Source organism: Variovorax sp. P4_B11 (assembly GCF_056402355.1).
Genome location: NZ_JBFUHO010000008.1, coordinates 55,068 through 108,818, shown reverse-complemented (window position 1 = coordinate 108,818; position 53,751 = coordinate 55,068). Strand labels below are relative to the sequence as shown.

57 protein-coding genes and 7 pseudogenes (1 of these 64 cut by a window edge) are annotated in these 53,751 nt (G+C 64.2%); 45 read left to right on the top strand and 19 right to left on the bottom strand.

Features of this window, described 5'->3' with window-relative positions; translation table 11 throughout:
* Positions 1-211 precede the first annotated feature (211 nt).
* Positions 212-1,228: an AraC family transcriptional regulator gene (locus tag AC1DYD_RS10815; protein ID WP_478172730.1), complete on the bottom strand. Its 1,017-nt coding sequence runs from the start codon at positions 1,226-1,228 to the stop codon at positions 212-214.
* Positions 1,229-1,358: 130 nt separating this feature from the next.
* On the opposite strand from AC1DYD_RS10815, the gene AC1DYD_RS10810 reads away from it, so the two are divergent.
* The 7 genes from AC1DYD_RS10810 (at position 1,359) to AC1DYD_RS10780 (ending at position 9,577) form a co-directional block, all read left to right on the top strand.
* Entirely contained in the window at positions 1,359-2,414 is a 1,056-nt protein-coding gene (locus AC1DYD_RS10810) for a beta-keto acid cleavage family enzyme (protein WP_478172729.1), read from the top strand.
* A 15-nt stretch (positions 2,415-2,429) separates the two neighbouring features.
* On the top strand, positions 2,430-3,266 hold the full coding sequence (locus tag AC1DYD_RS10805) for an SDR family NAD(P)-dependent oxidoreductase (RefSeq protein ID WP_478172728.1): 837 nt from the start codon (positions 2,430-2,432) through the stop codon (positions 3,264-3,266).
* Positions 3,267-3,292: 26 nt separating this feature from the next.
* On the top strand, positions 3,293-3,736 hold the full coding sequence (locus AC1DYD_RS10800) for an aconitase X swivel domain-containing protein (RefSeq protein WP_478172727.1): 444 nt from the start codon (positions 3,293-3,295) through the stop codon (positions 3,734-3,736).
* 39 nt (positions 3,737-3,775) lie between these two features.
* The gene (locus AC1DYD_RS10795) at positions 3,776-5,119 is read left to right on the top strand and encodes an aconitase X (protein ID WP_478172726.1); all 1,344 of its coding nucleotides are present in this window, start codon (positions 3,776-3,778) and stop codon (positions 5,117-5,119) included.
* Between the two features lie 13 nt (positions 5,120-5,132).
* The gene (locus tag AC1DYD_RS10790; RefSeq protein WP_478172725.1) at positions 5,133-6,761 is read left to right on the top strand and encodes a 3-(methylthio)propionyl-CoA ligase; all 1,629 of its coding nucleotides are present in this window, start codon (positions 5,133-5,135) and stop codon (positions 6,759-6,761) included.
* A gap of 101 nt (positions 6,762-6,862) precedes the next feature.
* Positions 6,863-8,206: an MFS transporter gene (locus AC1DYD_RS10785; RefSeq protein WP_478172724.1), complete on the top strand. Its 1,344-nt coding sequence runs from the start codon at positions 6,863-6,865 to the stop codon at positions 8,204-8,206.
* A gap of 177 nt (positions 8,207-8,383) precedes the next feature.
* Positions 8,384-9,577 (top strand): multidrug effflux MFS transporter, encoded by a 1,194-nt coding sequence (locus AC1DYD_RS10780; RefSeq protein ID WP_478172723.1) that lies wholly within the window; start codon positions 8,384-8,386, stop codon positions 9,575-9,577.
* Between the two features lie 73 nt (positions 9,578-9,650).
* On the opposite strand, the gene AC1DYD_RS10775 is transcribed toward AC1DYD_RS10780, so the two are convergent.
* The 3 genes from AC1DYD_RS10775 to AC1DYD_RS10765 form a co-directional block, all read right to left on the bottom strand.
* Entirely contained in the window at positions 9,651-10,295 is a 645-nt protein-coding gene (locus AC1DYD_RS10775) for a cysteine hydrolase family protein (RefSeq protein WP_478172722.1), read from the bottom strand.
* 176 nt (positions 10,296-10,471) lie between these two features.
* Positions 10,472-10,981: a hypothetical protein gene (locus AC1DYD_RS10770; protein ID WP_478172721.1), complete on the bottom strand. Its 510-nt coding sequence runs from the start codon at positions 10,979-10,981 to the stop codon at positions 10,472-10,474.
* Positions 10,982-11,398: 417 nt separating this feature from the next.
* On the bottom strand, positions 11,399-12,847 hold the full coding sequence (locus AC1DYD_RS10765; protein WP_478172720.1) for an IS1182 family transposase: 1,449 nt from the start codon (positions 12,845-12,847) through the stop codon (positions 11,399-11,401).
* Between the two features lie 293 nt (positions 12,848-13,140).
* Between AC1DYD_RS10765 and AC1DYD_RS10760 the strand changes: the two genes are divergently transcribed.
* Complete coding sequence (locus AC1DYD_RS10760) at positions 13,141-13,680, top strand: cysteine hydrolase family protein (RefSeq protein ID WP_478172719.1); 540 nt, start codon at positions 13,141-13,143, stop codon at positions 13,678-13,680.
* A gap of 96 nt (positions 13,681-13,776) precedes the next feature.
* Here the strand turns inward: AC1DYD_RS10760 and AC1DYD_RS10755 are convergent, their stop codons facing one another.
* From AC1DYD_RS10755 to AC1DYD_RS10745, 3 genes are read right to left on the bottom strand one after another with little or no spacing between them, the layout of a single operon-like run.
* Positions 13,777-14,385: a glutathione S-transferase family protein gene (locus AC1DYD_RS10755; RefSeq protein ID WP_478172718.1), complete on the bottom strand. Its 609-nt coding sequence runs from the start codon at positions 14,383-14,385 to the stop codon at positions 13,777-13,779.
* Positions 14,382-14,867 carry an SRPBCC family protein gene (locus tag AC1DYD_RS10750; protein ID WP_478172717.1) on the bottom strand — a complete coding sequence of 162 codons (486 nt, stop codon included), beginning with the start codon at positions 14,865-14,867 and terminating at the stop codon, positions 14,382-14,384. Before AC1DYD_RS10750 ends, AC1DYD_RS10755 begins: the two co-directional genes overlap by 4 nt.
* Positions 14,839-15,201 carry an ArsR/SmtB family transcription factor gene (locus AC1DYD_RS10745; RefSeq protein ID WP_478172716.1) on the bottom strand — a complete coding sequence of 121 codons (363 nt, stop codon included), beginning with the start codon at positions 15,199-15,201 and terminating at the stop codon, positions 14,839-14,841. The genes AC1DYD_RS10750 and AC1DYD_RS10745 overlap by 29 nt, the downstream gene beginning before the upstream one ends.
* A 237-nt stretch (positions 15,202-15,438) precedes the next feature.
* Here AC1DYD_RS10745 and AC1DYD_RS10740 point away from each other — a divergent pair, with 237 nt between their 5' ends.
* Positions 15,439-15,558, top strand: a complete 120-nt coding sequence (locus tag AC1DYD_RS10740; protein ID WP_478172808.1) for a hypothetical protein — start codon at positions 15,439-15,441, stop codon at positions 15,556-15,558.
* A 208-nt stretch (positions 15,559-15,766) separates the two neighbouring features.
* Here the strand turns inward: AC1DYD_RS10740 and AC1DYD_RS10735 are convergent, their stop codons facing one another.
* Positions 15,767-16,387 carry a YdeI/OmpD-associated family protein gene (locus AC1DYD_RS10735; RefSeq protein ID WP_478172715.1) on the bottom strand — a complete coding sequence of 207 codons (621 nt, stop codon included), beginning with the start codon at positions 16,385-16,387 and terminating at the stop codon, positions 15,767-15,769.
* A gap of 331 nt (positions 16,388-16,718) precedes the next feature.
* Between AC1DYD_RS10735 and AC1DYD_RS10730 the strand changes: the two genes are divergently transcribed.
* The 5 genes from AC1DYD_RS10730 to AC1DYD_RS10710 all read left to right on the top strand — a co-directional run bounded on the left by AC1DYD_RS10730 (position 16,719) and on the right by AC1DYD_RS10710 (position 21,010).
* Entirely contained in the window at positions 16,719-18,680 is a 1,962-nt protein-coding gene (locus AC1DYD_RS10730) for a winged helix-turn-helix domain-containing protein (protein ID WP_478172714.1), read from the top strand.
* Entirely contained in the window at positions 18,677-19,678 is a 1,002-nt protein-coding gene (locus AC1DYD_RS10725) for a dienelactone hydrolase family protein (RefSeq protein ID WP_478172713.1), read from the top strand. Before AC1DYD_RS10730 ends, AC1DYD_RS10725 begins: the two co-directional genes overlap by 4 nt.
* 164 nt (positions 19,679-19,842) lie before the next feature.
* Positions 19,843-20,271, top strand: a complete 429-nt coding sequence (locus AC1DYD_RS10720; RefSeq protein WP_478172712.1) for a hypothetical protein — start codon at positions 19,843-19,845, stop codon at positions 20,269-20,271.
* Between the two features lie 37 nt (positions 20,272-20,308).
* Complete coding sequence (locus tag AC1DYD_RS10715) at positions 20,309-20,779, top strand: hypothetical protein (protein ID WP_478172711.1); 471 nt, start codon at positions 20,309-20,311, stop codon at positions 20,777-20,779.
* A gap of 30 nt (positions 20,780-20,809) precedes the next feature.
* Positions 20,810-21,010, top strand: a complete 201-nt coding sequence (locus tag AC1DYD_RS10710) for a hypothetical protein (RefSeq protein ID WP_478172710.1) — start codon at positions 20,810-20,812, stop codon at positions 21,008-21,010.
* Between the two features lie 143 nt (positions 21,011-21,153).
* On the opposite strand, the pseudogene AC1DYD_RS10705 reads toward AC1DYD_RS10710, so the two are convergent.
* Positions 21,154-21,402, bottom strand: a pseudogene (locus tag AC1DYD_RS10705) (methyltransferase type 11); the annotation flags it as partial.
* 126 nt (positions 21,403-21,528) lie between these two features.
* Between AC1DYD_RS10705 and AC1DYD_RS10700 the strand changes: the two are divergent.
* Together AC1DYD_RS10700 and AC1DYD_RS10695 are read left to right on the top strand one after the other, a co-directional pair.
* Positions 21,529-21,990 (top strand): annotated as a pseudogene (locus AC1DYD_RS10700) (IS21 family transposase); the annotation flags it as partial.
* Between the two features lies 1 nt (position 21,991).
* Positions 21,992-22,105 (top strand): annotated as a pseudogene (locus AC1DYD_RS10695) (ATP-binding protein); the annotation flags it as partial.
* Between the two features lie 811 nt (positions 22,106-22,916).
* On the opposite strand, the pseudogene AC1DYD_RS10690 reads toward AC1DYD_RS10695, so the two are convergent.
* Positions 22,917-23,069, bottom strand: a pseudogene (locus tag AC1DYD_RS10690) (DUF1016 N-terminal domain-containing protein); the annotation flags it as partial.
* A gap of 56 nt (positions 23,070-23,125) precedes the next feature.
* On the opposite strand from AC1DYD_RS10690, the gene AC1DYD_RS10685 reads away from it, so the two are divergent.
* The 3 genes from AC1DYD_RS10685 (at position 23,126) to AC1DYD_RS10675 (ending at position 25,847) form a co-directional block, all read left to right on the top strand.
* Positions 23,126-24,898, top strand: coding sequence for an adenylate/guanylate cyclase domain-containing protein (locus AC1DYD_RS10685; RefSeq protein WP_478172807.1), 1,773 nt, complete (start codon positions 23,126-23,128; stop codon positions 24,896-24,898).
* Between the two features lie 102 nt (positions 24,899-25,000).
* A complete protein-coding gene (locus tag AC1DYD_RS10680) occupies positions 25,001-25,390 on the top strand; it encodes a hypothetical protein (protein ID WP_478172709.1) in 390 nt (129 codons plus the stop codon).
* A 100-nt stretch (positions 25,391-25,490) separates the two neighbouring features.
* Positions 25,491-25,847, top strand: a complete 357-nt coding sequence (locus AC1DYD_RS10675; protein ID WP_478172708.1) for a hypothetical protein — start codon at positions 25,491-25,493, stop codon at positions 25,845-25,847.
* 41 nt (positions 25,848-25,888) lie between these two features.
* On the opposite strand, the gene AC1DYD_RS10670 is transcribed toward AC1DYD_RS10675, so the two are convergent.
* The gene (locus AC1DYD_RS10670; protein WP_478172707.1) at positions 25,889-26,518 is read right to left on the bottom strand and encodes a DUF1016 N-terminal domain-containing protein; all 630 of its coding nucleotides are present in this window, start codon (positions 26,516-26,518) and stop codon (positions 25,889-25,891) included.
* 100 nt (positions 26,519-26,618) lie between these two features.
* Between AC1DYD_RS10670 and AC1DYD_RS10665 the strand changes: the two genes are divergently transcribed.
* The 3 genes from AC1DYD_RS10665 (at position 26,619) to AC1DYD_RS10655 (ending at position 29,793) form a co-directional block, all read left to right on the top strand.
* Entirely contained in the window at positions 26,619-28,379 is a 1,761-nt protein-coding gene (locus AC1DYD_RS10665; RefSeq protein WP_478172706.1) for a winged helix-turn-helix domain-containing tetratricopeptide repeat protein, read from the top strand.
* Positions 28,380-28,627: 248 nt separating this feature from the next.
* Positions 28,628-29,359, top strand: a complete 732-nt coding sequence (locus AC1DYD_RS10660) for a LysM peptidoglycan-binding domain-containing protein (protein WP_478172705.1) — start codon at positions 28,628-28,630, stop codon at positions 29,357-29,359.
* Positions 29,356-29,793 carry a hypothetical protein gene (locus AC1DYD_RS10655; protein WP_478172704.1) on the top strand — a complete coding sequence of 146 codons (438 nt, stop codon included), beginning with the start codon at positions 29,356-29,358 and terminating at the stop codon, positions 29,791-29,793. Before AC1DYD_RS10660 ends, AC1DYD_RS10655 begins: the two co-directional genes overlap by 4 nt.
* 223 nt (positions 29,794-30,016) lie before the next feature.
* Here AC1DYD_RS10655 and AC1DYD_RS10650 read toward each other — a convergent pair whose 3' ends face one another.
* The 4 genes from AC1DYD_RS10650 to AC1DYD_RS10635 all read right to left on the bottom strand — a co-directional run bounded on the left by AC1DYD_RS10650 (position 30,017) and on the right by AC1DYD_RS10635 (position 33,812).
* A complete protein-coding gene (locus AC1DYD_RS10650) occupies positions 30,017-30,811 on the bottom strand; it encodes an SDR family oxidoreductase (protein ID WP_478172703.1) in 795 nt (264 codons plus the stop codon).
* A 265-nt stretch (positions 30,812-31,076) separates the two neighbouring features.
* On the bottom strand, positions 31,077-31,289 hold the full coding sequence (locus AC1DYD_RS10645; protein WP_478172702.1) for a hypothetical protein: 213 nt from the start codon (positions 31,287-31,289) through the stop codon (positions 31,077-31,079).
* 74 nt (positions 31,290-31,363) lie between these two features.
* Complete coding sequence (locus AC1DYD_RS10640) at positions 31,364-32,119, bottom strand: GntR family transcriptional regulator (RefSeq protein ID WP_478172806.1); 756 nt, start codon at positions 32,117-32,119, stop codon at positions 31,364-31,366.
* A 10-nt stretch (positions 32,120-32,129) separates the two neighbouring features.
* Entirely contained in the window at positions 32,130-33,812 is a 1,683-nt protein-coding gene (locus AC1DYD_RS10635; RefSeq protein ID WP_478172701.1) for a sigma 54-interacting transcriptional regulator, read from the bottom strand.
* Between the two features lie 285 nt (positions 33,813-34,097).
* Here AC1DYD_RS10635 and AC1DYD_RS10630 point away from each other — a divergent pair, with 285 nt between their 5' ends.
* From AC1DYD_RS10630 to AC1DYD_RS10560, 15 genes are all read left to right on the top strand, one after another.
* Positions 34,098-34,337, top strand: a complete 240-nt coding sequence (locus AC1DYD_RS10630) for a phenol hydroxylase subunit (RefSeq protein WP_478172700.1) — start codon at positions 34,098-34,100, stop codon at positions 34,335-34,337.
* 50 nt (positions 34,338-34,387) lie between these two features.
* Positions 34,388-35,383 carry an aromatic/alkene monooxygenase hydroxylase subunit beta gene (locus AC1DYD_RS10625; RefSeq protein ID WP_478172699.1) on the top strand — a complete coding sequence of 332 codons (996 nt, stop codon included), beginning with the start codon at positions 34,388-34,390 and terminating at the stop codon, positions 35,381-35,383.
* Between the two features lie 34 nt (positions 35,384-35,417).
* Entirely contained in the window at positions 35,418-35,687 is a 270-nt protein-coding gene (locus tag AC1DYD_RS10620; protein WP_478172698.1) for an MmoB/DmpM family protein, read from the top strand.
* A 29-nt stretch (positions 35,688-35,716) separates the two neighbouring features.
* Positions 35,717-37,303: an aromatic/alkene/methane monooxygenase hydroxylase/oxygenase subunit alpha gene (locus AC1DYD_RS10615; protein WP_478172697.1), complete on the top strand. Its 1,587-nt coding sequence runs from the start codon at positions 35,717-35,719 to the stop codon at positions 37,301-37,303.
* Entirely contained in the window at positions 37,300-37,656 is a 357-nt protein-coding gene (locus tag AC1DYD_RS10610; protein ID WP_478172696.1) for a phenol hydroxylase subunit P4, read from the top strand. Before AC1DYD_RS10615 ends, AC1DYD_RS10610 begins: the two co-directional genes overlap by 4 nt.
* Before the next feature lie 26 nt (positions 37,657-37,682).
* Positions 37,683-38,747 (top strand): 2Fe-2S iron-sulfur cluster-binding protein, encoded by a 1,065-nt coding sequence (locus tag AC1DYD_RS10605; protein ID WP_478172695.1) that lies wholly within the window; start codon positions 37,683-37,685, stop codon positions 38,745-38,747.
* A gap of 12 nt (positions 38,748-38,759) precedes the next feature.
* A complete protein-coding gene (locus AC1DYD_RS10600; RefSeq protein WP_478172694.1) occupies positions 38,760-39,146 on the top strand; it encodes a 2Fe-2S iron-sulfur cluster binding domain-containing protein in 387 nt (128 codons plus the stop codon).
* The gene (locus tag AC1DYD_RS10595; protein WP_478172693.1) at positions 39,146-40,090 is read left to right on the top strand and encodes a catechol 2,3-dioxygenase; all 945 of its coding nucleotides are present in this window, start codon (positions 39,146-39,148) and stop codon (positions 40,088-40,090) included. Before AC1DYD_RS10600 ends, AC1DYD_RS10595 begins: the two co-directional genes overlap by 1 nt.
* 103 nt (positions 40,091-40,193) lie before the next feature.
* The gene (locus tag AC1DYD_RS10590) at positions 40,194-41,648 is read left to right on the top strand and encodes a 2-hydroxymuconic semialdehyde dehydrogenase (RefSeq protein ID WP_478172692.1); all 1,455 of its coding nucleotides are present in this window, start codon (positions 40,194-40,196) and stop codon (positions 41,646-41,648) included.
* Between the two features lie 9 nt (positions 41,649-41,657).
* Positions 41,658-42,509, top strand: coding sequence for an alpha/beta fold hydrolase (locus AC1DYD_RS10585; protein WP_478172691.1), 852 nt, complete (start codon positions 41,658-41,660; stop codon positions 42,507-42,509).
* 14 nt (positions 42,510-42,523) lie between these two features.
* Positions 42,524-43,306: a 2-oxopent-4-enoate hydratase gene (dmpE, locus tag AC1DYD_RS10580; protein WP_478172690.1), complete on the top strand. Its 783-nt coding sequence runs from the start codon at positions 42,524-42,526 to the stop codon at positions 43,304-43,306.
* 49 nt (positions 43,307-43,355) lie between these two features.
* Positions 43,356-44,267: an acetaldehyde dehydrogenase (acetylating) gene (locus AC1DYD_RS10575; RefSeq protein WP_478172689.1), complete on the top strand. Its 912-nt coding sequence runs from the start codon at positions 43,356-43,358 to the stop codon at positions 44,265-44,267.
* Between the two features lie 13 nt (positions 44,268-44,280).
* Positions 44,281-45,327, top strand: a complete 1,047-nt coding sequence (gene dmpG, locus AC1DYD_RS10570; protein ID WP_478172688.1) for a 4-hydroxy-2-oxovalerate aldolase — start codon at positions 44,281-44,283, stop codon at positions 45,325-45,327.
* Positions 45,328-45,338: 11 nt separating this feature from the next.
* Positions 45,339-46,136 carry a 2-oxo-3-hexenedioate decarboxylase gene (gene dmpH, locus AC1DYD_RS10565; RefSeq protein ID WP_478172687.1) on the top strand — a complete coding sequence of 266 codons (798 nt, stop codon included), beginning with the start codon at positions 45,339-45,341 and terminating at the stop codon, positions 46,134-46,136.
* 1 nt (position 46,137) lies between these two features.
* Complete coding sequence (locus AC1DYD_RS10560) at positions 46,138-46,329, top strand: 2-hydroxymuconate tautomerase (protein WP_478172686.1); 192 nt, start codon at positions 46,138-46,140, stop codon at positions 46,327-46,329.
* 233 nt (positions 46,330-46,562) lie between these two features.
* On the opposite strand, the gene AC1DYD_RS10555 is transcribed toward AC1DYD_RS10560, so the two are convergent.
* Positions 46,563-46,763: a hypothetical protein gene (locus tag AC1DYD_RS10555; RefSeq protein WP_478158526.1), complete on the bottom strand. Its 201-nt coding sequence runs from the start codon at positions 46,761-46,763 to the stop codon at positions 46,563-46,565.
* Positions 46,764-47,183: 420 nt separating this feature from the next.
* Between AC1DYD_RS10555 and AC1DYD_RS10550 the strand changes: the two genes are divergently transcribed.
* Positions 47,184-48,002, top strand: coding sequence for a hypothetical protein (locus tag AC1DYD_RS10550; RefSeq protein ID WP_478172685.1), 819 nt, complete (start codon positions 47,184-47,186; stop codon positions 48,000-48,002).
* A 238-nt stretch (positions 48,003-48,240) separates the two neighbouring features.
* Here AC1DYD_RS10550 and AC1DYD_RS10545 read toward each other — a convergent pair.
* A pseudogene (locus AC1DYD_RS10545) lies at positions 48,241-48,642 on the bottom strand (helix-turn-helix domain-containing protein); the annotation flags it as partial.
* A gap of 81 nt (positions 48,643-48,723) precedes the next feature.
* On the opposite strand from AC1DYD_RS10545, the gene AC1DYD_RS10540 reads away from it, so the two are divergent.
* The 6 genes and pseudogenes from AC1DYD_RS10540 (at position 48,724) to AC1DYD_RS10515 (ending at position 52,727) form a co-directional block, all read left to right on the top strand.
* Positions 48,724-49,611, top strand: a complete 888-nt coding sequence (locus AC1DYD_RS10540; RefSeq protein WP_478172684.1) for a class I SAM-dependent methyltransferase — start codon at positions 48,724-48,726, stop codon at positions 49,609-49,611.
* Between the two features lie 64 nt (positions 49,612-49,675).
* Positions 49,676-49,750: pseudogene (locus AC1DYD_RS10535) on the top strand (DUF4113 domain-containing protein); the annotation flags it as partial.
* Positions 49,751-49,871: 121 nt separating this feature from the next.
* Positions 49,872-50,171 (top strand): helix-turn-helix domain-containing protein, encoded by a 300-nt coding sequence (locus AC1DYD_RS10530; protein WP_478172683.1) that lies wholly within the window; start codon positions 49,872-49,874, stop codon positions 50,169-50,171.
* Complete coding sequence (locus tag AC1DYD_RS10525; protein ID WP_478172682.1) at positions 50,171-51,502, top strand: HipA domain-containing protein; 1,332 nt, start codon at positions 50,171-50,173, stop codon at positions 51,500-51,502. Before AC1DYD_RS10530 ends, AC1DYD_RS10525 begins: the two co-directional genes overlap by 1 nt.
* 84 nt (positions 51,503-51,586) lie before the next feature.
* On the top strand, positions 51,587-52,462 hold the full coding sequence (locus AC1DYD_RS10520; protein ID WP_478172681.1) for a hypothetical protein: 876 nt from the start codon (positions 51,587-51,589) through the stop codon (positions 52,460-52,462).
* 52 nt (positions 52,463-52,514) lie between these two features.
* Positions 52,515-52,727: a hypothetical protein gene (locus AC1DYD_RS10515; protein ID WP_478172680.1), complete on the top strand. Its 213-nt coding sequence runs from the start codon at positions 52,515-52,517 to the stop codon at positions 52,725-52,727.
* A 96-nt stretch (positions 52,728-52,823) separates the two neighbouring features.
* Here the strand turns inward: AC1DYD_RS10515 and AC1DYD_RS10510 are convergent, their stop codons facing one another.
* Positions 52,824-53,072 (bottom strand): hypothetical protein, encoded by a 249-nt coding sequence (locus tag AC1DYD_RS10510; RefSeq protein WP_478172679.1) that lies wholly within the window; start codon positions 53,070-53,072, stop codon positions 52,824-52,826.
* Between the two features lie 108 nt (positions 53,073-53,180).
* Positions 53,181-53,306: pseudogene (locus tag AC1DYD_RS10505) on the bottom strand (transposase domain-containing protein); the annotation flags it as partial.
* A 263-nt stretch (positions 53,307-53,569) separates the two neighbouring features.
* Between AC1DYD_RS10505 and AC1DYD_RS10500 the strand changes: the two are divergent.
* Positions 53,570-53,751, top strand: partial view of an NIPSNAP family protein gene (locus tag AC1DYD_RS10500; protein ID WP_478172678.1) — the 5' portion only. It continues 145 nt past the right edge of the window; only the first 182 of its 327 coding nucleotides appear in the window; its start codon is at positions 53,570-53,572; the stop codon falls past the right edge of the window.

Sequence of the window (53,751 nt, the reverse complement as noted above, 5' to 3'; positions counted from 1 at the left end):
AATTCTGGCGCCCAAAGGACCGCAAAGGGCCGCGGATTCAACCGGTCGATGCAGGCGCTCAGCTTGCGGATCGATGTGGCGCGGCATCGTGCTTTGCAGCCACCAGGCAGCGAGCATCGCCACGCGATGCTCGCTGCCGGGATCAACGCCCAGCGCACACGTTCGAGTCGGGACGCCGCGGGCAAATCGATCAGGTGCGTATGGCGTCGTGTCATTCCATGCCCCCCCTCGTTTTCAAGCCGCTTCGTCTTTCCGTCAGGCTGAAGCCGAAATGGCGCTTGTGCCAACGCGAAAACGCGCTGAGCTGCGAGAACCCCAGCAAGTCTGCAACATCGGCGAGGCGACCCTTGCTGCCCTCGAGGTAGCCTTCGGCAAGCTCGGCACGCACTTCGTCCACGAGTGACGAGAACGTTTCTCCACTGCGCGCAAGATGCCGGTGCACCGTCCGGCGATCGACGCCAAGGTGCTGCGCCACCTTGTCGACGCTGCAGCGGCCCAGCGGGAGCATATCGCGCACCAGCCAGCGGACCTTGTCCGCGAGCGTCATGTCCGGCCGCGAGATCATCGCGTCCAGATATTGGCGCGCATAGCGCGCCATGACCGGGTCTGCGGACGGAAGCTGCCCGGCCAGGTCCTCCGCCGCGCAGGCGATACCGTTGAACTCGGCCTCGAAGTCGACGATGCGCCCGAACATGGCGACATGCCGGGTCAGGCTCGCAGGCGCGGAGTGCGTGAAGAGAACACGCCGCGGCATCCACGACGGACCCAGCAGCTCTTGCAAGATGCGAAACAGATAGCCCACGAACAGTTCGATCGCCTGCCGCAGAGGCATCCGCGCCCCCCGCACGATGTCCACCCGAAGGATCACGAGCTTGCCCGCATCCTCGATGCGAATGGAGAGCAGCTCGCTGTGCAACTGCAAATAGCGGCCTAGCGTTTCGAGGGCACGCCGTGCAGTGGTTTCTTCTCGCACCACCAGGCTGAACGGGCCCAGGTTCGACAGGCGCCGCGCCGTGGAAAGCCGCAACCCGAAGTCTTCGACCCCGCTTTCCGCGGCCGAAGTCTCGAGCAGCTTTGCCACCGCTGTCGCATCGATGTGCGTGTCCGGATCCGAAAGGCACGAAGGATCCAGGCCGCACTTGCGCATCTGGCGGTTGGGATCGAGGCCGACCGAGCGCGCCAGTTCGATGTAGCCGCTCAGGGTCGCGCTGCGAATGGTGGAGTGCATTTCTCCGGGGCCGTGAGGGGCTGTTTTGGATGTCCCGAATGGTCATCCAAATGTCCCTTCGGGTCAATCGCCTGGCCTCCGGAAAAACCATACTCAATCCGTCACTCAACGATTCCATACGGAGACAACCATGCAATTTCTCGACGACTCACTCCTCCCCGAAAACCAGCAGCCCCTCGTCATCCAGGTCGCGCCTTACGGCCCGGAATGGATTCCCGCCGACTCCAGCGACATCCCGGTGTCGATGGACGAGCAGGTCCAAAAGGCGGTCGACTGCTACAACGCCGGCGCCACGCTCCTGCACGTCCATGTCCGCGAGGCCGACGGCAAGGGCTCCAAGCGCCTGTCGATGTTCAACGAGCTGCTGGCCCGTCTGCGCGATGCGGTTCCCGACATGATCCTGCAGGTTGGCGGCTCGATTTCGTTTGCGCCCGAGACCGACAGCGAAGCGGCCCAATGGCTGAGCGACGACACGCGCCACATGCTCGCGGAGCTCACGCCCAAGCCCGACCAGGTGACGATCGCGATCAACACCAACCAGATGAACATCTGCGAGCTGTTGACCGCGGACGATGTCGCGAACACGTCCCTTGCGAACCCGGCCTATCAGCAGGCCTACCGCGAGATGACCATTCCCTCGGGCCCCGGCTTCGTCGAGGAACACCTGCGCCGGCTGCAGGCCAACGGCATCCAGCCGCTGTTCATGCTCGGCGACGTCGGGCAGCTCGAGTCGGTCGAGCGACTGATCCGGCGCGGCATCTACACCGGCCCCCTGACCATGAACTGGGCGGCGATCGGCGGCGGCATGGACGGTCCGAACCCCTACAACCTGATGGAGTTCATCCGCCGGGTCCCTGATGGCGCAGTCCTGACCATCGAAAGCATCATGCGCAGCGTGCTGCCCTTGAATGCCATGGCGATCGCCATGGGCCTGCACGTGCGCGTGGGCATCGAGGACAACCTCTGGGGCCGCAAGGGTGAACGCATGACCTCGGTGCAGCAGGTCGAGCAGATGGTGCGGCTTGCGCGCGAAATGCACCGCGAAGTGGCCACCGGCAAGCAGGCCAAACAAATCCACAAGATCGGCGAGCACTACAAGAGCGTCGACGAAACCCTGGCGAAGATCGGCTACGCGCCGAATCGTCAATCCGGCGAACGCGGTGCTCCGCTTCGTCGCGTGGCCTGAGACAGGGAGCGCATCATGGTGAACTCCATCCGACCACTCTCGGGGCGCGTCGCGCTCGTCACGGGCGCAGGCCCGGGCCTTGGCCGCGCATTGGTGCGGGCCCTGGCCGAAGCGGGCGCCAATCTCGTCGTCTGCGACATCGATGAAGCGAGCCTGGCAACGGCGCGCGCCTGCGTCGAAGAGGCAGGCTCGGAATGCCTGACCGTGCGTTGCGACGTCTCGGACAGCGCGGCCGTGCAGCGCATGTTCGCCCAGGCGGCCCAACGCTTCGGCACCGTGCACATCCTGGTGAACAACGCCGCCTTGACGCCCAACCGGCAGGCCGACGACGCTCGACGCAACCGCCACTACACGTACCTCACGACGCCGTTGCCGCGGGAGTCGCTGGAATTCACCAGCAACATCACCGACGAGGAATGGCTGCGCTGGTGGGGCGTCAACGTGCATGGCGTCTTCTATTGCACGCGGGAGGCGCTCAAGCTGATGCAGCCGCAAAGGTACGGCCGCATCATCAACGTCGCATCGCTGTCCGGCATGTCGGGCTTGTCTGCGCACAGCCCTCACTACAGCGCGACGAAGGGGGCGGTGATCGCCTTCACCAAGGCGGTCGCCGCGGAGGTCGCCGGCAGCAACATCTACGTCAATGTGATGGCCCCAGGCGGTGTCCACACACAGGACTTCGACGCGATCCTGCAGAAGATGGGCGAGGAAGGCCGCAATCGCTTCTGGCAACTCGTGCCCGCCGGACGGCTGGGCACCCCCGAAGAGTACGCCGCCACGGTCGTGCACCTGGCGGGCGAGCACTACCTGGTCGGACAAGTCATCTCGCCCAACGGCGGCATGTTGATCTGAGCACGCCAAAGAACATGGAGACAGACATGGAACACGTGAAAGTCATGAAGGGCATTGCCCGCTCCAAGGGGCGGGCCAGCGGCGAGGCTCTCGTCAGTGAAATGCGATTCGGCTGGGGCTACAACACGGTCACCAACGACGGCGGAATCATCGGTGCGTACGAGAACCCGCTGAACGGCCAGTGCGTGAAGGACAAGATCATGGTGTACCCGACCGTGTCCGGCACGACGCTGGGCTCGGTGGGCCTGTACTACAAGTGCCAGGTGTCCAAGGTCGGCCCGACCGGCATCGTCTGCCGCAACGTGCACGACATCGACATCGCCGGCGCCATCGCCGGCGAGATCCCCGCGGTGGACTGCCTCGACGGCGACCCCCTCCAGGAGATCCGCACAGGTGACTGGGTAGAGATCCGCGCCGACGAAGTCGGCAAGGAAGCCACCGTCACGATCACGCGCAAAGCATCGGCCTGATGCCTTGTCCAACCCCCTTTTGAATTGCACGAGGAATACATGAAGCTCGATCGAAACCAGCAGGAAATGCTGGATGGAAAGTTTGGCGAGGCACGGCGCTTCGCGCTGGAAAAGCTGGTGGACTTTGGCAAGGCTGTCGGCGCCGAGGAGATGGTGCCGCTGTCCTTCGTCCTCAACGTCTGTCCGATAGAGATGAAGGACCGGTCGCATCCCGACCTCTCGACCTTCGACATGGGCCACAGCCCGCTGTACGACAAATTCATCGAGATCAAGGATGCCCGCGTCGCCGACGAGAGCAAGACGATCTGCCTGAACGACCCGTATCTCGTCCAGATCGACAAGTACGAGGAACCCGGCTACCCGTGGAATTTCTCGTGGGGCGACGGCAGCTACAAGCTGCCCAAGGACATCTACGACGGCTATGTGCGCGGCCATGACGCGCTGAAGGCGCACGGCTGGATCATGTCGCAGTCGTGCAATTCGCACCTCACCACCCGCACGCCGAGGTACGGCGAGTTCTGCGCCTCCTCCGAGTCCAGCGTCGCCGCCTATCTGAACACCTTCGTCGGCGCGCGCAGCAACCGCGAGAGCACGGTCAACACCGTCTATGCCGGCTATACCGGCTACCTGCCCAAATACGGCATGCTGCTCGATGAAAACCGGCTCGCGAAGGTGATCGTCGAGCTGACCGACGAGGTCAAGGAGAAGATGACCGACCCGGCGGACTGGGCGGCCCTGGGCGCCGTCATTGCCGAAAAGGGCGGCAACCGCATCCCGGCCGTCGTCAACATGCCGCCGCTGCTGAGTCCGACGGCCGGCAAGTGCCTGTCGGGTTGCGTCTCCGCGGGAATGAACGACCCGATGCTGCACATCATCGGCTCGGCCCTGCCCGAGTCGCGCACGCTGGAAGCCGCGTTCGGCGGCAAGGTCCCGGCGAACGTCGAGAAGCACATCGTGACGCTGGACGACGTGCGGGAGTACTACCGAAAGCTCGACTCGGCCAAGACCGACAAGGTGGACATCGTCGTCTTCGGCTGCCCGCACCTGACGTACCACGAGATTCGCCAGATCGCCGGCCTGATCAAGGGCCGCAAGGTGAGCCCGAACGTGCACATGTGGGTACAGACCGACACGCCCTCGTACCACATGGCAAAGGACAACGGCGAGGCCAGGATCATCGAGGACGCCGGCGGAAAGATCTATCACTCCACCTGCATGGGCATGAACCCGGTGCGCACCTGGAGTCACGACCTCAACATCGCGACCAACAGCTTCAAGTACGTCAAGCTCGGCGGCGGCTTCGGGCAGGGCTGGCACTTCGGCGCAGTTCCCGACCTCGTCGACGCGGCCGTGACCGGCCGGTTCGTCTCCACCCGCTGGTAACAGGACAGACACCATGAATGCAAACATGATGCAGCAGCCGCTGCTGATCTCGACGCTCCTCGATCATGCGGAGCGCCACCATGGCGACCAGGAAATCGTCTCGCGCCGCGTCGAAGGCGACCTGCATCGCCAGACCTACGGCGACCTCGCCCGGCGAGCGCGCCGCATGGCCAACGCGCTGGCCGCCAACGGCATCCGCTTCGGCGATCGCGTCGCGACGCTCGCATGGAACGGCTACCGCCACATGGAGCTGTACTACGCGGTGTCGGGATCCGGCGCCGTGCTGCACACGCTCAATCCCCGGTTGCATCCGGACCAGGTCGTGTGGATCGCCGACCATGCCGAAGACCAGGTCCTGTTCTTCGACCTGACCTTCCTGCCGCTGGTCGAGACGATCGCCCCGCGCATGAAAAGCATCAAGGCATTCGTTGCCATGACCAGCCGGGACTTCATGCCGGTGGCGTCGACGATCCCCAACCTGCTCTGCTACGAGGACCTGATCGACGCGCATTCCCCGGAATTCGCGTGGCCGGTGTTCGACGAAAACACCGCCTCGTCGCTGTGCTACACGTCGGGCACCACCGGCAAGCCCAAGGGCGCGCTGTACAGCCACCGGTCCACGGTGCTGCACACCTATGCCAGCGCATTGCCGGATTCGCTCGACTGCTCGTCGCGCGACACGATCCTGCCGGTCGTGCCGATGTTCCACGTCAATGCCTGGGGCCTGCCCTATGTGGCTTGCATGGTGGGCGCCAAGCTCGTGTTCCCCGGCCCATGGATGGATGGCAAGTCGCTGCACGAGCTGTTCGAAGCCGAAGGCGTGACCCTGTCGGCAGGCGTGCCGACCGTCTGGCAGGGTTTGCTGGCGCATGTCGAAGCCAACAACCTGAATTTCAGCACCATGAAGCGCACCGTGATCGGCGGGTCGACCTGTCCGCCGGCCATGATGGATGCCTTCGAGGACAAGTACGGCGTCCAGGTGATCCATGCCTGGGGCATGACCGAGCTGAGCCCGATGGGCGCGCTGGGCAAGCTCAAGGGCAAGCATGCGGGCCTGGACGCGGCGCAGCGCCGGGCGCTGCAGGCGAAGCAGGGGCGCTCGCTGTACGGCATCGACATGAAGATTGCCGATGAGCACGGCGGCGAACTCCCGCGCGACGGCCAGACTTCGGGCGAGCTCATGGTGCGCGGTCCCTGGGTCATCTCCAGCTACTACAAGGGCGAAGGCGGTAATCCACTGGTCGATGGCTGGTTCCCGACGGGCGACGTCGCGACGATCGATGCCGACGGCTTCATGCAGATCACCGACCGCAGCAAGGATGTCATCAAGTCCGGCGGCGAGTGGATCGGCTCGATCGACCTCGAGAACATCGCGATGGCCCACCCGGCGGTGGCGATGGCCGCGTGCATCGGTGTCGCCCACCCGAAGTGGGACGAGCGCCCGCTGCTGGTGGTGGCAAGGAAGCCGGGCGCCGAGGTGACGCGCGACGAGCTTATCGCCTTCTTCGACGGCCGGATCGCCAAGTGGTGGACGCCGGACGACGTGGCGTTCGTCGACAGCATTCCACTGGGCGCCACGGGAAAGATGCTGAAGAACCGGCTGCGCGAGACGTTCCGGGACTACCGGCTGCCGACCGCCTGAGTCCGGCAGGTGCCCACCATGCCCTCGGTTGCCGTCCTTGCGACGGTGCCTTGGGCAGCCTGGTCGCCGATGCATGAATTTTTATAACGTAGGAGACAAACATGAACATCCCAACTGCCGGTTCGAAACCGAACGACGGCTACCTCTTCGGGCCGCGCCAGGCGTGGTTCGCCTTTGCGATGACCATCGGCCTGATGCTCTTCGACTACATCGATCGCCAGGTCATCGTCTCGCTGTTCCCGTACATGAAGGCGGATTGGGGCCTCTCGGACAAGCAGCTCGGCGCCCTGGTCTCGGCCCTCTCGATCGTCCTCGCCGCCTGCGCCCTTCCGGTGTCGCTCGTTGCCGACCGCGTGAGCCGCGTTAAAAGCATCGTGACGATGGCAACCGTGTGGAGCATCGCCTCGATCTCGTGCATGTTCACGCGCAACTACAGCACGCTCCTGGCGGCGCGCGCCGTGGTCGGTGTCGGAGAGGCCGGCTACGGTGCGGTGGGCGCCGCACTGATTGCGACCCACTTCCCCGACCGGATGCGCAGCGCGCTGATGGGCAGCTTCATGGCGGCCGCCTCCGTGGGCTCCGTGCTCGGCGTCGCGCTCGGTGGCGTCATCGCGGCGCGCTGGGGTTGGCAGGCGGCGTTCGGCGTGGTCGGCATTCCCGGGCTCGCAGTGAGTCTGCTCTACATCAAGGTGCGCGACTACCACACGGTCGACCTGGGTACGCCATCCGCGGGCGTTGCGCGCCAGTCTGCCGGCGTCCTCCGTGCGGCCTTCGGGGCAATGAAGCGGTCGCCGACGCTGCTGTGGGTGGGCATCGGGAGCGCCGTGCAACTCATCGTGCTGTCGGCGATGTGGGCCTGGCTGCCGAGTTTCCTGAACCGTGTGCATGGGGTCGCGCCTGCACAGGCAGGCGTGCACGCCGCGCTGGTCGTGCTGTGCGGCGCGCTGGGCAGCGTGGTCTGGGGCGTCGTGTGCGACATGGCCGGAAAGCGGCACCCGCGCGCCCGGGTGCTTTCGATGGGCGTGCTGTGCCTGATCTCGTCAGCCATCCTTGGCGCCGCGTTCGGACTGCCGTTGCTGGGCGTGCAACTCTCCAACCAGGCGCAGTTCGCGTTGTTTGCCCTCGGCGGCTTCTTTGCGACCTGTACCGCCGGCCCTTCGGCTGCCATTGTCATGAACGTCGTTCACCCGGGTTTCCGTGCCACGGGTGCCTCGATCCTCGGCTTGCTCCAGAACCTGTTCGGCATGGCGATGGGGCCGCTCATTGGGGGCGTGCTGTCCGACGCCTTCGGCCTGCAGACGGCATTGGCGGTGACACCGCTGTTCGGGATCGCTGCCGCCTGGCTGCTGGTGATCGGTTCCCGCACCTACGAGCGCGATGCCGGGCGGGCCGCAAGCCCGCTGGTCGACGAGCCAAGCCTGCCAGACGCGCGACTTGCAGTTTGAAGACGCCGAAGACGATCGAGCACGGCATCGGCAGCGAGTCGGATCGGCAAGCCCATCCAGACCCTGTGCCGGCGACGTGCCGACCGCGATACAGCACACCAACCAGAGCCACCGATGCCCTCTCCGTCCACACCTGGCAGCGCAAACCCGCTGGCGCGCCGCTCCTACTTTCAAATCATGCTGCTGCTGGGCAGCTTGGGCACGCTGAACATCCTGTGGTCGGACATGCTGTTTCCGGGAATCAAGTCCATGCAGGAGGACCTGGGCACTTCGGCCGCCGCCGTACAGCAAACCGTCTCGCTGTACTTTGTGGCCAGTGCCTTCATGTGCCTGTGGCATGGCGTGCTCTCGGACGCCTGGGGACGGCGCAAGCCACTGTTCATCGGGCTGGCCGTGCTGGTGCTGACCTCGCTGCTGAGCCTGCTGGCCACCCGCATCGAGCACCTGTGGATTCTTCGCGCCGTGCAAGGTCTGGTCGTAGGCCTGGGCCACATCCTGTGCCGCGCTGTCATACGCGACCTGCACAGCGGCGAGGTCGCACAAAAGATGATTGCCCACACCACCCTGGTGCAATCGGCCGGCACCATCATCCTGCCAATGCTCGGGGGCTGGCTGACCTGGATGTGGGGCTGGCGTGCGCTGTTTGCGTTTCTCAGCGCGGCGGGCGTCATCATGCTGCTGGTCTATGCGCGCAAGCTGCCTGAAACCCTGCCCCCCGCACGACGCCAAGCCATACGGCTGGACAAGCTGTGGCACAACTACCGCTTCGTGCTGGGTTCACCCTGGTTCATGCGCCTGACCGTGGCGCACTCCTGCAACTGGGCGGCCATGTTTCTCTATGTGGCGGCGGCCCCGCAGCTCTTGACGCATTTGCTGGGGCGGTCCCCCACCGACGTCTACCTGGTCTTCACCCCCATGATGGCGGGGCTGATTGCTGGCTTTCTGTGCCTGCCGCGGCTGGTGCAACGCTGGGGCACGCAACGCACCCTGTACCTGGCCTATGCGGGATTTGTCGTCGTCAACGTGCTCAACACCGCGCTGGCCGCGACGGTGCCGCCCGGGCTGATCCATCTGCTGCCGGTTGCGGCCTGCGCCTTTGTGACAGCCGTGTCCATGCCGCTGCTCGTGGGCCATGCGCTGCATCCTTTTCCTGACAATGCCGGGCTGGCCGCTTCCTGCCAGATGTTCCTTCAATACGGCATGATGGCGGTGACGGCGGGGCTGCTCGCACCCTTGCTATGGGATTCCCTGTGGCACCTGGCCCTGGGCTGTGCCGCACTCACCTGCATCGGCATGACATTGCTGCTGTGGCAACGCTACGCCACGCACAAGGCGCACAAGGCGCAAGAGGCAGGCGCCATCCGGGTCTGATGCGCACACGTTGACGACATGTGAGACGTGCCCGGCTGATGTGCTCTTCGGTGTCACTCACAGAAGCGCACGATCAGCGGCGTAGAGCGAGGGAGCGTCGCAAGATATTCGCCTCGGTGAGGATCGCGTCCCCGGCGAACTCCAACAGCTTGACAGAGCCACGCGCGGCGTCCTCGTTCCCGTGCCCGCACGCATCGGCGACGATCACGGGAATGAAGCCGAGATCTGCAGCGTGTCGGGCGGTAGGCTCGATGCCGATTTCCATGGCAAGGCCGACGATCGCGATCGCGCGGATGCCACAGTCACGCAGCGCAAAGGACAACGGCGTTCCTTCGAACGCGGACATCGCAATCTTGTCGAAGATGGGCTCGCTTTGAAGCGGCGCGAGCTCAGGGACGATCTGGAACCCTGGCGAGTCGCGCAGGAACCATGGCTGCACGTCGTCGGGGCTGTCGAGACGTTGCCAGCTCATCGCCATCCGATACTGGAACGAACCCATAAACGCGCGCGGCAAGGACAGGTGCCGCGTGAAGCACACGCGCATCCCGGCTTCGCGCGCGACGGTCAACACGTCATGCACGCGCGCAGTGAGAGCGGCGCCGTCCGACACCTGGCTGACGATCCCGACTTGCATGTCGTACACGAGCAGAGCCATGTCCCTGGGATTGCAGACATCGTCGAGCGTGCGCGGGATGGTGAGACCGAATGCTTTTTCCATCGCGTTTCTCCTGGGACAAGCTGGCAGGCCACCGAGGGTCATCCATTGCATGCATGCAACACGCTCTGGTCTCCCTTCGGCCACCTCGGCTCCGAGTCTTGCACGTTTTCTGCGCACCTGCAGGAGTTCCAGAGACTGACCGCCGCCCTAGACGCGGCGAGCTCCCGCCGCAGCGGCTACCAACTAACGCGCGAGCCGGTATCTGTGAGGCAGGTATGCGCAAGCACGTTTCCGGCGGCGTCGGTGATCTGACCATTTACCGCGCCTGTGAAACTGTTTTCATCCGCAGACAAGGTGCGCGTTCCCTTTGACTTCTGCATGCCGACGAGCGTGCCGTCAGGGTTGAAGCGATAGAACACCAGCGTAATGGTGTAGGTCTGGCCGGACTCGCGCTTCCAGGTTCCCATTGAAGCGCTTGTCAAGCCAGGAGGGGAATTACTTCCATATGAAGCCGTGCCTCCGATGTTGAACATGGACAATCCCTTGAAGCTGGCAAGCGCGGCGCCGGTATTGCAGTCTCTGACTGTCGCCGTCGAATCCCAAACACCGATGATGGCCTCCGGCACCGGCGCGCTTTTTTGAGTGCCCTCGTCTGCGGCGAAAGCATTGCCGTGGATCAACAGCATCGTTGCAGCGACCGATACGCTCACGCGGGTGAATGTATAGCGGGCACAGGGCTTGGTCATGAGCCGACTCCTGGAGTTGAGGGTCGCCGAATTTCAAACGTTTTTCAGGAATCTTTCAAGACGCCTCAAGCCTGTGACGACCCTGGCGCAAGCGTGCTCAACACTTGACGGAGCAAGTTGCTTGAGGCGGCGCGGAAGGTCGGAAGGTCCGGTGCTTTTCGGCTGAATGCGATGGCACTCGAGAGCGCCTGCGGGCAATCCGTTGGTGACGGCTGAGGGCCCGAAGCTCCCCGGCGACGACAGGCTACAGTCGGCCGAGGTCGTGTGGAAACAGCTTCGGTGCGAGTAAGTATGCCGAATTAGCGATCGCGAGGCCATCATCGGCGTCACGAAGTCATCCAGTGGTCTCGTCGCAGAAACGGGCGACTTGGCACGCGTCTGAGTCGCCGAGAGCGTTGCAACGGCCATTGAAGAGGCTCACGCCCCCAGCAGCCTGATTGCCTTCATCGTTTGACTCATACCCAGGATCGCGATCATGCGCTTCAGGTTGTAAGCCAGCACGTGCAGGCTCATTTCCGTGTTCACGTGCGGCAGTGTCTTCATGAGGAAATGGGTTGAACCCATCCAGTACTTGAGCGTGCCGAACACGTGCTCCACGGTGCACCTTCGCAGCGTCATCGCGACAGGTTTGCGATCAAGACGTTGCTGGACGCGCTCGAGCACCGCCTCGTGCTCCCATCGACGGATACGTCGGTAGTCGCTGGGCGTGCACTGCTCCTTCATGGGACACCTGGGGCAAGCGCTGGTCCAGTAGAGGCGCGCGTTCAGGCCATTTCTCTCGATCGTGCCGAATCTGAAGATGGCCCGCTCCCCCGCTGGGCACTGATACTGGTCATCCTTCGCGATATAGATGAAGTCGCTCTTGTCGAAGCGCCCCTCGGCCTTCGCGTTCGAGGTCATCGGCTTGGGCACGTAGGTCGTGATGCCCGCGTCCTCGCAGGCCTTGAGCTCCGTCCCATTGAAGTACCCTCGATCGGCCAAGGCCTGCAGCTTGGCCTTGCCCATCGCCTCGCGCGCATCCAGCGCCATCTTGCTCAGTTGCGAGCGGTCGCTGCCGACGTTCGTGACCTCGTGCGCCACGATCAGGTGGTGCCTGGCATCGACGGCTGCCTGGACGTTGTAGCCCACCAAGCCAGTGCCCTTGGCCTGCGAGTTCATCGAGCGCGCATCGGGATCAGTGGTCGAGCGCTGGCCGTCGGCCTCGTGCTTCAGTTGCTCTTTGGTCCGGTCCAGTTCCCGCATCTGCTCGCGCAGCTTCTTGATCTTCTCCGTCAACCGCTCGGTCTTGGCCTCGACCTCGGCCGGCTGGGTGCGATCCGCCGTCTCCATGGCATCGAGGTAGCGTTGGATGCTTTGTTCGATCTGCCGCTGGCGCGCCTCGATCTTGCCGGCGGTGAAGTTTCGGTCTCGACTGTTGACGGCCTTGAACTTGCTGCCATCGATGGCCACGATGGCGTGCGAGAACAGCTTGAGTTCTCGGCACATGCCGACGAAGCGCTTGCAGACGTTGCGGATGCCGGGACCGTTGTCGTGGCGGAAATCGGCGATGGTCTTGAAGTCCGGCGTCAGACGGCCGGTGAGCCACATCAGCTCGACGTTGCGCTGCGCCTCGCGCTCCAGGCGGCGGCTGGACTGGATGCGGTTGAGGTAGCCGTAGATGTAGAGCTTGAGAAGCACCGCCGGGTGATACGAAGGGCGGCCGGTCGCCGCTGGCTCTACACCTTCGAAGCCCAATGCTTGAAGGTCGAGTTCCTCGACGAAGACGTCGACGACTCGCACCGGGTTGTCCTCACCGATATAGTCATCAAGGCATTCGGGAAGAAAAGTCACCTGCTGTCGGTCTTCGCCCTCGATGAATCGCTTCATGGCCACCTCGCTCTGACGGGTTGGCAGATTTTATTTTGAGTGAGACGATCAACGAAGCGTTTTCACACAGGCTCGGCCAGAACCCGTCGTTCGTCGCCCGCGCTCAATTCGCCCGATAGCCGACGTTGAGCCGGCTCCTCCACAATTTTGATGAGGTTTCATTCGCAGCAATGTGCAGCCCGGCCTGGCCCATGCGGTCGCGGCAGTTGCTGTGGCAGGATGCGGGGCCAAAACCAGCCGTTCGCCGCCGCGCTCCGTTCGCAGCAAACTGCCCTATGTGATGCACGCCAACCATGACCACAGCACTACTTGTTATTGACGTCCAGCAGGGCCTTTGCGAAGGCGAGCATGAGGCCTTCGAGTCGCAGCAGGTTATCGGTCGAATCAACCAGGTGTCGGCGAAAGCCCGTGCCGCCAGCGGCGTGGTTGTCTTCATCCAGCACGAATCGAAGTCTGATTACCTCGAGTTCGGAACGGATGCATGGCAGCTTGCCCGCGGCCTTCATGTTGAGGCAACGGACATACGCATGCGCAAGACGACGCCTGATTCCTTCCATCGCACGGAGTTGGAGCAGGTGCTCAAGAAGCACTCGGTCACGGACCTTGTGGTTTGCGGAATGCATACGGAGTTCTGCGTCGACACCACCACGCGCAGGGCGCTCGCGCTGGGATTTCCTGTCACCCTGGTTGGTGACGCGCATACCAGCGAAGGCAATCGGCACCTATCCGCACCCCAGGTGATTCGGCATCACAACGAAACGCTCGCCAACATCAGCAGCTTCGGGCCGAGGGTTCTGGTCGTTTCAACCGAAGATTTGCGCGTTGAAGCTTAGTATTCGGCCGGACAGCCTCGGCGGACGAACGAACCTCGAAGCGATAACGGATTTCAGGGGCGCCCGCTGCCCTTCCGACGGGGACTAGGTCGGAGGTCAGTGAGGAAAGGGTTCGCGCCAGGCTGGCAGCTCGTTCAGCCGTGCGTGCCACCGCTGAACAGCCGGAAACTCGTCAAGTGGAAGATGAATCTGCTTGGCGTAAGGCAACGTCACGGCAGTTGCAAAGTCCGCCACGGTCAGCGCGCCCCCTACCAAGTAGCTGTTCTGGGCCAAATGGGCATCAAGGACTGCGGCCGCGTCTCGGAAATGACAGGTGGCGAATTCGACTGCAGCCGTGTCGGGACCCCCCAGCCCAATGGCCGGCTTGATGTGGTTCTCAAAGTAGAGAGTTCCGGCGTGGCGCGTAAAGTGCTGAGCGTCCCAGCTAAACCATCGAAGCACGTCGATTTGCCGTTTGTCATGCGGCCAGAAGTCCCCGCCCGCCTCGTCCGACAGGTGGCACATTATCGCGTTGGCCTCCCACAGCGTCGTTTGTCCGTCCTGCAACACAGGGACGCGCCCATTCGGATTGAGCCTCAAGAAATCCGCCTTCTTGTGCTCACCTGCTTGGAGGTCCACTCGAACGAACTCAACTGGGGAGTTAAGGTATCGAGCAGCAGCGCACGCTTTTCTCGGGTTCATGGTCTCGCTGTAGTACAGCCTCATGGCGTCACCCCCTCGGCCAGGTAGTTGACGAGCCGGTCGAAGCTTTGCGACCAACCTTGTGAATGCCCATCGCGTGATGCGGAGGTCTCGAAGAGCGTTTGGTGGAAATTCATCAGCGTCTGGCCATCGCTCTCCGTCAGCGTCACGGTTATGAGGGTCTCCGGCCCGGCGGGGTTACCTGATGCGTCGGTCCAACAATGCGTCATTACAAGACGCTCAGGCGCTCTGATTTCGCGATAGACGCCCTTGACCCAGTGGTCCACGCCGTCCGGCGCACGCAAACAAGCGCGATACGCGCCTCCAACGCGGAGGTCCATCTCGTGGTGCGGAGTCGTGAATCCCTGCGGCCCGGACCAGCGCGCCAAGTGCGCGGGCTCGGTCCAGGCCTTGAACACCAGGCTACGCGGGGCCTTGAATGTGCGCGTCAGTGACAGTTCCCTCTCGGAACTTGTGTCAGCGGCGCTTCGCTGTGTGAGGTGCATCTAGATTCTCCTGTTGCTGAAGTTCGTCCAAATATTCATCGAGGCGCCCAAAGCTCTGGTCCCAGAACTCCCTGTAGCCGTCCAGCCAATCGGCCATCTGCTTGAGCGGCTCGGGGGCGAGGCGGCACGGACGCGACTGCGCAACTCTTCCGCGCGTTATCAGCCCCGCCTCCTCCAGGACCTTGAGATGCCTCGAAACCGCGGGCTGGCTTAGCTTGAAAGGTCTGACGAGCTCCGTCACATTGGCTTCGCCCAGAGCAAGGCGCGAAAGGATTGCCCTGCGGGTGGGGTCCGCCAGTGCTGCGAACGCCGCGGTAAGTGCTTGTTCTTGCATAACCAACTTGTTATATAACGCGTAGATTATCCTAGAAGGGCACGCGCGTCAATGGTTTGCCTCGTGAGACCTTCGGCAACGCCCGGGTGCGTTCGGAAGGTGAAGACCATGGAGGCGAGGAAGTGACAGCGGTCGAACAATTGCAGTCATCCAATGCGGCCATGAGCGGAAGTCCCGCCTCGTCCTCCTTCCCGTTTCGTTTAAGCTTGGTCGACCAAGGTTGCGGAGGATTTCGTCATAGTCCGTGAGGATGGCAAGAAGCAGTGGGCATACATGGGCAGGCCGCTATACGGCAAGCCTGGCGACCGAACAGGCGACGGCTTCCGTGCCGGGACGTGGCATCTGGCGCGGCCGTAGCTATCCGCCAACGTCGGCGCTCTGGTCGAGATTCCGCATGTTGGGCTCAAAGAGGTTCCACACTGGGGAAAACAGAGAGAGCGACCCCGCCGTCCCGCTCCCGCTTGACGTTTTCAAACCGTAATCGGGTTGCCCGAAGCGGAAGTCGAAAATACCCTCGCAGGGCGCCACATCGGTGTGCTACGGCAAGCAGGACTGCGCGTGATCTTTAGTCTGAGGCCTTGGCCTTGGCTGCCTTGGGCCTGAAGATGTGCACGACCTCACCATGCCCGAGCATCTCCACCAGCTTGGCGATACGCCTTGCACGCGTCTCCGGCTTGACCGCCGTCTGCACGCGCCATAGCACAGCGTAGCGGTTGGACGCACTGATCGTCGCGAAGAAGTCCTTCGCCTTGGGGCTTGCCTCCAGCGCGGCCTGCAGGTCGTCCGGCACGCTGGAGGTGCGCGCGCTGTCGTAGGCCTTGCCCCAGCGGCCGTCAGTCTTCGCGGCGTCGATCTGGGCCTGCCCCGCGGGCTGGATGCGTCCGGCCTCGATCAGCGCGGCGACCTTGTCCACATTGATCTTGGACCAGATGCTGCGTGCGCGCCGCGGCGTGAAGCGTTGCAGGAAGTGCTGGTCGTCGAGCCCTTTCTTCTGGCCGTCTATCCAGCCCCAGCACAGCGCGATCTCGACGGCCTCGGAGTAGGTAACACTCGGCTCGCTGGCGTCTTTCTTCGCAATCTTCAACCACAGCCCGTCCGACGTGGCGTGGTGCTTTTTCAGCCACGCGTCGAAGGCCTTCGCGGACTTGAAGAGGGTCGCAGCGGTATCGGATTTCGTGCCGGGCATGTCATCGCTTCGAGAGTTCGGTCTCGCATTTTCCGTCCGCGACCAGAACGGGATGAGTGAACATCCACGATGTGGAAGACCACAGCTTTCCCGAAAGCGGATCTTTGCGACTGACCGCTGTTGGCCGACTGTAGCCGGTCGCAGCCGGAGGGCTTCGGGCCCACACCGGCTGCTCCCCTCTGCTCCAAACCGGACTGCGCAGCATTCATATCTCGATTTCTCTCGTAGCTGTAGAGGTCCGAAATGTGCGAAACATTCGACGCGTGGGGGCCGTAGCAGCAGGCCAGCGCGTAGTGGCGCAACCAGGCGACTGCTTTGGAACAGGCGGTGTATGCCGACGAGCGTCGTTGATGGTATGGAGATCCGCGCGTCGATGAGTGGCGACGACGCCCGGCAGGACGGTTCGCCGAAAAGTCGCGCTCCCATCGTTGAAAGGTCGCCCGACCATCGGCAGTGCAACGCCGCCAGCCCGCGCGGAGCGACAAAAAGAGAACAGAATGCACTCCAGCGGCCGCGCACGAATGGCCGAGTCTTCATGCCGATGAGGTGGAGGGGTGAGCAATTGAATCCGGCCTCAGCCACGCACGAGCCGTCCGGGGTAGCGTCCGATGGCGAGCGCGTGGTGTCGTTCGCCGGCTTCGTTTTCGAGCCGGCGAGGCAAGAGCTTCGCAAGGGCGATGTGTTCGTTCCGCTGTCGCCCAAGTCTCTTGCGCTTCTGCGCTATTTTCTTTCGCATGAAGGTCGCGTCCTCGGCAAAGACGAGTTGATCCCGGCGCTCTGGGGCGCCGTGGTCGTCACCGACGACTCGCTCGTCCAGTGCGTCAAGGACCTGCGGAACGCGTTGGGCGACAAGGACCAACAGATCATCAAGACCCTGCCGCGGCGCGGATACATGTTCGATGCGCGGGTGACGCCCGTCCAGCCGCCATCCGTTGACCAAGAAACGCGCAATCCGGCCCGTACAACCCGCCCTCGATGGTGGTGGTGGTCGGGTGTCGGCGTTCTGACGCTAGCCCTTCTCCTGGCAGGCGGCGCTGCCTGGTATCGGAACGCAACGCCATCAATGAACATCGACGAGGAAATCATGAACCGGCGCGCCATCGCAGTTCTTGCTTTCAACGACAAGCGCGGCAAGGCAGCGGGGTCAACGCTGGGCGATGACATGGCCGACGCGATCGGCGCCCGCCTCGTGCGCACGGGTGCGCGGGTGATCGGCCGCGCGGCAACCGTTCATCAGGACCCGGCGACGCCCGAGTTCGAGCACATCGGCCGGGAGCAGGGTGTCCGATTCGTGCTGGGAGGACGGGTGGCACGCGACGGCGACTCGATCCGGGTGGACACCTTTCTGACGGAGATCGTCTCCGGCGCGGTCTACCGATTGCACGACGCCGAGTTCAAGAGTGAGGATGAGGCCATGCGCTCCAACTACGGTCGAGAGGTGGCGACTGCACTCGGAGCACGGTATTACGAGATTGAAACCGCGCGCGCCAGGCTCCCGGGCCACGACAAGGACCCGGTGGACGCCATAGCGCTGGGCATGCGCGACCTGGATCAGGGGACCACCAAAGGAGATTTCGAGCGAGCCCGCCAACGGTTCGAGTTCGCGGCAAACGTCGATCCGAGCTCGGTCGAGGCGTCCATTGGCCTGGGGGCGGTGCACTTGATGGAGTTCTACTCCCTCCAGAGCGAATCGCCCCGTGATGAGTTGGACGTCGCCGAGAAGGTGCTCCGGCGCGCGCTTGACCTGGGGCCGGACAATCCGCAGAACCTTGGGTCGTGGGCGGAGATGCTGATGCTCAGAGGCCGGCCCGACGAAGCCTTCTGGGTATGGCGAAAGACACTGGACATCAGCCCCGACTTCCAGAACGGGCACCTGCGGCTGGCGAACGCGCTCATCAGGCAGAGTCGCTTCGCCGAGGCCCAGCAGCACATCGACAAAGTCACCGACCTGCGGCCCTATCAGACGCGGCGGCAGCAGTCCCTCAACCAAATCCGGGCCGATGCCGCGTTTGCGCAGGGGCGCGACGACGAGGCCTACGAAATCCTGAAGAAATGGTCTGCGGAGTTTCCGAACAACGGAAAGCCCTACCTCATGCTCGCCGCGATCGATGCGCTGCACGGCAGGGATGCCGCCGCCGCGGCCAACATGGCCAGCCACCGTCAGATGCTGCCCCTGAGCAACATTGCCTACGTCGTTCTCACTTACCCGTCGAGCGACCCGACCTTTCTCGCACAGCGCGCGAGGCTGGTTGACGGCCTTCGAAAGGCGGGGCTTCCGGAGGGCGGCAAATGAAAAAAACTCGAGCGATCGCAGTGCTTGGCGCGGCGCTTTTCGCCGTCGCTGCACACGCGCAGCCACATTTGCCGCTTATCCCGGGGTCCTTTCCGTCGATGGTGTTTGCTCGCGACATCGAGGCCACGCCCAAAGGCGGAGAGACGGTGAATTTCCGATCTCGCCAAGCAGGCCCGGCAGATCTCTTGATCCCGGCCATTCTCTTCAAGCCAGCGGGCAAGCCTCTGGGTGCCGTGGTCATTGTCAATTCGCCGAGCGGATGGAGCGACGCCCGGGAGGGCCACTACGCCCGATCGCTGAGCTCGGCCGGGTATGCCGCGCTGGCCATCGACACCTATGGCCCGCGCGGCATCGCGAGCACGCAAGCGGACAACACGCAACTCAGCACCTTTGCACAAACGCAGGACGCCTTCGCCGCGCGGAAATACCTGATTTCGCTTGGCTATCCGCCCGACCGAGTGGCCATCATGGGGACCGGGCGCGGTGGAACGATCGCGCTCCTTGCTGCCGACCGAACGTTCCTTCATGACGAAAAGGAGCGCTTTGCGCTGGCAATTGCCGTCACTGCGGGATGCCTCTTTCACCCGCGTGAACCCCGAGCAGGCGCGAGGATATTCATGGCGCTCGCAGAAAGGGATGACATCACCGGCGTCAAGTCCTGTGAAAAGCTGGCGAACGAGTACGAGGCGGCAGGCGGCAAGGTCGTCGTCAAGATCTACAGCGGTGCGGCGAATGGCTTCGACGGGCACCCCGTGATGAATCGGATGATTCGCGATCCGTTGATGGAAACCTTCGTGAACTGCTACGTGTCGGTCGAGCCAGACGGGCGATCGACCTACAACGGCAAGATCTTCGCGGAAAACGACTCGGGCTCGTTGATCATGGAGATGCGGAAGTCCTGCATCCAGCACGGCGGATCGGGGTGGACCAATCCCACGCGCAAGGCCAACGTCACGCTCGACCTGATCGAGTTCCTGGACGCCAACTTCCGGAACTAGCCGCGACGATTCGATTCGTCGAATCATCGTCATCGATCGGCCAATCCTCGCCGCCTGATCGGCGCGCGCACGTGGCGCATCGGGCCGGCACACATACCTTGAGCGGGTCGGCAACCAGGCGCTCTTGCATGGCCCGATGTCTTGACCCAGCAAAGGCTATCGCCATGAAAACACTGTCCTACCTTGTTGGTACTTCCATCCTCGTGCTCGCCAGCAGCGGCCTGCACGCCCAGAACGCACCCGCCGGAAGAAGCAGCGCGGAGGTGCAGGCCGAGGCCATCGCGGCGGCGCACGCTCCGGACCAGAACGGCGCGGCCGGAACGCGCGGCTTCGGTCCGTTCACGTCGACCGTCGATCCTGAAAAAGTGCGTCAGGAAGCCGTCAATACGGCCAATGCACCTGACCAGAACGGCTCCGCCGGCACGCGGGGCTTCGGCGAATTCAACGGGGCGGCGGACCCGGCGGCCGTAGCTGCAGGGGCGAAAGAAACCGCATCTGCGCCCGACCAGAACGTGGCGAGCGGATCCAAGTTCAACAGCACGGTGCCGCCCTCGACCCTTTCCAATCCCGCCACCGTGAACGCGGGCAAATAAGGGCATCGCCCTTCAACCCGTTCACCCGGAGATGAACATGAAAAAAACATGGACTGCTGCCGCATTGGCAATATGCGCAATGGCCTGGTCGGCGCCCGGCCTGGCGCAAGATGGCAACGCTGACCCGCAGCAATGCAGCTTGCGGACCTTGAATGGTTCGTACGTGCTGGCAGCGAGCGGCTTTGTGATCGTTGCGGGTGTGGCTCAGCCAAAGGCCCTCATCGAGCAAATCGACTTCAACGGCGAAGGCTCCGCCGTCTCTCCCCATGCCGCGGTCGCCGTGAACGGCAATCCCCTCGCGTTCAGCACCGGCGGCGCCGCGAGCTATGGATTCGATGACGGGAGTTGCTCGGGCACGATCACTTTCGCGAACGGACCGACCCACAAGGTCTACATGGCTCCGGACGGCGACAAGGGATGGACCCTCTTGATGGCTCCTCCCAGCAATGTGTTCCAGGGAACCCTCACCCGGGTCTGGCCGCAGAAGGGCCACGACGAGCGGCACTGACTTTGCTGCAACGCATGCGGAGCACGCACCATGATCACTATCCCTTACCGGATGGTTGCGGTCGTCCGTCTCGCAGCAATGGCCTTGATGCCGCTCCAATGCTGCGGTGGCGGCGGTGGCGACCCGCCGACACCGATCGACGGCGTGCAAAAGGATGGCAGCACGCCGACCGAGTCGTGCACCACGCAGGCCCAGCAAGTGAACTGCGTGCAATCTCCGGCGATGTGCTGATGCGGGGGCCAGCCAAGCTGGTCAACGACCCTAGGGCGACGGAGCAGTCAACGTGGCCGCGCAGGCCAAGTGCAAGGGCGACCGACGGCGGCCGGCCGCTACCCTCCAGTGACTGGTCACTTCACTGCGCATTCCAGCGAGATGAGGTCTTCGTCCAGGATGCCATTCTCGTAGTCCTCAAGCGTCACGGGCTCCAAGTAGAGCGCGCCATGGCTCAGGGTCCCGAGGTTGCGTAGGGCACGCTTCAGGTCGACTGGACCCAGGTAGGCCAGCACGCCCTGGCAGATGACGAAGTCAAATGGCTCGTGAGCCTGGTAGTCCACCACCGAGCCACGCTCCCAGCCGTAGCGACCGCACAGGTACTCGCTGACCTCTACGCCTTGATACCTCCCCGGTGGCCACCCAAACTCCCCCACTGATGGCCACCTAAATTCCTCCACCCCTGGCTGCGCGATGGTGCGCTGACCCGGACCTGGCGGGACGTTACTTTGGCCCCCTCATCACAGGGGGGCCTTGGAGTGAACGTCTTGAAGCCGCATCTGCAAACGACCATCTGGACCCTGCTGGCCGCCGGGGCCAGTCAACGAGAGATCGAGCGCGTCACCGCGATCGATCGCAAGACGATTCGCGCCTACCAGAAGCGCTTCGCCGCGGCCGCACCGAATTCCCCCGGGGTGGCCACCGGGTCGGTGACGCAAATTCCCCCACCCCGGCCACCGGCGTCGGCAACCGGCGCGGCGTCGGCATGCGAGCCACACCGATCGTTCATCGAGGCGCAGCTGCGTCTGCGGCGCAATGCCGTGGCCATCTACCAGGACCTCGTCGACCAATTCGGCCTCGCCGGCGCGTACGGCTCTGTCAAGCGCTTCGTCGCGCGACTTCGCCAGCGCCAGCCCGAGCAATTCGATCGCCTGGAATTCCTGCCCGGCGAGGAGATGCAAGTCGACTATGGCGAGGGCGCGCCCACCCGCATGCCCGGGCACCACCATCCTCGACCGACTCATGCACCGCGCCGTCATGCTCGAGTTCGAGGGCAAGAGCTATCGACTCAAGGAGGCCGCCGCCAGATTAGCCCTCAACACTGACCACGACTGATCAATAATTCGACGTCCCTGCCTGGAGGAGTTTGAGCGGCCACAGTCGGGGGAATTTGAAGTGGCCATCCGGGCGCCACACGAAACGGCGTCAGGACCCAGGCCGTAGGAATTGTCGGCGTCCATGCTGAGCTGGGCCGTTTTCCGAAGGTGCGCCCGCTTGATAGCGCCTGGAGGAATCGGCGCGCTGACGAATACAAGACGGGCACCTCCAGCGCAAACTTAAGGCCAGCTTCCTGGCACGAAAGGAGTTCTGCCGTGTTCACAACTGAAGTTCATTTGCCCGAGCTCGCCTTATTGGCTGGGACCCGCGGCGCCTTGGGGGCGGGAGTCGGCCTGTTGATTGCCGACAAGCTCAGTGAAGAGCAACGCAAAAACATCGGATGGACGCTGGTGGCCGTTGGTGTGCTGACCACAATTCCGCTCGCGGCCATGCTGTTCGGTCGCCGCCGAAAAAGCGACGCCTGACTTGGAGAGCCTTCTTCACGCCCGGGTCGCCTTTGGCGCCCCGCCGGCGTCCATACCCACGGTTCGATGGTTCTTGGCGCGCTTGCCGGCAGCCAGAAGCGGGCATTCCCGTCGCGCATGGCTTTGGTCCAGAAGCGCTCCCACGGATCGGCGACCACGGACAGCAGCGCCTTCGTCGCGTCTGCACCGATGCCCAGCGCCCAGACAGGAATTCGATAGTCGTCGTTCTGCTGAAGCTGAAGGGCCAGCAGTTTGCCATCGCGCACTCGACGCCGAACTGCGGCCTCCCCGAGGCCGAACACCTGTGCGACCTCCCCAGTCGACTTGAACTGGTCGGAGGCCAACACCGAGCGCTTGTACTGGAGGCCTCGCGGCGAAAAGCCCCTCATGTCCGGAAAGGCCGTGCGCAGCTCGTGTGCCAGCCGCTCGATCACCTTGGCGCCCCAGCCCTCGCGCGCCTGCCGCTCCAGGATGTCGCGGCCGATCTGCCTGTACAGCGATTGGCCACGCGGAGCGTAACATTCATCGGCAGCTGTCAAAGGGGGCGACGGGTGTGAACGGATCTGGTCTCAAGCAGCGCCTGGCAGCGATCCTCGCCGCGGATGCGGCGGGCTATTCGCGCCTGATGGCGATCGACGACCGCGCGACCGTGGCCGCGCTCGATGCGGCGCGCGCGGTATTTCGTGCGCAGATCGAGTCGAACCAGGGCCGTGTGATCGACATGGCTGGCGACTCGGTGCTCGCCGTGTTCGAGACCGCGGCCGGAGCGGTGACCGCCGCCGTTGCTGTTCAGCATGAGTTAGACATGTCCTGCGACGCCGCTCCGCAGGATCGGCAAATGCGCTTTCGGATCGGCGTTCACATGGGCGACGTGATCGAGAAGGCGGACGGCACGGTGTACGGCGACGGGGTCAACATTGCCGCGCGGCTGCAGGCGCTGGCCGAACCGGGCGGCATCACCGTATCGGACGCAGTGCACGGGGCCGTGAGGAGCAAGGTCAGCGCGGAGTTTGTCGATCAGGGCGAACAGCAGGTGAAGAACATCGACCATCCAGTGCGGGCCTTCAAGGTGGCGCCCGCGAGGCCATCGGTGAATGTCGCCGCGGCGGCATCGCCATCGTCCGCGCCGGTGCTGCGTCTGCCTGACAAGCCCTCGCTCGCCGTGCTGCCGTTCACCAACATGAGCGGAGACCCCGAGCAAGAGTACTTCGCCGATGGCATCACGGAAGACATCATCACCGACGTCTCCAAGATATCCGGCCTGTTCGTGATCGCCCGCAACTCGTCCTTCACCTTCAAGAAGCAAAACGTCGACATCAAGGACGTCGGAAGGAAGCTGGGCGTTCGACATGTGCTCGAAGGCAGCGTGCGAAAGGCTGGCATGAGAGTGCGCATCAATGTGCAACTCATCGATGCCGAATCCGGCGGCCACGTCTGGGCCGAGCGCTATGACCGGGACCTCGAGGACATCTTCTCGGTCCAGGACGAAGTCACGCGAAAGATCGTCCATACGCTCGAAGTGACCCTCACCGGCAGCGAAAGGGCGCGCCGGCAGGATCGCGGCAAGGTCAATGTCGAGGCCTACGACTGCCTGATTCGCGCGAAAAGCTGCATCCGGGATTTCAATGCCGCGGCGCTCGTCGAGGCCCGTGCCATGCTGGAGCGCGCGCTGGCGATCGACCCGGGGCTGGCGCAGGCCTATGCGGGCTTGGCGCTATGCTGCGGCGTCGAGTATGTCAACGCATGGAATGGTCGCACGGCGAGCGATCTGGAACAGGCCCTGGCGCTGGCACGCAAGGCGTGCGAGGTCGACGCGTTCGAAGCGGTTTCGCATCACGCGCTGGCCGTCACCTTGATGTGGCTGCGAAGGCTGGACGAAGCCGAGAGCGCGGCGCGGCGGGCGATCGAGCTCGACCCGAACTCTTCCCAATCCCATGGGGCCCTGGGCAACGTGCTGCATTTCACCGGACGGCACGAGCAAGCGCTCGAGTCATTGGAACGGGCGCTTCGGCTCGACCCGGAATTCAACCTGTGGATGCATGCTCTGGGGCGGGCCCTGTTCGCCCTCGGGCGCTACGACGAGGCCGAAGCGACGTTCAAGCGGCGCCTGATCCATATGCCTGCATCGGACGTCACGCGCGCCTACCTTGCCTCGCTTTACGGTCATACCGATCGTCCAGACGAGGCCCGTCGAGTCTGGCGAGAACTGATGGCCATCAACCCCCAATACACGATCGAACACACGATGCGAGTCCTGCCGTACAGGAACCCCGCGCCGCTCGAACAGTTCGTGCAGGGTCTGCGCAAGGCCGGGCTGGCGCAATGAGTCCGGTATGCAGAGCTTCGGGCTGGTGCCAGCGGCGCCACCAGGAGCGCCACAGCACTGACGACTGCTGGCGCCGTTCTCGCCGGCTGCGCCCACCCCATCGTGCTCAGTGCCGAGAAAACGCCGGAACGCGTCGAGTCCCAGCTGATCCAGAAGAAGGTCGCCTATGCAATGACCGATGCGGACCGCGCCAAGCAGGTGATCACCGAAGGCGGCGGCGGTGACCGTGTCAGCTACTACCCGTATCGTGACCTGGAAAAGGCGATCCGCGAATCGTTGCGATCGGTGTACGCGGACGTGGTTGTGATCCGTTCGGCAGCCGATGCCAACGACGCCACTGGCCAGGAAGTCACTCGTGTGCTCGTTGCTGGATCGGGCGACGCGGAGTTCAGCGAATTCAAGAGTAACTTCAGCCTCGCGGCGAGCCGTGCGGGCACGGACCTCGCCAGCAAGCTGAGTGCCGACATCAGGGCCAACGAAAAGCTACGCTGAAGCGCCTGAAAATGAGCGGCCGCCGTTGCAAGGCCTTTCACGCGCGCCGCGCCGTCGTCAACCGTTCGCCGACCTCGTCGTCAGCCCTTGATACCAATCCTTGACGCTGCGCGGGTCGGCGCCGCCGGCCCCCTCCAGCAAAGTGTCGACTGCGGGTGCGCGGCGGCGCAGAATGCGCTCGAGCGACCTACACGGACGCGAGATCGACGAATTGGAGGGTCCGATGATTCGCGAGCGCGAGCGCTTGAGTCCGAAGAAGTATGCCGAGCTGCAAATGAGCTACCTGATCGCTGGCTCGGCCGCGGGGGCTCTGGTGTTCGTTCTGCTCGCGACATTCGCGGGCGCCGGCTTCTATGGCAACGGGCTGATCTGGATCCTCGGCATGATCGCCTGCGGCGTGATTGGCATGCTGATCGCGGGTGCCGTATTCGACAGCCGGTTCTACACCCGCAAGTAGTCCTCATACCTTGATCCGCGCCCTCTGCCTGGCGCTGCTCCTCACGCCCCTGTGCGTCGAGGCGCGCAGCCGCACGCAATTGAGCACGAGTTGCGCATGCTGCAGGCTGGTGAACCTGGCTTGACGGGTATAGCCGGTTCCAGCGGGCCGTCGATCTTCAGCAGCTCGACGATGCGCGACCAGGTCAATGGGTGCGACGGCGTCGCACCTTTCGTCGCCATGTCGGGATTGGCCGGGTAGAACTGGCGCAAGCGGATCAGGTTGCTGCGGCTGAAGCCCTTGCCGTGCCGCAGGCCGAGGTCGGCGGCCAGGGTGTCAATCAGCGCCTTGCCGTACTCGGCGCGCTCCTGCCCGCCTTCGAGCCAGACAAGTCCGCCGGGCAGCTTCGACTCCTTGAAAAGACTGGATTTCGGGACGGGAGATCGAAGTCGGTTGGAGGATTGGTGTGCGGCGCAGGAATACGAAGAGCAAGCGACCGACCGGGCAAATCGCGGACCGAAGGCGGCCTGCGCACGCACGGGGTTGTCGGAGATGGAAGGGACCGCCACCACGCACAAGAGCGCGCGGATGAGGCAAYGGCCGATCGTCGCGGCCGTGCGGGGAAGCGCCTTGGCGGTGCGCCGTGCAAGGCGCGTTGCAGCACCGGGGCGGGCTTTGTTTTGAATGCTCACGAAAACCCCCCATGTTGGTATGGAAAGATCAAAATGCGGCTTGGTGGCCGGTGTGCCGACGCTAGTGCTGGCGGGCACGCAGCGCCCGAGGGGTGGCCGAATGAACGACGAACGATCGACGATCAATCACCGAATCGGCGACGGGCCCCCGATGGGTGCGCCAGACGCCGTCGGCGACGGCATCGCGGCCTTTGCCGGCTTCGAGTTCGATTCGCGGCGCGACGAACTGCGCAAGGATGGCGTCGCTATCTCGATGCGACCCAAGCCGCGCGCCTTGCTGCGCCATCTGCTCGACCATCCGGGCCGGCTGCTCGGAAAGGAAGAATTGATCAGGGCCCTGTGGGGGTCGGTGGTTGTCGGCGACGACTCGTTGGTTCAATGCGTGGGCGAGCTGCGTGCGGCGTTGGGAGATCGGGGCGAGTTGATCAAGACGCTGCCGCGCCGCGGCTACATGCTCGACACGACGGTCGAAAGGCTGGCCACCCGACCTCAGGAATTGCCACAAGCCGAGCCGGCGATGGATGAACCGAAACGCACACGTCGGAATCCGAATCGGCGATGGTGGCTTGTACCGTTCATCTGCGCGTTGCTTTTGGGCGTCGCTGGTGCCGTCTGGAAGATTCGCCAGCCCTCGCCGTTCCGCATCGACGACGAGCTGACTGCGCGTCATGCCGTTGCGGTGTTGCCGCTGGTCGATGCTGACGAGCCTGGCGGCACTTCGGTGCTCGGGAATGCCCTGGCTGACGATATCAGCGCGCAGATCTCGCTGCGACAAGGAATGCGTGTGATCGGCCCGGCTTCGACCGCGCGCTACAACGCGGCTGCGCCCGACATTGCGCACATCGGGCGCGAACTGGGGGTGCGCTACGTCATTGGCGGTCGCGTGACGCGCGACGGCGGCGCCATCGTCATCGACTCGACCTTGACCTCGGTCGAGACCGGCCAGGTGATCCGATTGAATCGTTCTGCCTTCCCGACGCCTGCCGATGCCCAACATTCCAACCTGGACCAGCGCGTTGCCAGTGCGTTTCGCATGCAGTTTTTCGAAATCGACAAAGTGCATGCCAGTCGGCCCGGTCACGTGGTCGATGCCGCCGATCTGACCATTTTGGGTTGGCGCGACCTGAATCGCTTCGCGACGCGCGACGACGTGTTGCGGGCTCGCAGCCGCTTCGAGGCGGCGCTGAAAGTCGATCCCGATTCGGTGGTCGCCCTGCAAGGGGTGGGTTCCAGCTACCAGATCGAGATCGTCAGCTACCTCAGCAGCGCGCCGCAGAGCCTGGTCGAACCTGGCAAGAAAGCGCTCAAAAGGGCGATGGAACTGCGTCCTGATGTGCCAGAAAACCTCCTGCCCTGGGGTAGCCTGCTCGGCCTGAGTGGACAGCCGGCCGAGGCGATGGCGATGTACAAAAAGGCATTGGAGATCAGTCCGAACTACGCCTTCGCCCACCTCTTCGTTGCGCGCCAGCTGATCTGGGAGGGCCGCTTTGCCGAAGCCCAGCAGGAAATCGACAAGGCCCGCGGGCTCAGTCCGGCGGACGCGCGCCTCCTGTATGCCGTCTATTCGCTGTCGGCGACCGCGAATTTCGTGCAAGGCAGGGACGACGAAGCCTACAGGTGGGCAATGAGGTGGGTTGCCGAATATCCGAACAGCGGGCAACCCTATGCGATGCTCGCCGCCATCGATGCGCTGCGCGGACATGACGCCGAGGCTGCCGCCCACATGGCCAAGCATCGCGAACTACTGCCAAACGACTCGATTGCCTATGTCGTGTTCCTCAGTCCCTCGACCGACCCTGTCTTCCTCGCGCAGCGCGCGCGGCTGATCGAGGGCCTCCGCAAGGCGGGATTGCCTGATTGATAAGTCCAGACTGTCGCAGGGAACTGAAATCTAGACGTGCCGAAATCACTGAAAAGTATGGGCGGTGAAGTACAAAGCGCCCACCGACAGCACTGAAATGTTCGCCGCCTGACTTCACACGTCCCCTGGCACTTGGCTGAAAGGCGAACGGAATCTTCCGAGAGTTCGGATGCGAGGCCAGAAGCTGCTCGTTTCCCGCCTTGCCCGCTGTAGCCTCCGAGCCGATTCAGTCAAACATGGAGGCGTACATGGCGGTGACGGCGATCGGCAGCAGCTACGATGGATTTCAGAGGTGGAAAGAAGGCATTGACCGAGCAGGCAGCGATTGGGACTACTACGATTCGGAATTAAGGCGAGCGGTCAACGAATACAACATTCATCTTCGCGACACGCCACGCTTCGTGAATCTCGATTGGCGACTGATCAAGGCCATGATGTGGGTCGAATCGGGGCCGCAGGAAGGCGCCTGGAAGACCAAGCCGCTGCAGATCGGCGTATCTGGCGATCCCGGCCTGCGGGCTCTCCTCTACGGCGACGAAGGGAGCGAGCTCATTGTGCCTCCGTGCTATGTGCTGAACTCCTCCAACGTGACGAGGAATCCGCGCATGAACATCGCCGCCGCCGTCGGCTACTTGCTCATGCGCATGGCCGACTATGGCTTCACCACGGTACCGGAAGATGCCAACGTGTTCGACGTAACGGCGGGCATCGGGGACAGCTTCAGTACGCTGGCACGAAAGCACCGCAGCACCGTCGAGGCCATGCAGACGCTAAACCCCGGGATTCATGGCCTCAGAGTGGGGCAGGTGCTCAAATGCCAGAGGGCGTCGATTCGAAAGGTCATTGTTGACTGGAAACCTTGGACCTTCTCAATCGTCGCGAGGCGCTACAACGGCAACGGCCAACCGAAAGGCGATCCGCACTACTCGAAAAAGCTTGAATACGCGATGGATGCCGTCAAGCGGCGAGGTCCGCGATGAAGACCATTTTCTCGGGATGCGTCGCCACGCTCGTGTTGAGCTTCGCTTCAGCTTCGCTCGCCGGTCCGCCTTGCGCGGGTAGCTATCCGAGTTGGGGGCGCGCGTGTTACGGGAGTGTCAAGATCACTGCCAAGTCGATCGCATGGCAAGCGCAGTTCAGCAATTGCGAGGCCAGCCCATACGAAGTCATCGCAAGCGACCTCGGGGGTGAGAAGCCCTTCGTCGCCTACAGGTTCAAGAAGCGCAGCAAGGCCTGTCTGTACGAGGTCATGGAGATCGCAAAGCAAGGCGGAGACCATTGGGCTGCGATCGGCTATCGCTCCGTCGAAGACTACGACCAGCGTCATGACGATCCGGGCTCTTCCGACTACTGTCCATTGGGCCCGATGCCGTCCCAGAGCTGCAATCTTCCCCTGGTCCGCGATAGGAAATAGCGGCGGCGGCTCGCTTGAGCCGGGCGCAGCTCAAGATCGGCTTGCTGGCACTTTGGCTCCGAGCTTTGCCACCACGTGGACGCGCGATCGGCAGTGTCGTTCGTTTGCCCGAGGCCGCGCCCGCGTTGCCGCTCAGCCTTCACAGGCACGCCGCTGATCACCGAGCGTCACGGCTATCCGCGTTGACGAGCGAGGCTGGGAGCCGTCCGCGAGTTCAGTGCCCTCAGTACGCGCGGGTGAATCCGCCGTCGTGCAGCAAGTTCGCGCCGGTCATGTGATCCGAGAATGCACCGAGCAGTTGCTCGACGACCACGGCAACTTCTTCCGGCCTGCCGTACTTGGCCAGCGGAATGTTCGAGGTCTCGTCGGCCAGGCGCTCAGCGAGGCTGACGCCCGCCCGATCGGCGCGCCGTTGCACCGAGGCTGTGTAGTCGGGCGTCAGCGTGCCGCCGAGTGACAAGGTGTTGATGTGGATGCCACGCTCGCCCAAGGCGAACGCGAGCGTCTTGGCCTCGGCCAGCCAGGCACAGCGCAGAACGTTGCTCGTCGCATAGTTCCCGAGAGCTTGCACCGACGTGACGGCCGAGATGATCACTACCTTGACGCGCTGGCCCTGAGCCGGCTCGGGTTTCATCGCAGGGATAACCGCCTTCAGAAGCCCCAAGGGGCCGATGAAGCTGCGCTGGAACAGCGTGCGCCAGGTGTCGTTGGGCGGCAGGCAATCGTTCGTCGGAGCCATCTGCGGCGGCATCAATACAACGCCATCGAGCACGATACCCTGGTCGACGAGCCGCTCACCGAAGGCGGCGACGGCGACGTCGTCACCCATCTCCACTGGGATGGCTTCGTAGCGGCCTGGGCGAACCGACCTCAGCTCATCGCAAAGCGCAAGCAGCCTGCCTTCATCGCGAGCCGCAAGCACCAGCGCACGCCCCGATTGCGCCAGCCGGGCGCAGACGGCGCGTCCGATACCGCCGCTCGCGCCCGTAACAAGAACGGATCGGCTGTCATTGCACATGGACGCGCTCCTTGGCACGGCGATCGCCGCGGGTTGCAAGCTGCTGCGCATTGTGCGCTCGCGGACCTCGCCTGGCACCGGTTGACTCGCAACTGTTGTCGTGCCCTCTTGCAACGGCCACGGACCTGGTGCCGCAACTCGATGAAAGCTCGCGCCGCCGTCAAGTGTGGCGCGACCAGCCAATCGGCGTAGCCGGCCGGCGCGCGGGTGAGGGAGGCGGGGCGTTCACCCGGCGGCGCTGTACCTTCGTAATCCGGCGGCAGGATCAGGTACTCGCCGCCCTTGCCCTGATCCGGCCCAGGCAAGCCAACGTCGCCGGCCCAATCGCGACGTACATGTTCAGCGCCGGGAGTGCCCACAGATAAGTCTGCACCGCGCGTTGGAACAACAGCTCGTCGGCCAGCGTTGCGCTGTCCTCGTTGGAAAGGAAGCCTCCCTGGTATTGCAAGCCCGCGAGAGATTCGTGACGCGTATCCATCGTTTGCCTCGTTCGCGAGCCCAACGCTGATCTTGGAGACAAGGCGTTGTTTCGTTGTTTCGTTGTGGACAAAGCTATGCCAGAGACTTGGCGCGTTGGAACAGCAGCACACCATCGCGCCGGGCGCGCTTCAGCAAGTCGTGCGTTGCGCGGATGTGCGCCTCGAGTGCCAGCGCCGCGCGCGCATCCTGACCGGCCATCGACAGCTCGAATATTTCGGCGTGCTCGGCGTGGACATCCCTGGCACTGTCCGACAGCCCCATCGCATAGCGCCGGTAGCGCTCGCCGTGGCGCGACAGGAGGCGCAGCACCTTGAAGGTCCACGCCGACGCGCCTGCGCCAATCAGCGCTTCGTGGAAGCGGTTATTCAGCTGCTCCCATCGGCGGCGGTCCTCGGCGCGGATTGGCTGCTCCACGGCCGACAGTTCTTCGTAGCTCTGCCGGACCTGTTCCCGCCACTGCACACCGCCGCACACGATCGAGCGTCGCAGCGCGTCGATCTCGATGTGCACGCGCAGCCGGGTGAGGTCTTCAAGATCGTCGATGGCAATCGGCGCGACGCGAAACCCGCGCTGTCCCTCGGCCACCACCAGCGCGTCGCTCACCAGGCGGGTGATGGCCTCGCGCAAGGTGCCGGCGCCCACGCCGTAGCGGGTCCTCAGATGCTCGACTCGCAGCTTTTCCCCTGGCGCCAGGCATCCGTCGACAATGTCGTCGCGCAACTCGCCGTAGGCGCGCTCGATCAGGGTGCGCGAGGGGCCGATCTCGTCGTCGATCGGAAGGTGTGCCGCATTCGGCGCGGCCCGTGTCAGCATTGCGCGTTTGGCCATGAGACTGCCTTCAGGCGCGGGCGCGCTCATGGGCGCGCGCAATGCGGTAGCTGAGCTGCGCGCGGCTGACGCCTAGCGCGCGCGCCGCGCCCGCGAGATTGCCGCGGGCACGCTGTACAGCCTCCTTCAGCAAGGCGTCTTCGAGCGCTTCCAGGCTGAGGCCGCGGCGCTGCACTTCGTCATACAGCCCCGCTGTGTCGTGCGGCGCGCCTCGCTCAAGCTGACCTTCCGCGTTGACAATCACCGGCGTGGATTGCGGCGCCGAGGCGAACAGTTCACCGACATCCACCGGCTCGTCCGCGCTGGAGAGGATGACGCCGCGTTCGATGAGATTCTCGAGTTCACGTACGTTGCCGGGCCAAGGGTGGTGGCGCATCGCATCGATCGCACGGTCGGTGAACCCCGCCACGCGCTTGCCATGCAGCGCGGCAAAGCGCTGAAGCAGATGGGTGGCTAACGGCTCGATGTCGTCCACGCGCTCGCGCAACGGGGGGACCCGGATCGGATAGACATTGAGCCGATACATCAGGTCGCGCCGGAAACGGCCGGCGGCAACGGCAGCCTCGAGGTCGACGTTGGTTGCTGCGATCACCCGCACGTCCACCTTACGCGGCAGGGTACAGCCAAGGCGCTCGACCTCACCGTGCTGCAGCACGCGCAGCAGCTTGGCCTGGGCTGCGAATGGAAGTTCACCCAACTCATCCAGCAGAAGCGTGCCGCCATCGGCACGCTCGAACCGGCCGGGCCGCGCGGCTCCGGCGCCTGTGAAGGCACCTTTCTCGGCGCCGAACAATTCGCTTTCGATCAGCTCGCCGGGAAGGGCCGCGCAGTTCACCGCGACGAAGGGCTTGTCGGCACGCGCGCTCATCGCGTGAAGGGCGCGCGCGAATCGCTCCTTGCCGACGCCGGTCTCGCCGGTCAGAAGCACGCTCACCTGGGTCCCCGCAGCCTTGCGCAGCAGTGCGGTGGCCGCCACGTATGCGCGCGACCGGCCGATCAGCGGTCCCAGATCGTCGGCCGGCTCGAGCGTGGAGCGAAGACTTTCAACCTGAGACTTCAGGTCTTCCAGTCGCAACAGCATCGAATCGGCATCGTAGTCGCGCGCGAGCGCCTCGCCGTCGGGCCAGTCGGCCAGCGGGCGACCTTCGATGCGACAGTGCGGGGCGCCACAAGCGCAGCAGGCGACCTCCTTGAAGAGCACCGGCCGGCCCATGAAGGCGCTGGTGTAGCCGGAGGCGTATCCCAGCAGCATCCAACACGCGGGTTCCTCCTGCGGGCCGAAGTCGCGCACATGCGTTTCGACTTCCCATGAATGGTCCCAGCGGAAGACGCCGTCGAATTCGCCCTTGGCGATGTCGATCTCGAAGCGCTCCGGCGTGACCTGCACCGCGCCTTCCAGCATGTGCAATTGCGGGCCCACTGCAAACATGTCGGCCAGCGAGGCGTCTCCGCGCACTTGGCGCGCGAGTACCGCATCGCGTTCGCCCGCGGCATAGCCAGCGCGCATCAGCACGCGGCGCGTTTGCTCGCGCCCGATGGATTGCATCATTTCGCGCCGCAGCGAGCCCAGCGCCGCCATATGGATCAGCACCATGCGCTGGTCGGCCAGCCAGATGCGGCCGTCGCTCGCCGAAAAATGGACGAGCCGGCGCAGATCGGCATCCGACGGCAATGGCGGCACGGGGGTGTTCATGCGCAGATTATCGAGATAACGGCCCGAGACACCAAGCCCCCTCTTCCTCGAATAATTGCTGATTTGATCAACTGCGCGCTGCGCGAATTGCGCATTTCATCATGATGCAGTGCGGCAATTCCGACCTTTCTGCTGCGGCAAAGCCGACAAATCGGCCGAATGAAGGCCCTTCAGGGCTTGTGATTTCGGGGTTTACCCTGTTTTATCGAGATTTTTCGACTTCACGGCCTTTTCTGGCACAGCGCATGCGATGTGTTCAACGTGACCCACAGCACAACCCGCTCGATGAATACGTCCACCCCTCTTCGCAATGAAGCCCGGCCCTTGCACGACCCGCTCGGGTCCGGCGACGAGTTCCAGTGCGACACCTCCCTGAAGTTCGTGCGCGTGATCGAAGAGCGCGCTGACGGGCTGGTGGCTTTTGAGTTTTCCATCGGCTGGCCCGAACTGGCGGTCGAGTTGCTGCTGCCGGCGCAGGCCTTCGTCGAGTTCTGTGCCACCCACCACGTGCGGCGACTCGACTGAGTTTTGTTCGACGACGCAATCCATCCCGACGACCCCAGGAGACACACCGTATGAATATCGACCTCCAAGCGCGCGAGATCACGCCACTGCGCCAGACCTACGCGCATGTGGCGAAGTACATCGGGGGCGACAAGACCGCCTCGCGCTACCAGGAAGCGACGATGGGCGCGCAGCCCTCGGTCAACTTCCACTACCGCCCGACATGGGACCCCGAACACGAACTGTTCGACGCCTCCCGCAGCAGTGTCGTGCTGGCCGACTGGTACGCACTGAAGGATCCGCGCCAGTTCTACTACGCCACCTGGACGATGACGCGGGCTCGCCAGCAAGACGCCATGGAGGCGAACTTTCAGTTCGTCGACACGCGCGACATGGTCGCCAAGATCCCCGACGACGTGCGCTACAAGGCGCTGCGGATCCTGATGCCGCTGCGTCACGCGGCCTGGGGCGCCAACATGAACAATGCCGCCATCTGCGCCTACGGCTACGGCACGGCGTTCACCGCGCCGGCGATGTTCCATGCGATGGACAACCTCGGGGTGGCGCAGTACCTCACCCGCCTGGGCCTCGCGCTGGACGACCCGGCAGTGCTGGACGACGGCAAGCAAGCCTGGCTGACCGATCCGCGCTGGCAGGTGCTGCGCCGCTACGTCGAAGACACCTTCGTCGTGAAGGACCCCTTCGAGCTCTTCATCGCGCAGAACCTCGCACTCGACGGCTTGCTGTATCCGCTGATCTACGGCAGCTTCGTCGATGACCACATCGCCCTGCAGGGCGGCACGGCCGTCGCGATGCTCACCGCCTTCATGCCGGAGTGGCACGACGAGAGCGCGCGCTGGGTCGACGCGGTGGTCAAGACCGCCGCGGCCGAATCGCCCGCCAACCAAGGTCTGATCTCGCAGTGGGTGCAAGCCTGGACCGAACGGGCCCGGGCCGCGCTGGCGCCGGTGGCCGAAATGGCGCTCGGCGACGCCGGCCATGAGGCGCTGGACGAGGCTTGCGCAACGCTGCGCGAGCGTTGCCGCAAGGCCGGCGTCGGCGCCTGACCCCGTCTTGCATCACGCACTACCAGGAGACCTCATGTCCAACGTATTCATCGCCTTCCAGCACAACGAAGAGTCGCGCCCGGTGGTCGACGCCATCGTCGCAGACAACCCCGGCGCGATGGTCGTGCACTCGCCCGGCCTGGTGAAGATCGACGCACCCGACCGGCTGATGATCCGCCGCGCCACGATCGAGGACCTGACCGGCCGGGCCTACGACCTGCAGGCCATCCACGTGAACCTCGTGACCCTGTCGGGGCACATCGACGAGGACGACGACCAGTTCACGCTGAGCTGGCGCCACTGATTCCCAACGAACGCTCAAGGAGACAAGCCATGGACACCCGTGTCGTGAAGAAGAAGCTCGGTCTGAAGGACCGCTATGCCGCGATGACGCGCGGCCTCGGCTGGGAGACCAGCTACCAGCCGATGGACGACGTCTTTCCGTACGACAAGTACGAAGGCATCAAGATTCACGACTGGGACAAGTGGCAGGACCCGTTCCGCCTCACGATGGACGCCTACTGGAAGTACCAGGGCGAAAAGGAGAAGAAGCTCTACGCGGTGATCGAGGCCTTCGCGCAGAACAACGGCCAGCTCGGCGTGAGCGATGCGCGCTACATCAATGCGCTGAAGCTCTTCATTCAGGGGGTCACGCCGCTGGAGTACTACGCCCACCGCGGCTTCGCGCATGTGGGCAGGCAATTCACCGGCGAGGGCGCACGGGTCGCCGCACAGATGCAGTCGATCGACGAACTGCGCCACTACCAGACCGAGACCCACGCGATCTCGCACTACAACAAGTACTTCAACGGGATGCATCACTCGAACCACTGGTTCGACCGCGTCTGGTACCTGTCGGTGCCGAAGTCCTTCTTCGAGGATGCCAACACGGCCGGGCCGTTCGAGTTCCTCACCGCGGTGAGCTTCTCGTTCGAATACGTGCTGACCAACCTGCTGTTCGTGCCCTTCATGTCGGGCGCGGCGCACAACGGCGACATGTCTACCGTGACCTTCGGCTTCTCGGCGCAGAGCGACGAGTCGCGCCACATGACGCTGGGCATCGAGTGCATCAAGTTCATGCTCGAGCAGGACCCCGCCAACGTGCCGATCATCCAGGGCTGGATCGACAAATGGTTCTGGCGCGGCTATCGGCTGCTGACGCTGGTCGCGATGATGCAGGACTACATGCTTCCCAAGCGCGTGATGAGCTGGAAGGAAGCCTGGGAGATGTACGCCGAGCAGAACGGCGGCGCGCTCTTCAAGGACCTGGCGCGCTACGGCATCCGCGAGCCCAAGGGCTGGAAGGACGCCTGCGAGGGCAAGGACCACATCAGCCACCAGGCATGGGCCACCTTCTACAACTACAACGCCGCCGCGCCCTTCCACACCTGGATCCCGAAGGAAGACGAGATGGCGTGGCTGTCGGAGAAGTACCCGGCAACCTTCGACAAGTACTACCGTCCGCGCCTCGAACACTGGGGCGAGGAAGCAGCCAAGGGCAACCGCTTCTACAACAAGACGCTTCCGATGCTGTGCACGACGTGCCAGATCCCGATGCTCTTCACGGAGCCGGGCGACGCCAGCAAGATCTGCTATCGCGAGTCCGACTACCTGGGCGACAAATACCACTTCTGCAGCGACCACTGCAAGGGCATCTTCGATCACGAGCCCGAGAAGTACGTGCAGTCGTGGCTGCCGGTGCACCAGATCTACCAGGGGCACTGCTTCAAGCCCGGCACGGACCCGACGGCCGAAGGTTTCGATCCGTTGCTTGCGGTGCTCGACTACTACGAGATGAACGTCGGCCGCGACAACTTCGACTTCGAAGGCTCGGAAGACCAGAAGAACTTCGCGGCCTGGCGCGGCGATCCACCGCCCACTGCGCCGGTCGCAGCCACCGAAACGGGAGAAGCCAAATGAGCGTCGTCGCCCTCAAGCCCTACACGTTCCCGGCACGGGACGCGCGCGAGAACTTTCCCGCACCGTTGCTTTACATCGGCTGGGAAGACCACCTGATCTTCTGCGCGCCATTTTGCCTGCCGTTGCCCCCGGACACGCCCTTCGGCGCGCTCGCGACGGCCGTGCTGCCGGGCATCTACGGCTGGCACCCCGACTTCGCGAAGATCGACTGGACGAAGGCGCAGTGGTTCAAGTCGGGCCAGCCGTGGACTCCCGATCCGGCCAGGTCGCTCGCCGAGAACGGACTGAAGCACAAGGACGCGATCCGCTTCCGCACACCGGGCTTGACCGGGATCAAGGATTCGTTCAGCTGAACTTCCAGACTTCGGTAGTCAAAGCCATGAGCTATCAACTCACCATCGAACCGCTGGGCGCCACCATCGAGGTGGAAGAAGGCCAGACGCTGCTCGACGCCGCGCTGCGCCACGGCATCTACCTTCCGCATGCCTGCGGACACGGCCTGTGTGGATCCTGCAAGGTGCAGGTGTGCAACGGCGAAGTGGACCATGGCGCGGCGAATCCTTTCGCGCTGATGGAGTTCGAGCGCGACGAGGGCAAGACGCTCGCCTGCTGCTGCACGCTGCAAAGCGACGCGACGATCGAAGCCGACATCGACGAGGAGCCCGACGCCCAGATCATTCCGGTGCGAGACTTCGCGGCCACCGTGACGCGCATCGTCCAGTTGACGCCGACCATCAAGGCGCTGCACCTGGCACTGGACAAGTCGATCCACTTCCAGGCCGGGCAGTATGTGCAGCTCGAGATTCCGGGGCTGGGGCAGGCCCGTGCATTCTCGATCGCCAACTCGCCCGGCGACGTCGAGAAAGCCGGGGAGATCGAACTGAACGTGCGCATCGTCGCAGGCGGCGCCGGCACGAGCTACCTGCACCACGCGTTGAAGGCCGGGGATCGGCTGCGCCTGTCCGGCCCCTACGGCCGCTTCTTCGTGCGCCAGTCCGAGACCCAGCCATTGGTCTTCATGGCCGGCGGCTCTGGCCTGTCGAGCCCACGCTCGATGATCCTGGACTTGCTCGACGGCGGCTGCAATCTGCCGATCACCCTGGTCTACGGACAGCGCTCGCGCGACGAGTTGTACTACGACGAAGAGTTTCGCGCGCTCGCCGGCACGCACCCGAACTTCACTTATGTGCCGGTGCTGTCGAACGAGTCCGAGGATTCGGTTTGGTGTGGTGCACGCGGTTTCGTGCACGACGCCGCCAAGGCTCATTTTGACAGCGGCTTCGCAGGCCACAAGGCCTACCTGTGCGGACCGCCACCGATGGTCGAGGCCTGCATCGCCGCGCTGATGCAAGGGCGCCTGTTCGAACGCGACATCTACACCGAGAAGTTCATTTCGGCGGCCGACGCCGGCCAGCAGCGCAGCCCGCTGTTCCAGCGCGTCTAGGAGGCGACGACGATGTTCCTTGACATCCGCCCCAAGGTCAATGTCAGCATCGCGCAGACCGGCGAGAGCTACCCGTGCGCGACCGATGAAAGTCTGCTTCGCGGCATGCTGCGCCTCGGCCGCAAGGGCATCCCCGCAGGCTGCGTCAACGGCGGCTGCGGCGTATGCAAGGTGCGCATCGTCGATGGCACGGTCACATCGATCGGTCCTGTCAGCCGCGCTCACGTCAGTGTCGAGGAAGAGCAGTGCGGCTTCACGCTGGCCTGCCGCGTGGCGCCCGCCAGCGCGGTGCGACTGGAGGTGATCGGCAAGCTGGAGAAACCGTTTTCCAAGAGGCCCGCCACGGTGGCGAGCCATGTACCAACGCTGCAATCAATGCGGCATGAAGGAGACATGTGATGGGTGTAATGCGTATCGGCCACGCCAGCCTGAAGGTGATGGACATGGCGGCTGCGGTGAAGCACTACGAGAACGTGCTGGGCTTGAAGACGACCATGCAGGACAAGGCGGGCAACGTCTATCTGAAGTGCTGGGACGAGTGGGACAAGTACTCGTTGATCCTCTCGCCCTCCGACCAGGGAGGGTTGAACCATGTCGCCTACAAGGTCGAGAAGGATTCGGACCTCGATGAGTTGCAGAAAAAGGTCGATGCCTGGGGCGTGAAGACGACGATGTTGCCGGAGGGCACGCTGCCGGCCACCGGTCGCATGCTGCAGTTCAACCTGCCAAGCGGCCACGAGATGCGCCTGTATGCCATGAAGGAATACGTCGGCACCGAGGTCGGCACCACCAACCCCGATCCCTGGCCCGACAACCTCAAGGGTGCCGGCGCGCACTGGCTCGACCACCTGCTGCTGATGTGCGAGATGAACCCTCCGGAGGGCATCAACACGGTCGCCGACAACACGCGCTTCATGACCGAAGCGCTGGACTTCTTCCTCACCGAGCAGGTCCTCGTCGGCCCCGCCGGCGATATCCAGGCCGCGACCTGGATGACCCGCACGACCACGCCGCACGACATCGCCTTCGTGGGCGGCCCCAAGAGCGGCTTGCACCACATCGCCTACTTCCTCGACTCCTGGCACGACGTGCTCAAGGCGGCCGACGTGATGGCCAAGAACAAGGTCAAGATCGACGTGGCGCCCACCCGTCACGGCATCACGCGCGGCGAGACGATCTATTTCTTCGACCCCAGCGGCAATCGCAACGAGACCTTTGCGGGCCTGGGCTACCTGGCCCAACGCGACCGGCCGGTGACGACCTGGACGGAGGATCAACTGGGCAGCGGGATCTTCTATCACACGGGCGAGCTGGTGGCGTCGTTCACCGACGTCTACACCTGACGCCTGACACCTGAGCGAAGCCGGACCGCGGGCCGGGCTGCTGGCACTTGGCCTGCAGTCCGCCCGCGCCCGAATCCCTGATATCAACTTTGCAATCCAAGCCATGAAACAGATCCTCAACTTCATCAACGGGGAACACACCGCCACTGAGAAGACCTTCGCCAAGCGTTCGCCGGTGACCGGCGAGGTCATCGCGCAGGTGCACGAGGCCGGGCGCGCCGAGGTGGATGCCGCAGTGGCTGCCGCGCGCGCGGCGCTCGATGGACCGTGGTCCCGCATGACGGTGGCCGAGCGCGTGGAGCGCCTCTATGCCGTGGCGGATGGCATCCATCGGCGCTTCGACGAATTCGTCGCCGCCGAATGCGCCGACACCGGCAAGCCGATGAGCCTGGCAAGCCACCTCGACATTCCGCGCGGGGCGGCCAATTTCAAGATCTTTGCCGACGTGGTGAAGAACGTGCCGACCGAGTTCTTCGAGATGTCCACGCCCGACGGCCGCGGTGCGATCAACTACGGCTGGCGAAGCCCGGTCGGCGTGGTCGGCGTGATCTGCCCCTGGAACCTGCCGCTGCTGCTGATGACGTGGAAGGTCGGCCCGGCGCTGGCCTGCGGCAACACGGTGGTCGTGAAGCCTTCGGAAGAAACGCCGCAGACCGCCGCGTTGCTCGGCGAGGTGATGAACGAGGCCGGCATCCCCAAGGGCGTCTACAACGTGGTGCACGGCTTCGGCCCCGGCTCGGCCGGAGAGTTCGTCACGACACATCCGCAGGTCGATGCCATCACCTTCACCGGCGAGACGCGAACCGGCGAAGTCATCATGAAGGCCGCGGCCCATGGCGCGCGGCCGGTGAGCTTGGAGATGGGCGGCAAGAACGCCGCCATCGTCTTCGCCGATTGCGACTTCGACGCCGCGATCGAGGGCACGATGCGCTCCGTCTTCGCCAACTGCGGCCAGGTGTGCCTGGGAACCGAGCGGGTGTATGTCGAGCGGTCGATCTTCGACCGATTCGTGGCTGCAATGAAGAAGGGCGCCGAAGGCCTCAAGCTCGGCCCCCCCGAAGACCCGGCCACCGGCATGGGCCCGTTGATCAGCCAGGAGCATCAGGGCAAGGTGCTCTCCTACTACAAGCTCGCCCTGGAAGAGGGGGCCGCCGTGGTGACCGGTGGTGGCGTGCCGGCCATGACAGGCGCGCTCGCTGAAGGCGCCTGGGTGCAGCCGACGATCTGGACCGGGCTGCCCGAGACGGCGCGCGTCATCAAGGAAGAGATCTTCGGCCCCTGCTGCCACATCGCGCCCTTCGACAGCGAGGAAGAGGTGCTGGCCAAGGCCAATGACAACGCCTACGGCCTCGCGTGCGCGATCTGGACCCGCGACGTGTCGCGCGCGCACCGCGTCGCGCAGCGCATGAACGTTGGCCTGTCCTGGGTCAACAGCTGGTTCCTGCGCGACCTGCGCACGCCCTTCGGCGGCGCCAGGCAGTCGGGCATCGGTCGAGAAGGAGGCGTCCATTCGCTCGAGTTCTACACCGAGCTCAAGAACGTTTGCATCAAGCTCTGAAGGACCGACATGAGCCATCCCGAAATCGCCCAGCCGGTGCTTGCGGCAGGCATTCGTACCAATGTGCACGACCTGGGCAGCGGCCCTCCGCTTCTGATGATCCACGGCTCGGGCCCCGGCGTGACGGCCTGGGCGAACTGGCGTCTGGCAATGCCGGCGCTGGCCCGGCAGGCACGTGTGATCGCGCCGGACATGGTCGGCTTCGGCTACACCGAAAGGCCGGCAGGGCAGCGTTACGACATGGACACCTGGGTGGCCCAGGCGATCGGCGTGCTCGATGCGCTGGACGTCGAACAGGCCGACCTGGTCGGCAACTCCTTTGGCGGTGCGCTGGCGCTGGCGCTGACGATCCGGCACCCCCAGAGGGTGCGGCGGCTGGTGCTCATGGGAAGCGTCGGCGTGCCGTTCGCGATCACGCCGGGGCTGGACGCGGTGTGGGGCTATGCGCCGTCGCTGGCACGCATGCGCGAGTTGCTCGACATCTTTGCCTACGACCGGAAGTTGGTCACCGATGAACTCGCACAGCTTCGCTACGAGGCAAGCATCCGCCCGGGCTTCCAGGAGTCCTTCGCGGCGATGTTCCCTGCGCCGAGGCAGCGCTGGGTCGATGCGATGGCCAGCAACGAAGCCGACATCCGCCGCATCGTCCACGAGACGCTTGTCCTCCACGGCCGCGAGGACCGCGTGATCCCGCTCTCGACGTCATTGACCTTGTCGAGCTGGATCCCTCGCGCTCAACTGCACGTGTTCGGCCAGTGCGGCCACTGGACACAGATCGAGCACGCCGCGCGATTCGCCCAACTGGTCGGCAACTTCCTCTCCGAGGCGGGCCCCGATGAACCCAAGCGCCTGAACGGCTGATACCCGAGACCACGATGAACGAACAACTGATCCACGCACTCGGCGACGAGCTGTACGATGCGCTGAAGGCCTGCCGCGTCGTCGATCCGCTGACCACGCGCCATGCCGACATCACGATAGAGGACGCCTACCGCATCCAGCAGCGCCTGAACGCGCGCCGCGTCGAGGCCGGCGAAACCATCGTCGGCAAGAAGATCGGCGTCACCTCCAAGGCGGTGATGAACATGCTGGGCGTCTATCAGCCGGACTTCGGCATGCTGCTCGACGGCATGGTCTACAACGAAGGCGAGGCGATCGAGGCGTCCACGCTGATCCAGCCCAAGGCCGAAGGCGAGATCGCCTTCATCCTCAAGCGCGACCTGGTCGGCCCCGGCGTCAGCGCCGCCGACGTGATTGCTGCCACCGAAGGCGTGATGGCCTGCTTCGAGATCGTCGACTCGCGCATCCGCGACTGGAAGATCAAGATCCAGGACACGGTCGCCGACAACGCCTCCTGCGGCGTGTTCGTGCTCGGCGACCGTGTCGTGTCACCGCTCGAGGTGGATCTCAACACCTGCGGCATGGTGCTCGAGAAGAACGGGGAGATCGTCGCCACGGGTGCCGGCGCGGCCGCACTCGGCGCACCGGCCAACGCGGTGGCATGGCTGGCCAACACGCTCGGGCAGCTGGGCATCCCGCTGAAGGCCGGCGAAGTCGTGCTGTCGGGGTCGCTGGCGATCATGGTGCCGGTCAAGGCCGGCGACAACCTGCGCGTGACGATCGGCGGCATCGGCGGCTGCTCGGTGCGCTTCGTCTGAAGCCGCCACCCCGCGGCCCACAACCCATTCAATCGACTGGAGAGTCCCTGTGAAAAAAGTGAAATGCGCCCTGATCGGGCCCGGCAACATCGGCACCGACCTGCTGGCCAAGCTGCAGCGCAGCGCGATGCTGGAGCCGGTGTGGATGGTGGGCATCGACCCCGCCTCCGACGGCCTGAAACGCGCCCGCGAGATGGGCATCAAGATCACCGCCGATGGCGTGGACGGACTGTTGCCCCACGTCAAGGCCGACGGCGTTCAGATCGCGTTCGACGCCACCAGCGCCTACGTGCATGCCGAGAACTCGCGCAAGCTCAATGCGCTGGGCGTGATGATGATCGACCTGACGCCGGCCGCCGTCGGCCCCTACTGCGTGCCGCCGGTCAACCTGAAGCAGCATGTGGGCAAGCGCGAGATGAACGTCAACATGGTCACCTGCGGCGGGCAGGCGACGATCCCGATGGTTGCTGCCGTCTCGCGCGTCCAGCCGGTGGCGTATGGCGAGATCGTCGCCACCGTCGCGTCTCGTTCGGTCGGGCCGGGTACCCGCAAAAACATCGACGAGTTCACCCGCACGACCGCCGGCGCGGTCGAGAAGGTGGGCGGCGCCAGGAAGGGCAAGGCCATCATCGTCATCAACCCGGCCGAGCCGCCGATGATCATGCGCGACACCGTGCACTGCCTCACCGAAACCGCACCGGACCAGGCCGCGATCACGAAGTCGATCCACGACATGATCAAGGAAGTGCAGAAGTACGTGCCGGGCTACAAGCTCGTCAACGGCCCCGTGTTCGACGGCAACCGGGTCTCGGTCTTCATGGAAGTCGAGGGCCTGGGCGACTACTTGCCCAAGTACGCCGGTAACCTGGACATCATGACAGCGGCCGCCGCGCGCACCGCCGAGATGTTCGCCGAAGAAATCCTGGCCGGCTCGCTCACGCTCGAGCCTGTGGCCGCCTGAGGGAGACGAGGTCATGACGACATTCCAAGGCAAGAAGATCCTCGTGCACGACATGACGCTGCGCGACGGCATGCACCCCAAGCGCCACCAGATGACGCTGGAGCAGATGAGGTCCATCGCGAAGGGACTGGACGCCGCCGGCGTGCCGCTGATCGAGGTCACGCATGGCGACGGCCTCGGCGGTAGCTCGGTGAACTACGGCTTTCCGGCGCACACCGACGAGGAATATCTCGCGACCGTGATTCCGCTGATGAAGCGCGCCAAGGTATCAGCACTGCTGATCCCGGGGATCGGCACGGTCGATCACCTGAAGATGGCTCACGGCCTGGGCGTCAGCACCATCCGCGTGGCGACGCACTGCACCGAGGCTGACGTCAGCGAACAGCACATCGTCGCCGCGCGAAAGCTCGGCATGGATACGGTGGGCTTCCTGATGATGGCGCACCTGAACAGCCCGGAAGGACTGGTCAAGCAGGCTCTGCTGATGGAAGCCTACGGTGCCAACTGCATCTACATCACGGACTCGGCCGGCTACATGTTGCCCGACGACGTGAAGGCGCGGCTAGGCGCGGTTCGCGCGGCGCTGAAGCCCGAGACCGAGCTTGGTTTCCACGGCCACCACAACCTGGCGATGGGGGTGGCGAACTCGCTCGCTGCCGTCGCCGCTGGCGCGACGCGTATCGATGCGGCGGCTGCCGGCCTGGGTGCCGGTGCGGGCAACACGCCGATGGAGGTGCTTGTGGCCGTCTGCGAGCGCATGGGCATTCAGACGGGCGTCGACGTCTGGAAGATCCAGGACGTGGCCGACGACCTGGTCGTGCCGATCATGGACTTCCCGATCCGCATCGACCGCGACGCGCTGACGCTGGGCTATGCGGGCGTCTACGGCAGTTTCCTTCTCTTTGCCAAGCGCGCCGAGAAGAAGTACGGCGTGTCGGCACGCGACCTGCTGGTCGAGCTGGGACGGCGCGGCATGGTCGGCGGGCAGGAAGACATGATCGAAGACACCGCGCTCACGATGGCCAGGGCGCGCGGACTGAACCTGGCCAAGGCGGCCTGAGGAGACAAACCATGGCACTCGACAAAGTCACCATCGCCGGCCTGGCCGAACACCTCGAGACCTGCGAGTTGGAGGCCCGCGACACGCTGAAGATCACCGACGAACACCCCAACATGGATTGGGACGACGCATATGCGATCCAGGACGAGATCCTGCGCCGCAAGCAGGCACGCGGCGCACGCGTCATTGGCCTGAAGGCGGGCCTCACCTCGCACGCCAAGATGAAGCAGATGGGCGTGGATACGCCGGTGTTCGGTTTCCTCGTCGACAGCTTCTGCGTGCCGGAGGGCGGCGAGGTCAAGACCAGCGAGCTGATCCATCCCAAGGTCGAACCCGAGATCTGCTTCGTGCTCAAGCACGCGCTCAAGGGCCCCGGCTGCCACATCGGCTCGGTGCTCGCGGCAACCGACTTCGTGCTGCCCGGGATCGAGGTCATCGACAGCCGCTATCGCGACTTCAAGTTCGACCTGAAAAGCGTGGTGGCCGACAACACCTCGGCCGCGCGGTTCGTCGTCGGCGGGAAGGCGCAGCGGGTCGATCGGCTGGACCTGCGAACGCTCGGCGTGGTGTTGGAAAAGAATGGCGAAGTCGTCGCCATCGGCGCCGGTGCGGCGGTGCTGGGGCACCCAGCCGCGGCCGTCGCCATGCTGGCCAACCATCTGGGAAAGCGCGGCCGCGAGATCCCGGCGGGCACCCTGATCATGTCCGGCGGCGTCACCGAAGCAGTGGCGGTAGAGGCCGGGGATCACGTGAGCTTGCGAGTGCAAGGTCTGGGCAGCGTCTCGCTGCGTTTCGTCCAAGGAGGCTGAGATGCCATTCGCACAGATCTACATGCTTGAGGGTCGCACCGCCGATCAGAAGAAGGCCGTGATTGAAAAGGTGACCCAGGCGCTGGTCGAAGCCACCGGCACCCCGGTCGCCAACGTTCGCGTCTGGATCCACGACGTGCCGAAGGAAAACTGGGGCATCGCCGGCGTCAGCGCAAAAGAGCTCAGGCGCTGATCGTCGGCGTTGACTCCCCGCGGGATGCCCGGGCCTTTGACCGAATGCTGCTTTTGCTTAAATAAGCTTCAGCTTTTGGCTGCGGACCGACCTTCACCGCGTCCGTTGCTGGCCGCGGTGGATGGGTCGGTCCGGCTGAGCCCCGCTTGACTTCGACCCGTCGCCGCACCGTGCCGACACCGGCAAACCACGCATTGAGAGGACGTAGTCGCCTACAAAGACGACTAAATCGCTTAGCGTCCTTGCTGCAACCGGTGCAGCCCTTGGTCTGTCAGGAGCTTGCCGCCTTGGCGGTCCATTTCCACAAATCCGTTTGACCTTAGGCGATTCGAGACTTTGATTGAGTCGGTCGGATACCGCCGGGCATTGGCCTTCTCGAGAGCTTGGAGAGCACTCCACTGTTCGTCGTTGAGCTGAACTTTCTTGTTGGCCATCGCACTCTCCTTCAGCGGGCGGCCAGTATCGTCGCGCGTCTATCCAGCGCGCCACCTTAGAATGTCTCTTGCCAGGAAGTTCGAATCGGAGTAGGGAGAGGCGTTCACTCGCCGCTGAGAATTAGTGACTGGGAATCCCTTGCCCGAGCGCAGGAGACTTCGGACCCTGGCGCCACGGATACGAGCGCCATCCGTTCGAAAGGGGTGCCCTCCCAACCATTGGAATGGTCGGCAGCCAATCCATTCCAGACAAGGCCCTTCCTTGACCTGCATCAGTTCCCGGCGCATATCGCGGCGTATCTTCAGCTCAGCGGCCGCCAGTTCGGATGACCGAGACGGCCAGATGTCAGGCGCGGGCGGGACGACGCTCTGCCTTCCCCTTGACGACGCCGTCAAGCTGACCATCAGGGAGCGACTGCCATGACGATGTTGCGAAGAGCGGCACTTGCCGCATTGCTCACTGGCCTCATGAGCGCAGGAGCGGCAGTTTTCGTCCAGGCGCCGGCGCAGGCTCCAACCGCAACGTCTGCGCCGACCGACGCGCAAGTGCGCGAACTGCAGCAGCAAGTCGAGACGTTGCAAAAGCAGTTGGAACAGCTCAAGGCCGCGCCCGACGCGGCCGCCCGCCAGCAGCTGATGCAGCAACACTGGCAGAGCATGCAAACCTACATGGGACAGATGCACGACCGGTGGGGGATGGGGTATCCGTGGATGATGGGACATCCATGGTCGACGATGGGACCCGGAATGATGGGGGGAGGTGCATCGTGGCCCGCGCCCCAGGGCGTAACGCCCGACCAATACAGCCAGCAGATGCGCGACTACACGCAGCGGATGCAAGAGCAGATGAACAAGATTGCGCAGACCACCGACCCGCAGGAGCGCCAACGCCTCATGCAAGAGCAATGGCGTGAGATGTATCAGGGCATGCAGACCATGCGCGGCAGGGGATGGATGTGGGGCGGCGGCATGATGGGTGGGGGGATGATGGGTAGCGGCCCGCCGCCAGGTTCGAGCCCGCTACCGGACGCCAAGTCCGCGGGCGCCAAGCTGGTCTCAACCTATTGCGTTCAGTGCCACGCAGCACCGGCGCCCTCACTGCATACCGCCAAGGAGTGGTCCAGCGTGACCCAGCGCATGCACATCCACATGGACAGCCGCTGGCAGAGCATCAACACGCCGACTGAACAGGAGATGAGTTCAATCGTCGCGTATATGCAGAAGCACGCTCGGCAATAGTCCCGTGCCTGGCGACGGCGCGGACCGCAGGAAGGTGCTGGTGCACGAGCGGGTTGAACGTCAGCTTCGTGGCCCTTGCCGTGGCGCAGGCCGAGGTCGGCGGCCAGGGTGTCAATCAGCGCCTTGCCGTACTCGGCGCGCTCCTGCCCGGCCTGCTCGATCTTGACGGACGAGCGACTTCACTGGACAACACGCCTGGAACTAATCCCCGGAGGCATTCGGAACCCTCTTCCTCCCCACCCCCACCCCCCCCAGCCCCCGCAGCCCGCACGATGCGCCGAAAGGTGGGGCATTCCATATGGCTAGGCGCCGCGCAGGCGGCGGCGTGCCGCAGGCCGTCGCGCATGGTGCTCAGCTTGCGGATCGTCCGGTCGAGCTCGTCCGCCTTGGCCGCGAGCATCTGGCGGTCGATGCGCGGCTGCCCCTCGGGCGCGAACATGCGCGCGATCTCGTCGAGCGAGAAGCCGGCGGCGCGCCCCAGCGCGATCAGCGCCAGCCGCTCCAGCACGCCGGGATCGAACAGGCGGCGCAGCCCGCGCCTGCCGGTGGAGGCGATCAGCCCCTTTTCGTCATAGAAGCGCAGCGTCGATGCCGGAACGCCGGATTGCTGCGCCACCTCGGCGATGTCCAGATGTCTCACCCTCTTGACCTCAAGTCGACTTGAAGTTGCACAGTCTAGCTTCCGCCTCTCGAGGGCAAGCAAAAAAAAAGGAAGACGACCATGGATGCCATCACGCCACAGACCGACAACGAGCAGACCGCGCTTTGGAACGGCCGCGCCGGACGCGCCTGGGTCGACGCACAGCAGGTGCTCGACCAGATGCTCAAGCCCTTCGAAGACCGGCTGGCCGAAGCGGTCCGCGCCGGGGCCGGGCAGCGGGTGCTCGACGTCGGCTGCGGCACGGGCAGCACGACGCTCGCCGCGGCGCGCCAGCTCGGCGCCGAGGGCCGCTGCATCGGCATCGACATTTCGGAGCCGATGATCGCCGCCGCCCGGGCCCGCGCCGAACGGGAAATAGACACGCCGGCCCGCTTCATCCGCGCTGACGCGCAGACCCATGCGTTCGAGCCTGCGAGCTTCGACCTAATCATTTCGCGCTTCGGCGTCATGTTCTTCGACGACCCTGCCAGGGCCTTTGCGAACCTGCGGCGTGCCGCAAGGGATGGCGCCGAGCTGCGCTTCATCGCCTGGCGGAGTGCCGCGGAAAATCCGTTCATGACGACGGCCGAGCGCGCCGCGGCACCGCTGCTGCCGAACCTCCCAGCCCGCCGGCCGGACGCGCCGGGGCAGTTCGCCTTTGCCGACCGGCGCCGGGTCCGCGCCATCCTGGAGGAGAGCGGGTGGGCTGAGATCGATATTCGGCCGATCGATGTGGCCTGCACCCTGCCCGAGAAAGCGTTGGTCGGCTACCTGACCCGGCTCGGTCCCGTCAGCCTGGTCCTGCAAGAAGCGGACGAGCGGACTCGCACGCGGATCATCGAAACGGTCCGCGCCGCATTCGATCCCTATATGCATGGGGCGCAAGTCCGGTTTACGGCGGCCTGCTGGATGGTCTGTGCTCGAGCGTCGTCTGCGCCAGTCGCGCCGGTTCGGGATACCGCCAGGTGACGACGCGGCATCCGGAATCCACGCAATGAGCGCGCGCTGCCTATAAGCCAAGCCGCAGCGCGACTGGGAAATGAAGCAGGAGCGGCGAACGCCCAACTACACGACTGTGTGGGCTGAGATGCCCACCGTTCGAGCGTAAATTGTTCCGGCATACCGAAACAAATGCCTTCAGCGACGCGTAGGAGACGTTGTTCCGTAATGTCGAAACTAATAGTGGATTTTCAGCTTTCGGTTTATAGTTTCGGTAAACCCGAAACAATATGGCCCGCACACTTCCTGAATTCCAGCAGAACCTGAGTCCAGCCGCTGCATCCCTCGAGCAACTCGGCAAACTCGTGCGAAATCGACGCGCCCAGTCGCGCATGCGCATCGACGACGCTGCTTCCCTCAGCGGAGTCTCCAGTGACCTGCTTTCGCGTTTGGAGAACGGCAAGCCGGTGACCGCGGACAAGCTCATGCTGGTGCTGGAGAGTCTGGGCCTGCGCATGCTCGTCGTGCCCAAGACCGACATTCCTGCCCTCGAAGCAGTGCTTGGCCTCTCTGCGAGCGAGGGTCGGTGATGGACGGGTACATCCTGGGCGTGTACGCGGGAGCCGTGCGCGTCGGCACGTTGGGCTATGACCAGGCTCAGGATGCCTTCCAGTTTGACTACGACGCTGCCTGGCTGGCGTTGCCAAGCCGGTACCCACTCTCGCCACATCTGCCCTTGGAGGGCGGCGCGGCGCCGCAGGCCATCCGCCGTTTCCTGGAGAACCTGCTCCCTGAAGGCGAGGCACTGGTTGTGGCGGCCAACGATGCTCGCGTGGCGCGCAACAACGTCTTCGGGCTTCTTCGCCACCTCGGACATGAGACTGCTGGCGCGCTGAGCTTTGTCGCTGCCGGCCAAGTGCCGGCTGAGCAGGAGCCACTGCGCCGGCACCTGCCGTTCGAAGAGCTGCAGGCACGGATCGACAACCGCGCGAACGAACCCTTCAACCGGTGGGACGGCAAAGTGCGCATGTCCATCGCGGGGCACCAGGACAAGCTTCTGGTGGCCATCGAAGAAGACCAACTGTTCCTGGTCGACGGGGTGCTGTCGTCTACGCACATCCTCAAGCCAGAGCCTGCGCGCGAGGAAGCGAGGTTCATGGTGGCCAACGAGCATTTCTGCATGCAGCTGGCCAATCGCATCAGCATGCAGCGCTGGAAGGCGCCTGGTGCCGCGCACGTGAGCATCCTGCGGGTACCGTCGCCGGTCTTGAGCATCGAGCGATTCGACCGCCGCAGGACGCCGGACGGTGTCGAGCGGTTGCACATCATTGATGGGTGCCAGGCGCTGGATTTGTCGGTGAGTGCAAAGTACGAGCGTAACGTGGGGGATCAACCGGAGGTGCGGCACATTCGCGACGGAGCCAGTTTCGAAAAGCTCGGCACGCTCAGGCCCGGGTTCGTCGAACCAGCGCTGGGGATGCAGCGCCTGGTCCTTTGGGCGGTCACGACCCTGCTCTTCGGCAACAGCGATTCGCACGGCAAGAACATCTCGTTCTTCGTCAACCGCACAGGGCTCACCCCGACGCCGCTGTATGACCTGGTGAGCGTCGCGCAGTACGCGGCGTTCCATCACGACCTGGCGATGGCATTCGGGGATGAGTTCGAGCTGGAAGCAGTGCGCTCGTTCGCGCTTGCAGACTTCTGCGCGCGCTTGGGCATTGAACGCAGGTACTTCGCACGCGAGCTGACGCGACTCTGTGAGTTCGCACTTCAAGAGGCGCCGGCGCAGGCGGCGGACCCCGCGTACATGGGAGAGGAAGTCGCTTTCGTGCAGGGCCTTGCTCAGTTCGTGGCGACCCGAGCGCAGGCCTTGTTGGCGATGGCGCGCGACATCCCGAAATTCGCTGCAGGCAACTTGTAGTCGTCGACGTCGCAAGACTTGGAGCAGCCGCTTTTTGCAGCACTGCCATAGGGCAGAATGCGCGCGGCAGACCCCGGAGCGAGGATGAACGAGACTGAACTGCAAGAACTACAGACGACAGTCCATCAGAGGCTTGGACGCTTCATGCTTCGTGTGCAGCGATACGAGATGCTGCTGAAGGCTTTGGTGATCGGCAGCGTCGCTTTCGGGACGGTCGAGACGGCACCGGTCAATCAGCAACGGCGCAAGGAGATGTTCGCATCCAAGCCGATGGGCTACCTCTTCGACGAAATCAACCGCTCGTACCTTCGGGAGCTGGGCAAGCCGACAACGGACGACGAGGATGAGCCACAGGTCGTGTCGGACAGGCCGGTCTTCCGCACGCGATTCGCCCTCGAAATGCCCGCGGATGAGCTGGAGCAAACGAAGGCGAGGCTCGAGGCGTTCAAAACGCTGCGCAATCGAATCGTCCACCACTTCCTTGAGGACCACGACCTCCTCTCGCAGGCCGGATGCGAACGCGCCATCGCCGTGCTCGAAGAGGGCCTTGCCACAGCTCAGTCCTCCTATGAGGAAATCCACCAATGGGCCAAGACGGCGATGGAGGCCCAGCAGCACTTCGCGGCCTTCGTGCAGAGCGCTCACTTCGACGAATTTCTCCACGGCATCTTGCCGGACGGCACGGTCGACTGGCCGAACTGCACGGCTGTCCTGCTGCTTCGTCGGCAGGAGGAGACCACGGCTCCAGGGGAGATGACCCGGCTGGACACCGCGCTTGAGGCGATACGGGCCTCCCACCCCGAGCACCGGCCACGGAAGTACTTCTGCCAGAGCTGGCGAGACCTCCTGAAGCGGTCAGGCCAGTTCCACATCCGCAAGGAAAAGGGAACTGGAGAGCAGCAGGGCATCACCTGGTACCGGAGCCTTGATCGCAGCGAGCACTCAACCTCGATAGCCTGACGCCCACGGCGCTGTTGCCGTTCGAGGTCCGCCAGGTCGGTACCATCCCAGGATGTCCGAAACTCACGAACTTTTCGCCCGCACGTCCTCGATCCTGCGCATGCCCTCATGGTTGGGCTCTGGCGTGCATGAAGAGGCTGAGCTGGCGCTCGAGCCGGGCGCGTACAAGGTCACTCCCGGGGAGCCTGGAGCGCGCTGGACAGTGACGGAGGTGAAGACCGGCGAGACCGTCTACAACGGCATCGGGCCGGTCGAGCTCATCTGAGCATAGCGAGCGCTGCGGCTACCCACCGCGGCGCGCCGCGCTCCATGCGCTCGAAGGACGCAACTCCCAAGGGAGACGGGGAGGAGTCCCCGCGATTCAGGGCGCTTTGGCCGACGCCGCGAGCGAGACGTCGGCATCGTCGAAGGCGTCCGCCGCCAGCATCGGGGCCGGCAGGCTGGACAGGCCGATCACCAATACGCAGCGCGTGTCGTCGCAATCCTGGGAGACGACCTTGCCCGCCACCTGGGCCGATGCCTTCTTGAGCGCGACGCTGACGGATGCGCCGCGGACGATCTGGCGCTGCGTCGCGAGGGCCGCCGGCATGCTCACCAGCGTGGCTAGCATTTCCCCTATGCGGCTGTGGAAGAGGCGGTGGTGAACGCGGTGTACCACCGCTCATATGAAGAGCGGGATAAGCGTCCGGTGAACCCGTCTTGACGACGGCGAGCTTGTTCAGCCTGCGATGATGGTTGGCTGCCAGCGATGCGGCAGCAACTCCTGGACGCGGCCGGCGGGCTGCGTGAGCAAGCGCTCGAGCACGTCCTTCAAGTAGGCAGACGGATCGTGCCCGTTGAGCCTGCCCATTAACGAACGAACTATCTCGCGCAGTTGCGGCGCGTCGAGCTGGCGGAGTTCGTCGTGTCGATCACGGAGCATGATCGTGGCGCCCGGACGGCAACTGGTTCAGTCCGGTCTTGTTTTTGCCGGCCCCGAGAGCGACTTTTCGTATGGGCAGATCATCTCCTTTGACGGCGGACGGACCGCTGGCAGGCACAATGTGAGCCTGGCGGTCACGCCCGCCACCCCGTCAACTCGCAACAATCTTTTCAGGACTGATGTCGATGATCTACGAGCTACGCGTCTATACCGCAATGCCTGGCCGGCTACCCGACGTTCTTGCCAGATTTCGCGATCACACCGTGGGCATCTGGAACCGACTGGGAATTCGTCAACTCGGATATTGGACGACTGCAGTCGGACCTGACAGCAACGCGCTTACCTACATGCTTGTCTGGGAGAGCCT

What these genes read in the sequence shown, in the direction of transcription:
- AC1DYD_RS10815 (WP_478172730.1), bottom strand. Translation starts at nt 1,228, where the DNA reads ATGCACTCCACCATTCGCAGCGCGACCCTGAGCGGCTACATCGAACTG.
- AC1DYD_RS10810 (WP_478172729.1), top strand. Translation starts at nt 1,359, where the DNA reads ATGCAATTTCTCGACGACTCACTCCTCCCCGAAAACCAGCAGCCCCTC.
- AC1DYD_RS10805 (WP_478172728.1), top strand. Translation starts at nt 2,430, where the DNA reads ATGGTGAACTCCATCCGACCACTCTCGGGGCGCGTCGCGCTCGTCACG.
- AC1DYD_RS10800 (WP_478172727.1), top strand. Translation starts at nt 3,293, where the DNA reads ATGGAACACGTGAAAGTCATGAAGGGCATTGCCCGCTCCAAGGGGCGG.
- AC1DYD_RS10795 (WP_478172726.1), top strand. Translation starts at nt 3,776, where the DNA reads ATGAAGCTCGATCGAAACCAGCAGGAAATGCTGGATGGAAAGTTTGGC.
- AC1DYD_RS10790 (WP_478172725.1), top strand. Translation starts at nt 5,133, where the DNA reads ATGAATGCAAACATGATGCAGCAGCCGCTGCTGATCTCGACGCTCCTC.
- AC1DYD_RS10785 (WP_478172724.1), top strand. Translation starts at nt 6,863, where the DNA reads ATGAACATCCCAACTGCCGGTTCGAAACCGAACGACGGCTACCTCTTC.
- AC1DYD_RS10780 (WP_478172723.1), top strand. Translation starts at nt 8,384, where the DNA reads ATGCTGCTGCTGGGCAGCTTGGGCACGCTGAACATCCTGTGGTCGGAC.
- AC1DYD_RS10775 (WP_478172722.1), bottom strand. Translation starts at nt 10,295, where the DNA reads ATGGAAAAAGCATTCGGTCTCACCATCCCGCGCACGCTCGACGATGTC.
- AC1DYD_RS10770 (WP_478172721.1), bottom strand. Translation starts at nt 10,981, where the DNA reads ATGACCAAGCCCTGTGCCCGCTATACATTCACCCGCGTGAGCGTATCG.
- AC1DYD_RS10765 (WP_478172720.1), bottom strand. Translation starts at nt 12,847, where the DNA reads ATGAAGCGATTCATCGAGGGCGAAGACCGACAGCAGGTGACTTTTCTT.
- AC1DYD_RS10760 (WP_478172719.1), top strand. Translation starts at nt 13,141, where the DNA reads ATGACCACAGCACTACTTGTTATTGACGTCCAGCAGGGCCTTTGCGAA.
- AC1DYD_RS10755 (WP_478172718.1), bottom strand. Translation starts at nt 14,385, where the DNA reads ATGAGGCTGTACTACAGCGAGACCATGAACCCGAGAAAAGCGTGCGCT.
- AC1DYD_RS10750 (WP_478172717.1), bottom strand. Translation starts at nt 14,867, where the DNA reads ATGCACCTCACACAGCGAAGCGCCGCTGACACAAGTTCCGAGAGGGAA.
- AC1DYD_RS10745 (WP_478172716.1), bottom strand. Translation starts at nt 15,201, where the DNA reads ATGCAAGAACAAGCACTTACCGCGGCGTTCGCAGCACTGGCGGACCCC.
- AC1DYD_RS10735 (WP_478172715.1), bottom strand. Translation starts at nt 16,387, where the DNA reads ATGCCCGGCACGAAATCCGATACCGCTGCGACCCTCTTCAAGTCCGCG.
- AC1DYD_RS10730 (WP_478172714.1), top strand. Translation starts at nt 16,719, where the DNA reads ATGCCGACGAGCGTCGTTGATGGTATGGAGATCCGCGCGTCGATGAGT.
- AC1DYD_RS10725 (WP_478172713.1), top strand. Translation starts at nt 18,677, where the DNA reads ATGAAAAAAACTCGAGCGATCGCAGTGCTTGGCGCGGCGCTTTTCGCC.
- AC1DYD_RS10720 (WP_478172712.1), top strand. Translation starts at nt 19,843, where the DNA reads ATGAAAACACTGTCCTACCTTGTTGGTACTTCCATCCTCGTGCTCGCC.
- AC1DYD_RS10715 (WP_478172711.1), top strand. Translation starts at nt 20,309, where the DNA reads ATGAAAAAAACATGGACTGCTGCCGCATTGGCAATATGCGCAATGGCC.
- AC1DYD_RS10710 (WP_478172710.1), top strand. Translation starts at nt 20,810, where the DNA reads ATGATCACTATCCCTTACCGGATGGTTGCGGTCGTCCGTCTCGCAGCA.
- AC1DYD_RS10665 (WP_478172706.1), top strand. Translation starts at nt 26,619, where the DNA reads ATGAACGACGAACGATCGACGATCAATCACCGAATCGGCGACGGGCCC.
- AC1DYD_RS10660 (WP_478172705.1), top strand. Translation starts at nt 28,628, where the DNA reads ATGGCGGTGACGGCGATCGGCAGCAGCTACGATGGATTTCAGAGGTGG.
- AC1DYD_RS10655 (WP_478172704.1), top strand. Translation starts at nt 29,356, where the DNA reads ATGAAGACCATTTTCTCGGGATGCGTCGCCACGCTCGTGTTGAGCTTC.
- AC1DYD_RS10650 (WP_478172703.1), bottom strand. Translation starts at nt 30,811, where the DNA reads ATGTGCAATGACAGCCGATCCGTTCTTGTTACGGGCGCGAGCGGCGGT.
- AC1DYD_RS10645 (WP_478172702.1), bottom strand. Translation starts at nt 31,289, where the DNA reads ATGGATACGCGTCACGAATCTCTCGCGGGCTTGCAATACCAGGGAGGC.
- AC1DYD_RS10640 (WP_478172806.1), bottom strand. Translation starts at nt 32,119, where the DNA reads ATGGCCAAACGCGCAATGCTGACACGGGCCGCGCCGAATGCGGCACAC.
- AC1DYD_RS10635 (WP_478172701.1), bottom strand. Translation starts at nt 33,812, where the DNA reads ATGAACACCCCCGTGCCGCCATTGCCGTCGGATGCCGATCTGCGCCGG.
- AC1DYD_RS10630 (WP_478172700.1), top strand. Translation starts at nt 34,098, where the DNA reads ATGAATACGTCCACCCCTCTTCGCAATGAAGCCCGGCCCTTGCACGAC.
- AC1DYD_RS10625 (WP_478172699.1), top strand. Translation starts at nt 34,388, where the DNA reads ATGAATATCGACCTCCAAGCGCGCGAGATCACGCCACTGCGCCAGACC.
- AC1DYD_RS10620 (WP_478172698.1), top strand. Translation starts at nt 35,418, where the DNA reads ATGTCCAACGTATTCATCGCCTTCCAGCACAACGAAGAGTCGCGCCCG.
- AC1DYD_RS10615 (WP_478172697.1), top strand. Translation starts at nt 35,717, where the DNA reads ATGGACACCCGTGTCGTGAAGAAGAAGCTCGGTCTGAAGGACCGCTAT.
- AC1DYD_RS10610 (WP_478172696.1), top strand. Translation starts at nt 37,300, where the DNA reads ATGAGCGTCGTCGCCCTCAAGCCCTACACGTTCCCGGCACGGGACGCG.
- AC1DYD_RS10605 (WP_478172695.1), top strand. Translation starts at nt 37,683, where the DNA reads ATGAGCTATCAACTCACCATCGAACCGCTGGGCGCCACCATCGAGGTG.
- AC1DYD_RS10600 (WP_478172694.1), top strand. Translation starts at nt 38,760, where the DNA reads ATGTTCCTTGACATCCGCCCCAAGGTCAATGTCAGCATCGCGCAGACC.
- AC1DYD_RS10595 (WP_478172693.1), top strand. Translation starts at nt 39,146, where the DNA reads ATGGGTGTAATGCGTATCGGCCACGCCAGCCTGAAGGTGATGGACATG.
- AC1DYD_RS10590 (WP_478172692.1), top strand. Translation starts at nt 40,194, where the DNA reads ATGAAACAGATCCTCAACTTCATCAACGGGGAACACACCGCCACTGAG.
- AC1DYD_RS10585 (WP_478172691.1), top strand. Translation starts at nt 41,658, where the DNA reads ATGAGCCATCCCGAAATCGCCCAGCCGGTGCTTGCGGCAGGCATTCGT.
- dmpE (WP_478172690.1), top strand. Translation starts at nt 42,524, where the DNA reads ATGAACGAACAACTGATCCACGCACTCGGCGACGAGCTGTACGATGCG.
- dmpG (WP_478172688.1), top strand. Translation starts at nt 44,281, where the DNA reads ATGACGACATTCCAAGGCAAGAAGATCCTCGTGCACGACATGACGCTG.
- dmpH (WP_478172687.1), top strand. Translation starts at nt 45,339, where the DNA reads ATGGCACTCGACAAAGTCACCATCGCCGGCCTGGCCGAACACCTCGAG.
- AC1DYD_RS10560 (WP_478172686.1), top strand. Translation starts at nt 46,138, where the DNA reads ATGCCATTCGCACAGATCTACATGCTTGAGGGTCGCACCGCCGATCAG.
- AC1DYD_RS10555 (WP_478158526.1), bottom strand. Translation starts at nt 46,763, where the DNA reads ATGGCCAACAAGAAAGTTCAGCTCAACGACGAACAGTGGAGTGCTCTC.
- AC1DYD_RS10550 (WP_478172685.1), top strand. Translation starts at nt 47,184, where the DNA reads ATGACGATGTTGCGAAGAGCGGCACTTGCCGCATTGCTCACTGGCCTC.
- AC1DYD_RS10540 (WP_478172684.1), top strand. Translation starts at nt 48,724, where the DNA reads ATGGATGCCATCACGCCACAGACCGACAACGAGCAGACCGCGCTTTGG.
- AC1DYD_RS10530 (WP_478172683.1), top strand. Translation starts at nt 49,872, where the DNA reads ATGGCCCGCACACTTCCTGAATTCCAGCAGAACCTGAGTCCAGCCGCT.
- AC1DYD_RS10525 (WP_478172682.1), top strand. Translation starts at nt 50,171, where the DNA reads ATGGACGGGTACATCCTGGGCGTGTACGCGGGAGCCGTGCGCGTCGGC.
- AC1DYD_RS10520 (WP_478172681.1), top strand. Translation starts at nt 51,587, where the DNA reads ATGAACGAGACTGAACTGCAAGAACTACAGACGACAGTCCATCAGAGG.
- AC1DYD_RS10515 (WP_478172680.1), top strand. Translation starts at nt 52,515, where the DNA reads ATGTCCGAAACTCACGAACTTTTCGCCCGCACGTCCTCGATCCTGCGC.
- AC1DYD_RS10510 (WP_478172679.1), bottom strand. Translation starts at nt 53,072, where the DNA reads ATGCTAGCCACGCTGGTGAGCATGCCGGCGGCCCTCGCGACGCAGCGC.